This is a genomic window from Flavobacterium rhizosphaerae, assembly GCF_046000445.1.
GTDB classification, from domain to species: domain Bacteria; phylum Bacteroidota; class Bacteroidia; order Flavobacteriales; family Flavobacteriaceae; genus Flavobacterium; species Flavobacterium rhizosphaerae.
This window is the reverse complement of the sequence record NZ_JBELPZ010000013.1, coordinates 1-57223: the sequence shown is the minus strand read 5'-3', so window position 1 is coordinate 57223 and position 57223 is coordinate 1. Positions and strand designations below refer to the sequence as shown.

At 38.2% G+C, this 57223-nt stretch carries 59 protein-coding genes and 1 tRNA gene (1 of these 60 cut by a window edge); 37 read left to right on the top strand and 23 right to left on the bottom strand.

Features of this window, described 5'->3' with window-relative positions; all coding sequences use genetic code 11:
- The 6 genes from atpE to porW form a co-directional block, all read right to left on the bottom strand.
- On the bottom strand, nt 1–149 hold the 5' portion of the coding sequence (gene atpE, locus ABS766_RS12385) for an ATP synthase F0 subunit C (RefSeq protein WP_099085034.1). 49 nt of this gene lie to the left of the window's left edge; only the first 149 of its 198 coding nucleotides appear in the window; it begins with the start codon at nt 147–149; its stop codon lies beyond the left edge, outside the window.
- Nucleotides 150–181: 32 nt separating this feature from the next.
- Nucleotides 182–1366: a F0F1 ATP synthase subunit A gene (gene atpB / locus ABS766_RS12380; RefSeq protein WP_408085492.1), complete on the bottom strand. Its 1185-nt coding sequence runs from the start codon at nt 1364–1366 to the stop codon at nt 182–184.
- 115 nt (nt 1367–1481) lie between these two features.
- Nucleotides 1482–1877 carry a hypothetical protein gene (locus ABS766_RS12375; RefSeq protein ID WP_408085491.1) on the bottom strand — a complete coding sequence of 132 codons (396 nt, stop codon included), beginning with the start codon at nt 1875–1877 and terminating at the stop codon, nt 1482–1484.
- Nucleotides 1877–2101: an AtpZ/AtpI family protein gene (locus tag ABS766_RS12370; protein ID WP_408085490.1), complete on the bottom strand. Its 225-nt coding sequence runs from the start codon at nt 2099–2101 to the stop codon at nt 1877–1879. The genes ABS766_RS12375 and ABS766_RS12370 overlap by 1 nt, the downstream gene beginning before the upstream one ends.
- Entirely contained in the window at nt 2079–2477 is a 399-nt protein-coding gene (locus tag ABS766_RS12365) for a bactofilin family protein (RefSeq protein ID WP_408085489.1), read from the bottom strand. Before ABS766_RS12365 ends, ABS766_RS12370 begins: the two co-directional genes overlap by 23 nt.
- A 12-nt stretch (nt 2478–2489) precedes the next feature.
- Nucleotides 2490–5183 (bottom strand): type IX secretion system periplasmic lipoprotein PorW/SprE, encoded by a 2694-nt coding sequence (porW, locus tag ABS766_RS12360; protein ID WP_408085488.1) that lies wholly within the window; start codon nt 5181–5183, stop codon nt 2490–2492.
- Between the two features lie 184 nt (nt 5184–5367).
- Between porW and ABS766_RS12355 the strand changes: the two genes are divergently transcribed.
- The gene (locus ABS766_RS12355; protein ID WP_408085486.1) at nt 5368–5772 is read left to right on the top strand and encodes a VOC family protein; all 405 of its coding nucleotides are present in this window, start codon (nt 5368–5370) and stop codon (nt 5770–5772) included.
- A 49-nt stretch (nt 5773–5821) separates the two neighbouring features.
- On the opposite strand, the gene ABS766_RS12350 is transcribed toward ABS766_RS12355, so the two are convergent.
- Genes ABS766_RS12350 through ABS766_RS12335 form a run of 4 tightly spaced genes read right to left on the bottom strand, consistent with a single transcriptional unit; the run spans nt 5822 to nt 9119 of the window.
- Nucleotides 5822–6517 (bottom strand): ABC transporter ATP-binding protein, encoded by a 696-nt coding sequence (locus ABS766_RS12350; RefSeq protein WP_408085485.1) that lies wholly within the window; start codon nt 6515–6517, stop codon nt 5822–5824.
- Between the two features lie 15 nt (nt 6518–6532).
- Entirely contained in the window at nt 6533–8005 is a 1473-nt protein-coding gene (locus tag ABS766_RS12345) for a DUF5687 family protein (RefSeq protein ID WP_408085484.1), read from the bottom strand.
- 55 nt (nt 8006–8060) lie between these two features.
- Entirely contained in the window at nt 8061–8759 is a 699-nt protein-coding gene (locus ABS766_RS12340) for a hypothetical protein (protein WP_408085482.1), read from the bottom strand.
- Between the two features lie 12 nt (nt 8760–8771).
- On the bottom strand, nt 8772–9119 hold the full coding sequence (locus ABS766_RS12335; RefSeq protein ID WP_408085481.1) for a PadR family transcriptional regulator: 348 nt from the start codon (nt 9117–9119) through the stop codon (nt 8772–8774).
- A gap of 131 nt (nt 9120–9250) precedes the next feature.
- On the opposite strand from ABS766_RS12335, the gene ABS766_RS12330 reads away from it, so the two are divergent.
- The 17 genes from ABS766_RS12330 (at nt 9251) to purD (ending at nt 30909) form a co-directional block, all read left to right on the top strand.
- Nucleotides 9251–10303 (top strand): 2Fe-2S iron-sulfur cluster-binding protein, encoded by a 1053-nt coding sequence (locus ABS766_RS12330; protein ID WP_408085480.1) that lies wholly within the window; start codon nt 9251–9253, stop codon nt 10301–10303.
- A gap of 54 nt (nt 10304–10357) precedes the next feature.
- Nucleotides 10358–12043: a DUF6909 family protein gene (locus tag ABS766_RS12325; protein ID WP_408085479.1), complete on the top strand. Its 1686-nt coding sequence runs from the start codon at nt 10358–10360 to the stop codon at nt 12041–12043.
- A 6-nt stretch (nt 12044–12049) separates the two neighbouring features.
- Nucleotides 12050–13039 (top strand): hypothetical protein, encoded by a 990-nt coding sequence (locus tag ABS766_RS12320; RefSeq protein ID WP_408085478.1) that lies wholly within the window; start codon nt 12050–12052, stop codon nt 13037–13039.
- A gap of 11 nt (nt 13040–13050) precedes the next feature.
- Nucleotides 13051–13602: a dTDP-4-dehydrorhamnose 3,5-epimerase gene (rfbC, locus tag ABS766_RS12315; protein WP_408085477.1), complete on the top strand. Its 552-nt coding sequence runs from the start codon at nt 13051–13053 to the stop codon at nt 13600–13602.
- Nucleotides 13596–14423, top strand: coding sequence for a dTDP-4-dehydrorhamnose reductase (rfbD, locus tag ABS766_RS12310; protein ID WP_408085476.1), 828 nt, complete (start codon nt 13596–13598; stop codon nt 14421–14423). The genes rfbC and rfbD overlap by 7 nt, the downstream gene beginning before the upstream one ends.
- A 25-nt stretch (nt 14424–14448) precedes the next feature.
- The gene (locus ABS766_RS12305) at nt 14449–15153 is read left to right on the top strand and encodes a glycosyltransferase (protein WP_408085475.1); all 705 of its coding nucleotides are present in this window, start codon (nt 14449–14451) and stop codon (nt 15151–15153) included.
- 12 nt (nt 15154–15165) lie between these two features.
- Nucleotides 15166–17286 carry a DUF6311 domain-containing protein gene (locus ABS766_RS12300; protein WP_408085473.1) on the top strand — a complete coding sequence of 707 codons (2121 nt, stop codon included), beginning with the start codon at nt 15166–15168 and terminating at the stop codon, nt 17284–17286.
- A gap of 224 nt (nt 17287–17510) precedes the next feature.
- Nucleotides 17511–19310, top strand: coding sequence for a glycosyltransferase family 39 protein (locus tag ABS766_RS12295; RefSeq protein WP_408085472.1), 1800 nt, complete (start codon nt 17511–17513; stop codon nt 19308–19310).
- Between the two features lie 67 nt (nt 19311–19377).
- Complete coding sequence (locus ABS766_RS12290; protein ID WP_408085471.1) at nt 19378–21246, top strand: glycosyltransferase family 39 protein; 1869 nt, start codon at nt 19378–19380, stop codon at nt 21244–21246.
- A gap of 14 nt (nt 21247–21260) precedes the next feature.
- On the top strand, nt 21261–22547 hold the full coding sequence (locus ABS766_RS12285) for a flippase (protein WP_408085469.1): 1287 nt from the start codon (nt 21261–21263) through the stop codon (nt 22545–22547).
- Nucleotides 22548–22575: 28 nt separating this feature from the next.
- Entirely contained in the window at nt 22576–23388 is an 813-nt protein-coding gene (locus tag ABS766_RS12280) for a glycosyltransferase family 2 protein (protein ID WP_408085468.1), read from the top strand.
- 4 nt (nt 23389–23392) lie between these two features.
- On the top strand, nt 23393–24652 hold the full coding sequence (locus tag ABS766_RS12275; protein WP_408085467.1) for an O-antigen ligase family protein: 1260 nt from the start codon (nt 23393–23395) through the stop codon (nt 24650–24652).
- Complete coding sequence (locus tag ABS766_RS12270; RefSeq protein WP_408085466.1) at nt 24652–25785, top strand: glycosyltransferase family 4 protein; 1134 nt, start codon at nt 24652–24654, stop codon at nt 25783–25785. Before ABS766_RS12275 ends, ABS766_RS12270 begins: the two co-directional genes overlap by 1 nt.
- Before the next feature lie 35 nt (nt 25786–25820).
- Nucleotides 25821–26933, top strand: a complete 1113-nt coding sequence (locus ABS766_RS12265; protein ID WP_408085465.1) for a DUF1972 domain-containing protein — start codon at nt 25821–25823, stop codon at nt 26931–26933.
- On the top strand, nt 26869–28200 hold the full coding sequence (locus ABS766_RS12260) for an O-antigen ligase family protein (protein WP_408085464.1): 1332 nt from the start codon (nt 26869–26871) through the stop codon (nt 28198–28200). The genes ABS766_RS12265 and ABS766_RS12260 overlap by 65 nt, the downstream gene beginning before the upstream one ends.
- Before the next feature lie 39 nt (nt 28201–28239).
- Nucleotides 28240–29604 carry an exopolysaccharide biosynthesis polyprenyl glycosylphosphotransferase gene (locus tag ABS766_RS12255; protein WP_408085463.1) on the top strand — a complete coding sequence of 455 codons (1365 nt, stop codon included), beginning with the start codon at nt 28240–28242 and terminating at the stop codon, nt 29602–29604.
- A 33-nt stretch (nt 29605–29637) separates the two neighbouring features.
- Complete coding sequence (gene purD, locus ABS766_RS12250; RefSeq protein WP_408085462.1) at nt 29638–30909, top strand: phosphoribosylamine--glycine ligase; 1272 nt, start codon at nt 29638–29640, stop codon at nt 30907–30909.
- Here purD and ABS766_RS12245 read toward each other — a convergent pair.
- Entirely contained in the window at nt 30904–31134 is a 231-nt protein-coding gene (locus ABS766_RS12245; RefSeq protein WP_408085461.1) for a DUF6341 family protein, read from the bottom strand. The genes purD and ABS766_RS12245 overlap by 6 nt on opposite strands.
- A gap of 48 nt (nt 31135–31182) precedes the next feature.
- Here ABS766_RS12245 and ABS766_RS12240 point away from each other — a divergent pair, with 48 nt between their 5' ends.
- Nucleotides 31183–32109 carry a DUF6427 family protein gene (locus tag ABS766_RS12240; protein ID WP_408085460.1) on the top strand — a complete coding sequence of 309 codons (927 nt, stop codon included), beginning with the start codon at nt 31183–31185 and terminating at the stop codon, nt 32107–32109.
- Here the strand turns inward: ABS766_RS12240 and upp are convergent.
- On the bottom strand, nt 32104–32757 hold the full coding sequence (gene upp, locus ABS766_RS12235; RefSeq protein ID WP_408085459.1) for a uracil phosphoribosyltransferase: 654 nt from the start codon (nt 32755–32757) through the stop codon (nt 32104–32106). The genes ABS766_RS12240 and upp overlap by 6 nt on opposite strands.
- Nucleotides 32758–32823: 66 nt before the next feature.
- On the opposite strand from upp, the gene ABS766_RS12230 reads away from it, so the two are divergent.
- Nucleotides 32824–33429 carry a DUF4254 domain-containing protein gene (locus ABS766_RS12230; protein ID WP_408085458.1) on the top strand — a complete coding sequence of 202 codons (606 nt, stop codon included), beginning with the start codon at nt 32824–32826 and terminating at the stop codon, nt 33427–33429.
- 5 nt (nt 33430–33434) lie between these two features.
- A complete protein-coding gene (locus ABS766_RS12225; protein WP_408085457.1) occupies nt 33435–34535 on the top strand; it encodes a glycosyltransferase family 9 protein in 1101 nt (366 codons plus the stop codon).
- Here ABS766_RS12225 and ABS766_RS12220 read toward each other — a convergent pair.
- Together ABS766_RS12220 and ABS766_RS12215 are read right to left on the bottom strand one after the other, a co-directional pair.
- Nucleotides 34525–36015, bottom strand: coding sequence for a GH3 family domain-containing protein (locus tag ABS766_RS12220; RefSeq protein ID WP_408085456.1), 1491 nt, complete (start codon nt 36013–36015; stop codon nt 34525–34527). The two genes, ABS766_RS12225 and ABS766_RS12220, sit on opposite strands and share 11 nt — an antisense overlap.
- Nucleotides 36015–36884: a M23 family metallopeptidase gene (locus ABS766_RS12215; RefSeq protein ID WP_408085455.1), complete on the bottom strand. Its 870-nt coding sequence runs from the start codon at nt 36882–36884 to the stop codon at nt 36015–36017. Before ABS766_RS12215 ends, ABS766_RS12220 begins: the two co-directional genes overlap by 1 nt.
- Before the next feature lie 177 nt (nt 36885–37061).
- Here ABS766_RS12215 and ABS766_RS12210 point away from each other — a divergent pair, with 177 nt between their 5' ends.
- Together ABS766_RS12210 and ABS766_RS12205 are read left to right on the top strand one after the other, a co-directional pair.
- Nucleotides 37062–37268, top strand: a complete 207-nt coding sequence (locus ABS766_RS12210; RefSeq protein WP_408085454.1) for a Sec-independent protein translocase subunit TatA/TatB — start codon at nt 37062–37064, stop codon at nt 37266–37268.
- A gap of 368 nt (nt 37269–37636) precedes the next feature.
- Nucleotides 37637–37849, top strand: a complete 213-nt coding sequence (locus ABS766_RS12205) for a hypothetical protein (RefSeq protein WP_408085453.1) — start codon at nt 37637–37639, stop codon at nt 37847–37849.
- A 551-nt stretch (nt 37850–38400) separates the two neighbouring features.
- Here the strand turns inward: ABS766_RS12205 and ABS766_RS12200 are convergent.
- A complete protein-coding gene (locus ABS766_RS12200) occupies nt 38401–40521 on the bottom strand; it encodes a Tex family protein (RefSeq protein ID WP_408085452.1) in 2121 nt (706 codons plus the stop codon).
- A 98-nt stretch (nt 40522–40619) separates the two neighbouring features.
- On the opposite strand from ABS766_RS12200, the gene ABS766_RS12195 reads away from it, so the two are divergent.
- The 5 genes from ABS766_RS12195 (at nt 40620) to ABS766_RS12175 (ending at nt 43783) form a co-directional block, all read left to right on the top strand.
- On the top strand, nt 40620–41288 hold the full coding sequence (locus tag ABS766_RS12195) for a DUF4145 domain-containing protein (protein ID WP_408085451.1): 669 nt from the start codon (nt 40620–40622) through the stop codon (nt 41286–41288).
- Nucleotides 41281–42288: a CBASS cGAMP-activated phospholipase gene (locus tag ABS766_RS12190; RefSeq protein WP_408085450.1), complete on the top strand. Its 1008-nt coding sequence runs from the start codon at nt 41281–41283 to the stop codon at nt 42286–42288. Before ABS766_RS12195 ends, ABS766_RS12190 begins: the two co-directional genes overlap by 8 nt.
- Nucleotides 42288–42965, top strand: coding sequence for a hypothetical protein (locus ABS766_RS12185; RefSeq protein ID WP_408085449.1), 678 nt, complete (start codon nt 42288–42290; stop codon nt 42963–42965). The genes ABS766_RS12190 and ABS766_RS12185 overlap by 1 nt, the downstream gene beginning before the upstream one ends.
- A gap of 290 nt (nt 42966–43255) precedes the next feature.
- Complete coding sequence (locus tag ABS766_RS12180; RefSeq protein WP_408085448.1) at nt 43256–43486, top strand: hypothetical protein; 231 nt, start codon at nt 43256–43258, stop codon at nt 43484–43486.
- Between the two features lie 27 nt (nt 43487–43513).
- Nucleotides 43514–43783, top strand: coding sequence for a type II toxin-antitoxin system RelE/ParE family toxin (locus ABS766_RS12175; protein ID WP_408085447.1), 270 nt, complete (start codon nt 43514–43516; stop codon nt 43781–43783).
- Between the two features lie 34 nt (nt 43784–43817).
- On the opposite strand, the gene ABS766_RS12170 is transcribed toward ABS766_RS12175, so the two are convergent.
- Nucleotides 43818–44390, bottom strand: a complete 573-nt coding sequence (locus ABS766_RS12170) for a DUF4870 domain-containing protein (RefSeq protein ID WP_408085446.1) — start codon at nt 44388–44390, stop codon at nt 43818–43820.
- Nucleotides 44391–44607: 217 nt separating this feature from the next.
- On the opposite strand from ABS766_RS12170, the gene ABS766_RS12165 reads away from it, so the two are divergent.
- Nucleotides 44608–45183 (top strand): TMEM175 family protein, encoded by a 576-nt coding sequence (locus ABS766_RS12165; RefSeq protein WP_408085445.1) that lies wholly within the window; start codon nt 44608–44610, stop codon nt 45181–45183.
- Nucleotides 45184–45289: 106 nt separating this feature from the next.
- Here the strand turns inward: ABS766_RS12165 and rpiB are convergent, their stop codons facing one another.
- Both rpiB and ABS766_RS12155 read right to left on the bottom strand, forming a co-directional pair.
- Entirely contained in the window at nt 45290–45718 is a 429-nt protein-coding gene (gene rpiB, locus ABS766_RS12160; protein ID WP_408085444.1) for a ribose 5-phosphate isomerase B, read from the bottom strand.
- A 593-nt stretch (nt 45719–46311) separates the two neighbouring features.
- Nucleotides 46312–46539, bottom strand: coding sequence for a FliH/SctL family protein (locus ABS766_RS12155; protein ID WP_408085443.1), 228 nt, complete (start codon nt 46537–46539; stop codon nt 46312–46314).
- Between the two features lie 117 nt (nt 46540–46656).
- Between ABS766_RS12155 and rnr the strand changes: the two genes are divergently transcribed.
- The 4 genes from rnr to ABS766_RS12135 all read left to right on the top strand — a co-directional run bounded on the left by rnr (nt 46657) and on the right by ABS766_RS12135 (nt 51144).
- Entirely contained in the window at nt 46657–48843 is a 2187-nt protein-coding gene (gene rnr / locus ABS766_RS12150; RefSeq protein WP_408085442.1) for a ribonuclease R, read from the top strand.
- A 79-nt stretch (nt 48844–48922) separates the two neighbouring features.
- Complete coding sequence (locus ABS766_RS12145; protein WP_408085441.1) at nt 48923–49594, top strand: head GIN domain-containing protein; 672 nt, start codon at nt 48923–48925, stop codon at nt 49592–49594.
- Nucleotides 49595–49733: 139 nt separating this feature from the next.
- On the top strand, nt 49734–50384 hold the full coding sequence (locus ABS766_RS12140; protein ID WP_408085440.1) for a GIN domain-containing protein: 651 nt from the start codon (nt 49734–49736) through the stop codon (nt 50382–50384).
- Nucleotides 50385–50466: 82 nt separating this feature from the next.
- On the top strand, nt 50467–51144 hold the full coding sequence (locus ABS766_RS12135) for a LysE family translocator (RefSeq protein ID WP_408085439.1): 678 nt from the start codon (nt 50467–50469) through the stop codon (nt 51142–51144).
- 40 nt (nt 51145–51184) lie between these two features.
- Here ABS766_RS12135 and ABS766_RS12130 read toward each other — a convergent pair.
- Both ABS766_RS12130 and folB read right to left on the bottom strand, forming a co-directional pair.
- A tRNA-Cys gene (locus ABS766_RS12130) sits at nt 51185–51255 on the bottom strand.
- Between the two features lie 127 nt (nt 51256–51382).
- The gene (folB, locus tag ABS766_RS12125) at nt 51383–51742 is read right to left on the bottom strand and encodes a dihydroneopterin aldolase (protein ID WP_408085438.1); all 360 of its coding nucleotides are present in this window, start codon (nt 51740–51742) and stop codon (nt 51383–51385) included.
- 153 nt (nt 51743–51895) lie between these two features.
- Here folB and ABS766_RS12120 point away from each other — a divergent pair, with 153 nt between their 5' ends.
- The 4 genes from ABS766_RS12120 to ABS766_RS12105 all read left to right on the top strand — a co-directional run bounded on the left by ABS766_RS12120 (nt 51896) and on the right by ABS766_RS12105 (nt 54902).
- Nucleotides 51896–53581: a glutamine--tRNA ligase/YqeY domain fusion protein gene (locus ABS766_RS12120; protein WP_408085437.1), complete on the top strand. Its 1686-nt coding sequence runs from the start codon at nt 51896–51898 to the stop codon at nt 53579–53581.
- A 361-nt stretch (nt 53582–53942) separates the two neighbouring features.
- A complete protein-coding gene (locus ABS766_RS12115; RefSeq protein ID WP_408085436.1) occupies nt 53943–54275 on the top strand; it encodes a YtxH domain-containing protein in 333 nt (110 codons plus the stop codon).
- A 24-nt stretch (nt 54276–54299) separates the two neighbouring features.
- Nucleotides 54300–54656, top strand: a complete 357-nt coding sequence (locus tag ABS766_RS12110) for a competence protein (protein ID WP_408085435.1) — start codon at nt 54300–54302, stop codon at nt 54654–54656.
- A gap of 9 nt (nt 54657–54665) precedes the next feature.
- Nucleotides 54666–54902 carry a DUF6327 family protein gene (locus ABS766_RS12105; RefSeq protein ID WP_408085434.1) on the top strand — a complete coding sequence of 79 codons (237 nt, stop codon included), beginning with the start codon at nt 54666–54668 and terminating at the stop codon, nt 54900–54902.
- Nucleotides 54903–54959: 57 nt separating this feature from the next.
- Here the strand turns inward: ABS766_RS12105 and ABS766_RS12100 are convergent, their stop codons facing one another.
- From ABS766_RS12100 to ABS766_RS12090, 3 genes are all read right to left on the bottom strand, one after another.
- Nucleotides 54960–55250: an EF-hand domain-containing protein gene (locus ABS766_RS12100; RefSeq protein ID WP_408085433.1), complete on the bottom strand. Its 291-nt coding sequence runs from the start codon at nt 55248–55250 to the stop codon at nt 54960–54962.
- 99 nt (nt 55251–55349) lie between these two features.
- Nucleotides 55350–56342 (bottom strand): SPFH domain-containing protein, encoded by a 993-nt coding sequence (locus ABS766_RS12095; RefSeq protein WP_408085432.1) that lies wholly within the window; start codon nt 56340–56342, stop codon nt 55350–55352.
- A 139-nt stretch (nt 56343–56481) separates the two neighbouring features.
- On the bottom strand, nt 56482–57223 hold a 742-nt coding region (locus tag ABS766_RS12090), incomplete at its 5' end, for a glutamate--tRNA ligase (RefSeq protein WP_408085431.1).

Below are 57223 nucleotides of genomic sequence, written 5' to 3'. Positions count from 1 at the left end.
GCGATGATGATCATCGCAGTCTGGATTTTACCAGCAGCTTCTGGCTGACGGGCAATAGCGTCCATTGCCGAACCGCCAATTTTACCTAAGCCTACACCTGCTCCAATTACTACTAGACCTGCTCCGATTAAGTTAAGAGTACCTTCCATAAAAAAGTATATATAAAAATTAAACTTCTAAATTATATAATAATAGGTTCTTCTTCAGTATGTGCATCATGATCTTCTTCATGGTGATGCTCCTGTACCGCCATGCCAATAAACAAGGCAGACAGCATAGTGAAAATAAACGCCTGAAGAAATGCCACCAATAACTCTATTACTGAAATAAACAATGTAAGACCTAATGATATAGGCATGTCTGCCGCCAGGTTTTTACCTACAAACATCATTGCAATAAGGCTCATAATAACTACGTGGCCTGCTGTAATGTTAGCAAATAAACGTATTAAAAGCGCAAAAGGTTTGGTAAGTGTACCTAACAATTCTATAGGCATTAGTATCAACTTCATCGGCCAAGGAACATCCGGCATCCAGAAAATGTGTTTCCAGTAATCTTTGTTGGCGCTAAATTGTGTAATTATGTAAGTAAACAAAGCAAGACAAACTGTGATTGATATATTACCTGTTACATTTACCCCCAGTGGTGTCATACCCAAAAGGTTTAATATCCATATAAAGAAAAACACCGTAAGGAGGAATCCCATATATTTTCTATACTTGTTCACTCCTATATTTGGCACTGCCACCTCATCCCGTATAAAAATAATAAGCGGTTCTAATACACGGCCAAAACCTGTTGGAAGCGGGCCTTTTTTATATGACTTTGCCAGTCCGGTAAATAATATTAACAACAAAATTGATGTAAACAGCATGGTCACCACATTTTTAGTTATCGAAAAATCAAGTGGTTTCTCTACTGTAGGGTGTCCGTGATGATCTGGTTTTAAATCGCCCGAAGCATCAGTCTTATATATTTTACCATGGTGTAGCGCATAATAATTACCATCTACCTCAGCCAATTTTTCTCCATGATGAAATTCAGATGACGAAAAAACTTTAAGGCCGTTATCTATGAGTATTACAGGAAGTGAAAAGCCATAATGCTCACCTGTTTCTTCATCAGAGAAAAAAGTAAAGCCATAATCATCCTGAAGGTGATGCTCTATATAAGCTTCTACCTTTTCTTTTTTATTCTCAGGCTCTAAAGTTGCAGCCTCTCCCTCTATAGCAGCGTGTACGGCAGACTCGGTAACTGTTTCTGTTGAGTCTGTATAATCCGTATGCTGGTTAGCAAAGAATAAAGAAGGAAACACAGCTAAAAAGGCTGTAAGTGTTTTTTTGATAATTTTTCGCTTTAACACCATCTTGTAACTGTCTTAATTTTACCGTCTTAAAATTTTTTGCAAAGGTACATTTAAAATCCACATTTCAAATGTTGCTAAAAACTTTTTTTAGCGTAAATTCAGGGTCAGCTATTATTTATTGTTTTTTATTTAACAAACGGGCAGTATAATAGGCCTCTATTGCCAAAAAAAGAAGAAAGATAAAGAAGAAATTCAGTTTCTCTGCCTTTACATCAACCGTTTTAGCCAGTATAGGCCTTGCCAGCACATAGCTTGCCGCCATTTTTAAAACAGTTAAAAAAAGAAAAAGGTAGCCGGTTTGCGTTATATTTTTTTGTGATACCACTAAGAGCGTAGCCAATATACCTACCGAAAAGAAAAAGAAAAAAGCATATAACACCCAAAGGCTATAAGTAAAAGCTGTTTCTATGCCCTGTAATGGTGTAAAAATATATAGGGCATAATTTATTGCAAGGGCTATTACTGTAACAATTGCCAGTTTTACTACAATACCTGTAATGCTTTTTACCATTATTTATTAAGTTGGTTTACCTGCCTTATAACATTATATAGTGCTATAAACACCCCCAGCAGGGTAAAGATAATTTGATAGATATTTTTAGGGTTGGGGTACTTATCATCTAACCAGCCACCAAACCAGGAGAATAGAAATATTATTACCCCCATCTGGATAGGGATATTTATAAGCGCAATCCACTTATTGCGGTTATTTTTATCCTGCCTGTTGTCGCTCATTAACTTTTGCTATAGGCTTTACCGCATTTTTCATAGAGCAGGTAGCTGTAAATTCGGCGCCGGGCTCTACAGCCAGTTTGCCAACCATTACCTCGCCGGTTATGTGCGCCTTAGATTTAACCGAAAGCAATTCTTCTACCTCTATCCTGCCATCAAACATGCCTTCTATATCGGCGTTTTTACATTTAATATCACCCGTTACACTGCCACCCGGGCCAATTACAATTTTGCCCGGTGAAGTAAAATTACCTTCCAGCTGCCCATCAAGCCTAAAATCTGCCTTAGATATTATATCTCCTTTTATAATAGTGCCTTCTACTATACGGTTGGTTTTTCCAAGCGCGTCGTTAGATACTTTCTGAGACTTGTCAAACATGGTATGTGTGTTTTATTGTATTGCTAAATATTGTATATAGTTCTTTTTTATCTGTACAACAGAGTAATCTTCTCCCGAAATTATAACCGGGGTTTCAGTTATTTTATACTCCTTGTAATCTTTTAAGATACTAATAGCGTCTTCAGCAGCAAGTTTACTAATAAAACCGTGAATTACCAAAAAGTCTTCCCCCTCGGTATAAACATCCTGTGTAAGAATTATATTATTGTTAAGCCCATCTTTAATATACTGCTTAATTTTTTCTTTTAACGGTTCTATTTTAGGATCGCCTTCGTCAAATTTAAACACCAGTTTCCAGCTTGTGGCATTGCGTCCAAAGGCTAATTTTTCAAGTACCGGTATATCTTTATTCAGTGTTTCCTCGGCTTCTTTACCCTCCTGGCTGGTAGGGTAGTTAAGCGCAACATAGTTTAACTGCTTTTTATATTCTTCTAAACCCCGGAGCCTTGCCGCTATTTTCGCTTTGAGCAATTCATACTTCGAAACTATTTCTTCTCCGGTATAGGTATCAATCAGTTCGTCTACTTTTATAGCGGCCACCCTTGGGTCTTCTTCCTGATATTGTTTATAAAAAGATGCATAAACGGCCTCTGGCGTACCACGTTTTGATTCTTCAGAGCCCGGATTCCTTATTATTTCAGCATATCTGCTGTCCGGGTACTGGGTAAGTATCTGCTGTTTATATTTTTCTGCTTTTGCAGGATCTATAATCTGGTATATTTTATACAGATTATATTGCGAAGGCAATACCAAACGTTCTTCAGGGTTGTTTTTTAATAACCCCTCCAGTTTATCGGCTGCCCTTTGGTATTCTTTAAACTTCTCCTTATAAATTACCCCAAGCTGGTAGTAGGCAAAATTTCTTTCTGTGGCCAGGCTATCTAAAACCTTTTGTTCTGTTGGCAATTGTGCTATATAATATTCCGGTGTATAGCGTGGGTCTACTACATCTTCAGCCGCATCTGTTTTTGTATTGCCGTCGGCATCATCGGTTCCTGCAACGGTGTCATCAGCATTTACAGCATTGCCTTTAGAGGTAAGCTCTGCACTCCAGCGCCAGTTATCAGCCAGTGGCCTGTTGCCCCAGCGTTTTTTAAACTCCAGCTTGCCGTAAGATACCGTAGCGGTATTATAAAAGTAAAATGGCCCGCTATTGGCGCCAATGGCTCCTGTATTACCGGCTGTAGCCGTATTAGCTACTGTGCCAGCAGGTGTTATAGTACCCATAGCATCGCGAGTGCCACCAATTTTAGACATGGTACCGTTTTTTAATGCTGCCATGGAAGGGGCAGCATTATCATCGGCAAACATAGAATTAGAAGCGGCATTTTCCTGTCTGCGTGCTTCCTCTTCCATTTTTTTGCGTAGTTCTTCTTCTTTTTTCTTAAGGTCTTCTATGTAAGCATTATAATACTCTTCCTGGCCTTGTTTAGTTAACGACACTACATGCAATATACTATCATTAACCCGTGCAATACCTTCGTACTTTATAACGTCTTGCAGGTTATCCCTTTTCTTTTTTATGCTACGGTATTCCCTCGTACGGGTATCCATAAATACCATGGTGCTGTCATAATATTTTCCGGCAGTGGCATATTGGGCATCTTCAAAATAAATTTCGGCTATATTCCTGTGGTTGCTTGCTGCCAGGTACCTGTCTTTACCTTTTTTGCGTAACGATTTGTTATAATATTCAATGGCTTTATCATCCATACCCTGTTTATCGTAAAACAGGGCTACCTGATGGTTAATAATATCAAGATACGGGCGGTTTTCGCGGTCTTCGAGCAAATCGCGGTATTTCTCCATAAAAGCGAGTGTATCACCATTTTTAAAATCAAACTGGGCCGCCTGCTGTGCATGTGCCTGGATTACATAAATGCGCGGCGATTTACGTTTCATGTCTATAACCGACTGAAAAGAAGCATAAGCGCTATCCGGCATATTAAGTTTACTGTAGAGCTGGCCTAATATAAAACGGTAGCGTGCTTGCTGCTCATGGTCTTTGGTAAACTTTACGGCCTCGTTAAGCGCATACACTGCACTATCCATTTTTTCTGTAATAACATAGCCCTGTGCCAGCATGGCATTGGCATCGCTATACACCTGCTCATCCATTACATCCTTTTTTTCTTTAAGGAGCTGATTAAGGTTTTTAATGGCTACGGCTTCATTTTCAAGCCTTATATTGGTTTTTGCCCGCCATATCTTGGCCTCGTCTATTTCACTACTACCGGGATATTTGTACAAAATATAGTTAAACGCTTCGAGTGCAGGTATAAAGCGGTTGTCATAATACCGCGCTTTACCCAACAGCATGTGTGCCTCATCAATTTGCGGATTATGCTCTGTGCCGTCTATATACATAGAGTGTTTTTGTATGGCCTTGGTAGCCTTTTGTTCGGCACGCTCAAAGTTGGCGTTTTTTTGGTCTGTAGGCGCCATTTCTTCAGCCGTAAGCTGCATACGCTCTATGGGCAATACATCCCAGTAATTATCGGCATAAGTTGTTTTAAGGTCATTAAGCCCGGCTGCAAGTGCATTTTTACCATTGTAGAGCACATTATCCTTAGTGGTAAGCGCATGGTAATTGCGGTTTATAAACGTATCTTTTTTGGTAGAGCAGGCTATAATAAATCCGCCCAAACCTAAAAGAAAAAAATATTTACAGGTACTGGTTTTCAATGCATTTATCTTTTTATCCTTTAACTTAGAATTAGTTATTTTATTATAAGGAGGGGTAAAAATACGGTTATTTTTTTAATGCTATATATTTTAACACATTTCGCTTATAAATACTATAGTATACTGACATACTGTTGTCATACCCGCCTTTTACCTTTATAGCCTGAATTTTAAAAAACACATTATGAATTTTACATCTTTAAGGATTATTACAGCGGACATACAGCCGCTTATACGGTTTTATGAAAAAGTAACCGGCAGTAAAGCAATACAATATACGGAAGATTTTGCCGAGTTTAAAACAGCACTTGCCACACTTGCTATAGGAAGTACCAAAACGCTGGCGCTATTTGGAGGGGATACTATTGCCCGCCCGGCAAGCAACCAATCGGTTATTTTGGAATTCAGGGTTGATGATGTAGATAAAATCTATGAAGCACAGGCCGAGTTTTTTAATGCCTGTATGGTACAAATGCCAACAACAATGCCTTGGGGAAACCGTTCGCTTTTGGTGCGCGACCCCGATGGCAACCTTGTTAACCTCTTTAACCCCGTTACCGGGGAAGCAAAAACACGGTTAGGGCAGTAAGTAACTTTATAAATTAAAGCAGACCCTTGGAAAAGGCCTGCTTTAATTTTTATACTGCAAAAAATGCTTCCAGTTCCTGTAGTGTTTCGGCAGATGTTTTTATATCTTTTACCAACTGCCCTTTTTGCAATACTACAATGCGGTTGCTTACCTCTATGGTATGGGCCAGGTCATGGCTGGATACTAACAGGGTAACTTCTTTACTTTCTGCCAGTTCTTTAATAATTTTCTTTAACCTGAATTGTGTAGTGGGGTCCAGATTGGCAAAAGGCTCATCTAATATTACTATTTTAGGGTTACCAATAAGCGCACCTATTATGCCCACTTTTTTCTGGTTACCCTTACTCAGGTCGCGCAGGTATTTTTTCTTTCCTAAAATCTCATCATTAAAAAAGTCGGCATGTTTTGCCAGGAAAGCGTCTACTGTTGCTTTGTTCTGCCCGCGAAGATCACCAATAAAATAAAAGTACTCCTCGGCAGTAAGGTAGCCTATTAAAAAAGTATCGTCTATAAAAGCCGAAGTAAACGGTTTCCAGTCTTCGCTTTCGTTTACGCGGATATTGTTAGAGGTTATATAACCTTCAGAAGGTTCTATCAAATCCAGTAACAGGCTGAAAAGTGTGGTTTTGCCCGCACCGTTATTGCCCACCAGGCCAAAACTTTCTCCCTGTGGTATATCTAATCCGTTTATATGTAAAACCGTGGTGCCGTTATATATTTTTTTGAGGTTATGAATTTGTATCATGATGATGGTGTCTTGTTAGTTTATTTGTTTGTAAGCTGCTATGGTACTGTATTTTTCTGATTTATAAATGCGCTCTATAGCCCTGAAAGCCGCCTTGCGGAACACAAGGCCTAAAAAGCCTGCTCCCGCTACAAAGGCAAAACCGGCTATTGGGCTTATAAATGCTGCCCCCGCCCAGTACAGCCCCATGGGCAGTAATAGCTTTGGCAGTCCTATTATGAGGGTTTTAACATTAAAGGCCTGTTTGTTGCCAAAAGCCTGTTTTGCGCTGGCAAGGTCTATCGGGGTTTTTAAATAAGCTCCACCCAGCAGTACTAAAAGTGAATTAACCCCTATATTAAATATAGCGCCGGAAAGTATCATTAAATATATCTCTATACCAAAATAGGCATAAAAAGAACAAAGTAACGTGCTGATAGCCACGGCAATTACCATAAGCCACCATTTGCTGGCAATGTATTGCCGATAAGGTATATTCTGGCTCATCATTAGCGGATAATAAGCACTATCCCAACTGGGTACAAACTGCCCGAAGGTAAACATGAAGCCCCCGGTTACAAATATAGAGGCAAACATTTTCATGGGGGTATTATCATACATTTCTAATGCACCGGTATAAAACGCCAAACCGTAGAAAATAAACAAAACACTCATCATTACCGAGGTTTTGCTGCGCTTATTACGCAATATCAGCTTCAGGTCGTTTTTAAGGAAAGTTGCCATAGTACCAAAACGGTTTAACCATGTAAAATCCTGAGTGCTGGCAACTTCTTCTTTACCCTTCAGGCCGGTATCAAGCCGAAGGTGATTCATATAATATCGGTACGTTATATAATACAGCCCCGCAAATGCCAAAACCGGCAAAACAGCAATAAGGTAATTTTGGTATATGCCATCAAAAAACGGCGCAGTATATAGTGTTACATCAAACAGGCTATAATAAACCGATGCTATAAGGGCAGCCGCAATGGCTAAAAAAAGAACCAGTAAAGCCGTTTTTTTATTCAGCAATATATTAAGCAGGTTATTACAATATACCAGCGCCCACATGGCCAGGAACCATAATATGGTATGGAGCGGGTCTCGCCCGTCAACCAGCATCAGTACAAATATGGGTACAAAGAAAAAGAATGAAAATATATTAAAAACCGAAATAAAGCTTTTGCCCATGGCATAATGCACAATAATGCCCCGCCTTACAGGCAGGGTAAGCAGCGGCCTTATATTCATAACCGGTAATTGCTGCAACAGGAGCCTGATAATTAAATCGAACAGGAAATAATATATAACATAACGGTTTATTATTTCAACAGGGTCTGCATGCATTTCTTCTTTAGGCAACATATAGGCAGCTACCCCGCCTATAAGAAAGGCGGCACAAAAATAAATAGCGCCTAAAATCATAAGTATTTTTATGGCAACGTTAGCACTAAACGATGATGCCCGGGTAAAGGCTTTCCATTCCAGCCAGATAAATTTCTTAAACATTTTAGATGTGGTTTTAATAATAGGTAGCAAAGTACTACGGTATGTTACAGTTTTCTCAGGATTTTTCTATTTCGTATTCAGGATACGTTTCCTTAAGATATTCCTGTGCTTTAGCCGGAATACTGTAAAGCACTACATAGTTATGAAGTATAATAAGCACGGTTATAACCGAGAGGAACCAGTGTAGGTATACATTATGGGCATTATCAATAAACTGTATAAACTGTGTGGCAAAAATTACTACTGTGCTTACCGTAGCCCCTTTATAAATAAGTTCTTCCAGCAACCAGCGTTTACCGGTTTGCTTTACTTTTTTCTCTAAAAAATTGTTACGCTGCTTAAACTTAAACAGGCTGAAACCCTGTATGCTTATAAAAAAGAACATAAAAATATATAGTGTTGGCAATAAAAGCATTAAATGTATGCCAAATACCATAGCCAAGGTAAGCAGTATTTTTGGCAGGGTAAAAAACTCAACAAAGTAACGCCCTAAAAGTTTGGTATACCGCTTGCCCAGCGCTCTTTTTCGCTCTGCCACCACATCGCTAAAGCCATATATGCCAAACTTTTTAAATTCGGCGGCAAGGGCATCTTCAAAATCAGGGTTTTGGTTGTGCTGCCATTGTTCTTCTATACCATTGGCAAGGTGGTCTACCAGTTCGGTTTGCAGGTCGTAATATTCCACAAAATGCTTACGTGTAAAAACATATAACGCGTCAACCTCCCCCGGCGTAAGTTTTTTTGGTGTATTCATTTTAGTAGCTAATTAAAATTGTAAATCGGGATTAGGCTTTTGGTTAACAAGGCTTTGCATATTGCGTATAAATTCTTCCAGTTCTGTAAGGCGGTTCACGGTTTCCTTTTGTCCGCTTTCTGTTAGTTTATAATATTTACGCAGGCGGTTGTCTACCCGCTCCACCTCAACATCCAGCAGGCCTTCGCCCTCCAGCTTGTGCAGTGCAGGGTACAGGGCACCTTCGGTTATATTCAGCTCACCTTTGGTTATCAGCTTTACCTTCTGGGTAATTTCATAGCCATACATGCGGCCATTTTCTTCCAGCAACTTCATAATTATGGTAGTAAGGCTGCCTTTATATAATTGTGAGTTTTTCATTTTTGTTTGATAATTACAGTTACAAAACTATACATAATTTTCTTATGTATAAAATACTTAGGTATAATTTTCACTTTACAATATTTCAGTACCATTACTGGAATATGTATTTTTGCACAAAATTTTATACAATGTCAACATTCAATAAACTCACCATAAAAGATGTGCGCCGCGAAACAGCACAGGCGGTTTCTATTGCTTTTGAAATTCCGGAGCAATTAAAGGATGATTATAATTTTATAGCCGGGCAGTACATTACCATTAAAACCGAATATGAAGGCGAAGAGATACGCAAGGCTTATTCCCTTTGTTCTGCACCGGGCAGCGGGGAACTTCGCGTAGCTATAAAAGCAGTGGCCAAAGGCGGTTTTTCGGTTTTTGCAAATGAGGTACTAAAAGCCGGGGATATTATGGAGGTAAGTACCCCCGAAGGTACTTTTACTTTTGAGCCAAAACAAGAAAGAAGCCGTAATTATGCTGCTTTTGCAGCCGGGAGCGGCATTACCCCTATACTCTCAATAATACAGTCTGCACTACAGGGTGAACCCGAAAGTACTTTTGTACTGGTATATGGTAACAAAACCCCCGAAGACACTATATTTCATGACTTTTTGCACCACCTTCAGGAAAAATACCTGGGGCGTTTTTATGTGCATTTTGTATACAGCCAGTGCCATAAAGAAAACTGCCTGTTTGGTCGCATAGAGCGCTCTGCCGTTAACTTTGTAATTAAAAACAAACATAAGGAAAAAGACTTTGCCAAGTTTTACCTGTGTGGTCCGGAGGAAATGATACATACAGTTAACGATGTGCTTAAAGAGAACAATGTGCCGGAAAAGAAAATAAAATTTGAACTTTTCAGTACCCCGGTTACCGAAAAAACCATAGAGCAGGACCTTAGCGGGCAAACCAAAATTACCGTACTGGTTGATGATGAGGAAACTACCTTTATGATGCCCAAGGAAATAACCATACTTGATGCCGCGCTAAAACAAGGGCTGGATGCCCCCTACTCCTGCCAGGGCGGCATTTGCAGCAGCTGTATGGGCCGTGTTAAATCAGGCACAGCAGAAATGAAGAAAAATGCCATACTTACCGATGGCGAAATTGCACAGGGTTTAATACTTACCTGCCAGGCATTGCCAACATCTGAAGAAATATATATAGACTATGATGATGTATAGGCAACATGCTTATTAGAAAATAAATTTTACATTTGCCCCAAACACTAACCAAATATGCAGGCAGTTAAAAACATAACACGTACCCGTGCACAGGAATCTTCTGCAGCCATAGAGCGGCTGTACATTACCATGAGGCACCTGTTTAACCGGGGGTTTTATAAACCTGTGGGTGTAAGTGGCGAAAGCCTTAGGCATGCATTGCTGTCGCTCCGCCCGGAAATTTACGGCTCTATTGCCGAAGATAAGGCAGAGCTAAACGGGCTGCTGTATGTTATTGAGCGTTTGCCGGTGGGTATAGAGCAATGCCGCTTTATTAACCTTACCTCTAACGAGGGATATTCCAAATCGCATTTTAAAGCTATTGTACCCCCTAAACGAAGGCGTAACTGCTACCGTATAGATGAGGAGCAGATGAATGTGGAAATAACCCGTGGAAGATCTGACATATACGATATTTTAACCCACCTTACTTTTATTTTTATTGAGGCCAGCAAGATAAAGAACCGTGTAATGATTGATGAAAGCGGCGAACTGACCCGCGACTGGATGAAGCTGGAAGAGGTAATTAAACGGGGGGAAATGCTGGAACTGGAAGAGCGCGAAACCACTATAAGCCATCTGAGCAATATACTGGGACGTACGTTTTCTGAAATTATTGATATTTACGGCGCCTTTGCCTCTGCCGATGAGCCCGACCGTTTTTTGCATGTAATATACTGGCTGGGCCGCCTTTCTATAGAAGAGGCACTGGGCCAAGGCAAACGTACCATTACCTTTAGCCCTATATTGCAGGAACGGCTTGGGCACCACATAAATGGTGAAATTTGGGCAAACAGTATAAAGCTGGTATTAAAGCAAAATAACCTGCTGCAGCGCCCCATACACATTATAAGTGCTAACATGCACAGTGTAATGAACTCCATTTTTGCAAAGGCAGCGCTTAAGCCAAAGGCAAAAGCAACAAATGATTTTGCCGTTTTTGAGGAACTGAGCCAGGCAGGCAATAATAACCTGCGCAGCAAAATAGAGCAATATGCCTTGCAAAACGGCATGATAAGCATGCCAGATACCAGCGGTACAAATATAGATGTACAAATATTTGATACAGAAAAAATAGATTTCTCCAAAACAGCTTTTGCAGGCGCAAAATTTACCAGCGATAAGCCCGTTATTATTGTAATGGACTATGCTTTTGGCGAACAGGCTTATGAAACTATTGACGAATTGCTGAAGCCCTATAAAGAAGAAGGGCATAAAACCCTTTTGGACATACAGTCGGTTTCTATAATGGGTAAAGCCGGTATACTTGAGGGCGGCAAAGGCGATATCATGATACCTTCGGCACATATAAATGAAGGTACCGGAGACAATTACCCTTTTGAAAATGAACTCACACCAGAAATGTTTGAGGGTCAGGGCATACCGGTATATAACGGACCTATGGTAACGGTGTTGGGTACCTCTTTACAAAACCGGGACCTGCTACGCTTTTTTAACCAGAGTACCTGGGGCGTTATAGGGTTGGAGATGGAAGGCTCTCATTACCAGAAAGCCATACAGTCGGCATCGAAAATACGTAAAAGCATTACTCCAGATGTTAAAGTACGCTATGCTTACTACGCATCAGATAACCCACTGGAAACAGGCAGCACGCTGGCTTCAGGCGGATTGGGCACAACCGGGGTTAAGCCAACATATCTTATTACTATCAGGATTTTAGAACAAATATTTAATATATAATTTTATATGGCAGCACACCCTAACGGTAGCGGGGAAAAGGAGATCAGCCTTTCGGATATTTCGCTAATGGTAAAAAAGTATCGCGAAAAATTTAATGATACTATTTTTAACGCTATCCTGTTTGTACAACGCTTTATTATTGCTATAGTCATAATACTGGTTGCCGGTATTGCCTATGGTATTTATTTAGACAGCGCCCCAAAGCCATATGACCAGAAAATACTGGTAACACCAAATTTTGAGAGTGTAGATTACCTGTATCAGGAAATTGAAGTAATCAATACAAAATTAAGTGAGCATGACTATGAGTACTTTTCAGGTATTGGTATAAAAAACCCCGGGAGCATTATAAAAATACAAATTGAACCGGTTATTGACATTTATGAATTTATAGATAATGTTGAAGAAAATGAATTGAATGACCGTAAGTTTGAAATTTTCAGGCTTATTGCTGAAAGTGGTGAGATGGATAAGATACTGGAAGATGAAACCACAAGCAAATACTATAAAAACCAAAAGATTGTAATTATAACAGCAGGCAAGGTTTTGGAAGATGAAGTGATAACCCCTTTAATTACGCATTTTAATAATGCCCCTTATTTTCAGGAACTTAAAAAACAGTATAATGAAAACCTGGATAAGCAGATTAAAGAAAATAACCTTACCGTACAGTATATAGATACCTTATTGCGCAATTATTCTGACATGAGGGGTAAAAGCAGTTCTGTATATTTTAGTGATAACAGCGCACTGCACGAAGTTATACGCCAAAAGAGATATACACTGGAGAGCCTGCTTAAAAACCGCATAAATGTTATTAATTATGATAGTGTGGTTAAAGTTGATGCCACTGCTATTAATGTAAAACATAAAGGCCTGCTTATAAACAGGATGAAAATTGTTGTACCCCTGTTCTTCCTTTTTGTTTTTGTATGCTTAATGATGTTTATCAGTTTTTATAAGAGCCAAAAAAAGAGAAGAGAAGCCATTGCCTAAAATAATATACTATGACTTGTACCCCTACTAAACTTGAGGGATGTTTTATAATTGAGCCAAAAGTTATACCCGATGAAAGGGGTTACTTTATGGAAAGTTTTAATGAAAAAGCTTTTGCCGATGCTACGGGGTTGCAGGTACACTTTGTGCAGGATAACCAGTCTTTCAGCTCCAAAGGGGTATTACGCGGTTTGCATTACCAAACAGGAGAATATGCGCAGGCCAAGCTTGTGCGTGTTATTACCGGCAGCGTACTGGATGTAGTGGTAGATATAAGGCCGGAATCTTCAACTTATGGGCAATATATTGCTGTAACGCTTACTGCCGAAAATAAAAAGCAGCTATTTATTCCCCGCGGTTTTGCACACGGCTTTTTGGTTCTGGAAGATGAAACTACCTTTTTTTATAAATGTGATAATTTCTATAATAAGGCATCAGAGGGAGGAATTCATTTTAACGACCCTGAGATAGGTATTGACTGGAATACTGGTGGTATTGACTTAATTATTTCAGAAAAAGACACAGTACTTCCCGGAATAAAAAATGCTAAAAAGGCATGGTAGTACTGGTAACAGGAGCTGCTGGCCAGCTTGGCCAGGCATTACAGGCTATTGCGGCGCAGTATGAAACACTACATTTTTATTTTGCAGGCTCTGCCGAAGCAGATATCACAGATAAAAAAAGCCTTGAAGCTGTTTTTACTGCCGTGAAACCGGATTTTTGCATCAATGCTGCTGCCTATACTGCAGTAGATAAGGCAGAAAATGAAACTGAAAAGGCCTACGCCATAAACGTAACAGGGGCCAAAAATATAGCTGAGGTGTGTAAAAAGCACCATACTACACTGCTACACATTTCTACCGACTTTGTATTTGATGGCACTAAAAACAGGCCGTATACTGAGGAGGACACCACTAACCCCACCAGTGTATATGGAACCACCAAACTGGAAGGCGAAAAAGAAATTCAGCAGTTAACAGATAAGTACTACATCATCCGCACCTCGTGGGTATACTCGCAATTTGGGCATAATTTTATGAAAACCATGCTGCGGCTGGCTGCAGAACGCGATACACTTACCGTAGTGAACGACCAGATTGGCACCCCAACCAATGCGCTAAAACTTGCCGGAGCACTTATAGCTATTATAAACAGCAACAAAAAAGCATACGGAATTTACAACTATAGCGGTGAGGGGCAGTGCTCCTGGTATGATTTTGCCAAAAAAATATTTGAAGTTAACAATGTTATTATAAATTTACAGCCCGTGCCCACCACATCGTTCCCTACGCCTGCAAAACGGCCTGCCTATAGTGTGCTGGATAAAACCAAAATTAAAAATACGTTTGGCATTGCAATAGAGGCATGGGATATTGTTTTGTAAATTTAGGTTTGTTATCCAATATGCTATGCAAAAAACCGCTATAATAATTCCCTGTTACAACGAAGAGAAAAGGCTTGAGAAAGAAAAAGTATTGCTTTTGGCGAATACAGGTGCAGATATATATTTGTGTAATGACGGCAGTACCGATAATACTGCCGGCCTATTACAAACAATAGCGGCAGAATGCAAAAATTGCTTTGTTTTGGATTTTAAAAAAAATACCGGCAAAGGCAATACCGTATACCAAAGCGTACAACATGTTTTAAGCCAAAACCAATATACCCATATTGGTTATTTTGATGCCGACTTTAGTACTCCAGTTTTTGAAATTGAAAGGCTGCTTGCCCTGCAGGAAAGCGAGCCGGAGAAATTTATTATAGGCAGCAGGGTCTTATTGTTAAACCATAACATAAAGCGAAAAAATTTCCGGCATTATATAGGGCGTATCATAATTACGCTTGTTAATTTCAAATTTAAGCTAACCGTTTATGACACCCAGTGCGGGGCCAAGCTTTTTCCTGCAACCATTGCAGCAGTTGCTTTTAATGCGCCTTTTAAAACATCATGGCTTTTTGATGTAGAACTTTTTATACGCCTTAAAAAAAATAACCTGCTGGCATTAGGGAATGAAGTCCCTTTACGGCAATGGACTGATGTTGGAGGGTCTAAACTAGGCATGCAAAGTATTTTTACAGTACTTGCCGAGCTTGTAACTATATACCGCCTATAAATAATAATCTGCATGAAATCAATATCTCAAAAAACGTTTCTGTATGTTTTAACTTTTATAGTTGTTACGGTATTATTTCATTTATGTTACGGGCTGGACGTTTTGGTTCCTACAAACATAAACTGGCTTATGAGTGCCCGCCATGACTGGGGGCAGCATTACCTTGGCTGGGCCTTTTATAAAAATGAACCATGGCATTTTCCGTTAGGTACTATTTCTAATTTTATATATCCGGCGGGCTGTAATGTAGGATTTACTGATTCCATCCCCCTAATTGCTATCCCCTTAAAAATAGTAGCTCCCCTGCTATCAGATGATTTTCAGTACTTAGGTTTATGGATGTATGCCTGCTACTTGCTTACGGCATACTACTGCCTTAAAATTTTTGAACTTTACAATATAAAATTTATTTACCAGCTAATAGGTTTAATTTTAATTGTGGGTAATCCCATGCTTGTGTTCAGGGGCCTTCACCCGTCACTTTGTGCCCATTGGTTACTACTGGCTCCCATATATCTTTATCTTACACCCGCAAACAAAGACAATGTAAAAAGCCTTAATAAAAAACAAATAATACTCTTAGCACTTTCTGCTTTAATACACCCTTACCTTGCGGTTATTGTTTTTTGTTTTAATATCATACTGCCTTTTAAACATTACTTTTATTATAAACTGCTTACCTTAAAGCAAATGCTGCTTTACCCTTTTATTGCGTTACTTAGCACTGGGGCGCTATGGTTTATTGTTGGCGTACTCACTTTTAAAGGCGACACACGGCTGGAAGTGAGCGGCGGTTATGGCTTATATAGTTTTAACCTCAACTCCTTTTATAATCCGTCCGGGTTTTCTTTTTTATTACCGGCCCGACCTTTAATTAATGATTTTCAATATGAGAGTTATATGTATCTGGGGGTAGGCCTCATGGCCATTATAGTTTTAGGGTTCATCTGGCTTATTGTTTCCAGAAAGATGAGCGGCATTATAAAAAACAAAACCTTAATACCATTGTATATAGTAACTTTTTTGTTAACCCTTTTTGCCATTTCGCAAAACGTAACTTATGATGATATTTTATTGTTTGAAGTGCCGGTTCCAAAATTTATAATTAAAATTGGCAATATATTCCGGGCAAGTGCCCGTTTTGCCTGGGTGCTATATTACCTGCTTTGTTTGTTTTTTGTAATAGTAATTGTTAAAGTTAATTTTAATAAATGGGTAAAATTGCCGGTTTTATTAGTATTGTTAGCTGTGCAATTGTATGATATATGGCCTATTTATACGTTTAGGAATTTACCTTATGGTGCCTATCACCCTCCTTTAAATGAAGAAAAATGGAATGAAATATTACCTCATTTTGACAGGATAATTACTTATCCTCCGTTTGAAAATAATCTGCTTACAAGTATGGACTATCAGGACTTATGTTTTCTTGCAGTGAAACATGATATGGCCATAAGCACAGGTTACAGCGCGCGTGTAAACAGGGTTGCAGAACGGGTGTATGATGATTATATTACTACAGCCCTACAAAATAATGTGACAAAAAGTAATGAACTTTATATTACCACACCTGAATATATTGAGGCATTTAATGTACCCATTAGTAACAAAACACTCCAATTAATTGAGTTGGATAATTACTACCTATTATATAACAGCAATAAAAAAATTGGCGATTTTAATAAAAGTACTGCCGCTACTATTGCTATTAAAGAAAAACTTGACCAACCGTTAAAAAAGGTTACCAGTGAGATTAAACCTGTTGTCAAAATTACACTGCCCAAAACCAACCCTTTACAAAAAGGTTATATTGATGATAATATAGATGCCGTAGATTATATACTTATAAGCGGATGGACAATTTTAAGAAAAGAAAATTCTGACGGGCAAAAAATCAAAGTGTTTTTCTATAATGATAAAGATTGCTATGCAATTGAAACCGATCCTGTGGTAAGGGAAGATGTAACAGCGGCTTATAAAGATGACAGGGTTAATTATAACAACAGTGGCTTTAATACAAAAATAAATAAATCGTTATTGCCAAGTGGTGAGTATACTATTGGGATAATAGTAACAACTAAAAATAATAAAACCTATGGACTAATTACAAAAAACACTGTTACCATACAGTAGCTATATTATATCCTTAAATACCAACTTTAAAAGTATAATTACTACTTCTGTTTTTAATTTATAATATTCTATAAAATAAAAACTAGTGTCTTTAAAAAAGATCTGCGTATAATTATGAAGAATAAACGATTAATATAAAAAATTAATTTTCTGAAGTTTTATATGTTAAAATTGATATTAAGATGATTTTACTAATTAAACAAAACAAATGGCTCTTTCTGATAATGTCTTTAGCAATATTTTTAAGACTTTATAAAATTGATTTTCAGAGCCTTTGGATGGATGAAATTTACACTTTAAATGTAACAAATCCTAAATTTAGCCTAACAGAGCTTAATCAAAATATATATATTTCAGAAGCATTTCCTTATCTTTATTATTATCTCCTACGTTTAGTATATTTTTTCTTTGGCTATAGTGCTTTAATTGTGCGACTGGTTTCGGCAATCTCAGGTATTTGTACGGTTTATTATATTTACTCTTTTGGAAAACATCTCTTTATAAAAAGTTTTGGGTTAATAGCTTCGTTTTTGTTAGCTATAAATGAAGTTCATATACAATATTCACAAGAAGCGAGACCCTATGCGTTGTATATTTTGTTTACTGTACTTGCTTTTTACAGACTTTCTATTTTTATAAAAAATACAAATTTAAAAAATGCACTATGGTATGCATTTTTTGCGGCTTTAATGCTAAATTTTAATTTTTTTGCACTACTTAATCTGTTTTCTCAAGGTCTAATTTTATTAGCCTTTATAATCATTAAGCCCAAGAGCAAAAAAATAAATTTATTCAAATTAAGTGCGCTTTCACTAATAATTGCTCTTTTGCTATTTGTACATAATATCCCGATTATAAAAGTTGTCTTGAATTATACATCTTTTTGGGTACCTGCCCCTACCTCAAATTCTTTTTTATTATTATTTAGTGAATTTTTAGGTAGTTCTGAAACAACCGTATTTATATTTGGGACATTAATATTATATTTTTTTGTTGTCCTTTTTAACTCTGATTTTCAGTTTGATAAAATTAAAAATTTATATGATAACGCTTTAATTTATACTTCATTTATTTGTTTTTTTTGGTTTATTGGTTTCTTTTCAATTGTAATGGTCAAATCCTACATTGGCACATCTGTAATTCTATTGCGCTATTTTCTTAGCCTGCTTCCTGTATTAATATTAATAATTTCTATGGGGCTACATTCTATAAAAAATTCAATAACTAAAATTGGAATACTTCTGATAATATCAATATTTACAATTATAAACCTTACGGTTATAAAAAAATATTACTCCCTGCCCCATAAATCACAATACCGTGAAGTTTCTCAATTTATTATAAAAAACAACACTAATAATGTACCCGTATATACAAGCCTGAAGAATATGTATGGCTATTATTTAAATGATGAAACTAACATACTCATTAAAAATACTTTAGAAGGGCACATTAGAGAAATGATGGCCGATAGTACAAAAATTGCACCTTTTTGGTATGCCGATGCCCATGTAAGACCTTATGCTTTATCTAATGATTATGAAGCTTTTCTCAATAAGTATTTTACCATGGATACGAACTTTAATGGATTTGATGCCTGGACACGTTATTATTCTTTAAAAAATGAGAAAAGCCAATTGGATATTAAAAAGTTTTATCCCTTAAAAAATACTAATGGTAATGATGCTTTATACAATTTTGATTCATTTACTTTTGATGGCTCTGTACTCACTACGTGGGGATGGGCATTTACAGTCAATCAGGATGCTACTGAATCCCGTATAAGCGTGGTACTTATAAAAGATGATGTTGCACATCAAGTTGAGACACAAAGCACAAAAAGACCTGATGTGACTGCCTCCCGCAATAATGAATTTGATCTTGACAATTCTGGATTTGAAGTGAAACAAAAATTAACTAACATTATTAAGCCAGGAGTGTATACACTAGGTATTTATATAAAAAATAGCGCTCAACAAACAGAATCATTAATTGTAACCGATAAAATCATTACTTTACCTTAATTAACAAAGCCATTGAAGTATTATCAAATGAAAGATAATGTTGTTATATTAAATTAAACTTTTTGAAATGCCTTTTATTTTAAATAGAAATACGGTTATATGGAGTAAGGAAAAAAACTGGCTCTACCTTATAATAATTCTAGGAACCTTTTTAAGATTATACCATTTAGATTTTCAGAGCCTGTGGATGGATGAAATATATACGATGAATATTTCAAGTCCTCAATATTCTTTGAAGGAACTATACTATAAACTAAAGGTTGAAGAAGGTTTTCCTTTTCTGTATTTTTATCTTTTACGAATTTTTTATTTTTTATTTGGCTATTCTGCAATTGTTGCCCGCGCGCTCTCGGCTATGGGTGGTATTGCCAGCATATGGGTTTTGTATTTTTTAGTCAAAGAACTTTATAATAAAAACGTGGGGCTTATAGCAGCAGCATTATTAGCTTTCAACGGTTTTGAAATTTATTATTCCCAAGAAGCAAGACCTTATTCTTTACAAATGTTTACTGCAATCCTGGGCTTTTATTGTTTAGTTAAATATATAAAACGGTCTTCTTTAAAAAATGCTATATTATTTGGTATAGCAGCTGGTTTTATGTTAAACTTAAACTTTTTCAGCCTTTTATTATTTTTATCGCAATGTATGCTGCTGTTAATTGTTTTAGCAGGATTAGAAAGAGAAAAAAAAGGGGTATTCTTTAAAAATTCGTTTATTGGCTGTAGCATTGCCTGTTTAATGTTCTTACCAAACCTTAAAAAATTATTCACCCTATCAAAAATTGCTTCTTTTTGGATTCCAACTCCTGAAAATGACAATTTTTCTTTTATATTCAAGGAATTACTTGGAAATTCAGACATCGTTTTCTTTATTTTTATAGGCATATTAATATATTGCCTAACAAAAATTTTTAATACAAGTTCAGACCTTTCTTCATTTAAAATTGCTGTTAACACACCAGCTTCTCTTAGTCTTATTATACTAACTTTTTGGTTTGCATGTTACTTTATTGCATTTTACATAAAAACATTTATTAGCACGCCCTTAACTCTTTCGCGTTATTATATAAGTATACTTCCTGTTATACTTATTTTTTTTGCTCTTGGCATACAATTCATAAAAAATTATGTTGCTAAAGTTATTCTATTATTTTTTGTTATGGGCTTTTCACTCCTGCACATCTTTATTAAAAACAAATACTACTCCCTGCCCCATAAATCACAATACCGTGAAGTTTCTCAATTTATAGAAAAAAACAATATTACTAATGTAACCGTATATACAAGCCTGAAGAATATGTATAGCTATTATCTAAAAGATAAAATGGCTAATACTCTTATTGAAAATACTTTAGAGGGCCACATTAAGGAAATGATGAGCGACTCTACAAAAATTACTCCCTTTTGGTATGCTGATGCCCATGTGCGGCCTTATACCCTATCACCCGATTATGAAGCCTTCCTTAGTAAGCATTTTACCTTGGATAGGAACTTTAATGGATTTGATGCCTGGACACGTTATTATTCTTTAAAAAATGGAAAAAGCCAATTAGATATCAAAAAGTTTTTACCCTTAAAGAACACTAATGGTAACGATGCTATATACAACTTTGATTCATTCAATTTTGATGGTTCGGTACTTATTACATGGGGATGGGCTTTTATAGCCAGTCAGGATGCCGTTGACTCCCGTATAAGTTTAGTGCTTATAAAAGATAATATTGGGTATTATATTGATACACAAAGTATAAACAGGTCAGATGTGACTGCGTCCCGTCAAAATAAATTTGATCTTGACAACTCTGGGTTTGAAGCAAAACAAAAATTAACTAACATTCTTAATCCTGGGGTGTATACATTAGGTATTTACATAAAAAACAGTACGCACCAAACAGAATCATTAATTGTAACCGATAAAACCGTTACTTTGCCTTAAAGTTAAAAAGCGGTTTGAAGCACTTAAATAGCCTGAAAAATAAATTTAAAAATACCGAAAGTTTATTTGCTTCCGGCGGGCTCACTTTTTTATTCCGTATTGCAGGTTTAGGCCTTAACTTTTTAGTTACGCTGGTTATAACCCGCATATATGGCGATGCGGTTTACGGTAGTTACTCACTTGCTTTTACATTATCACAGGCTATAGGGCTGGTATTTGCTTTAGGCTTTCCAAATGCCCTTGTCAGCTATCTGGGCATGAAGCCTGCCCATCACCCCGATTCCCAGTATTTTTTAAAACGTTCGTTTACTATACTCGCCTGCCTGTCATTACTGCCTATGACCGCGCTATATTTTGGAGCGGATTATATTGCTGCTACGCTGTTTAATAATCCCGGGTTAGCCGTATATATATCTGTAGCGGCATTTACTGTGCCTGCTATGGTACTGCATGAGTTATTGCTTTATTTTTTTATTGCCACCGGCAACTTTAAACGGTTTAATATTTTTATGTTTATTGTGCCAAATATCCTGCTGCTGGCATTACTGCTTATAGTAACCCATGTGCCCGCACATTATACATTTCTGTTTTATTTTTTATCTGTCTTTTTAACTTTTTTTACCGAGGCCTTTTTTGCTTTTAACTTAAAAGTTGCCCGGCCGGAAACAAGCATATCACCAAGACAAATGTTTAGCGTTACCCTGCCCATGATGTTTAGCGGACTGATGCTGTACCTGCTTAACTGGACCGATGTTTTTATGCTTGGCGCCAATGTAGGTGAAGAGGAGCTTGGGCATTATAACCTGGCTTACAAAATAGCCTCTTTGGCTACGCTGGTTATTATATCTATGAATGTGGTAATAGCACCCCGTATTTCTGCACTGCATAAAGAGGGAAATATAGCTGCTATGCACAAAACGGTGCGCAAAACAACTTATCTTATTATTGCCCTTACCGCTACCATTGTAGTGGTGCTTATACTACTTTCGGGTTATATATTAAATTTTTTCGGTCCCGGTTTTATTGCAGGACAACAGGCCCTTATAATAATTTCTGTTGGCTTGTTATTAAATTCGGCTACCGGCAATGTAGACCAGATACTTAATATGACAGGGAACCAGCGGGCGCTTTTTTATACCACCCTTTCGGGCTTTATATGCAATGTTATATTAAATACCCTCCTCATACCAAGATACGGCATTAACGGCGCGGCCATAGCCAGCCTGGTAACTAACGTGTTTTTTAATTTTACCTGCGTTATAATTATTAAAAAAAGGCTTGGTTTTTATACTTTTGCCTAAGCCTGACGCGGGACACTAACATTAAACAATGCAGCAGACAGAACTTTCGGTAATAATAGTTAACTATAACGGGTTAAAATACCTGAAAGATTGTTTTGAGTCCCTTAAAGAAAAACTACAGGGAATTGATTTTGAAATTGTAGTAGCTGACAATAATTCAACCGATGAAAGTTGCAATTTTATTAAACAGCATTATCCGGAAGTTGTACTTATAGAAAGTCCGGAAAACCTGGGCTTTGGCCGCGGCAATAACCTTGCAGTAGCCTATAGCAATGGCAAGTACCTACTACTGCTGAATAATGATACTATTATACTGGACAACCTGCTGCCTGTGCTGCAAAAACTTAAAAGCGATAAAACTATAGGAGCTATAGGCATTAAAATGCTTGATAAAAACAGGATGTACCTGAATAGCGTAGGCAAATTTCCCTCTCCGGCAAACCTGTTCCGCATTAAGAGCATATCAAGGACTGACGGGGTATTTTCATCCGGTAATTTCTCTGAAGATGTATATGAGGCAGACTGGGTTGGGGGTTCTTTTATTATGATGCCCAAAAAAGTGTATGAAGAAATTAACGGCTTTGACCCGGATTATTTTATGTATGTGGAAGATGTTGATTTATGTAAAAAAATAGCTGATAAAGGCTATAAACGCCTGTTTATGCCCAACTATAGCTATATTCACTTTGTTGGGTATAACAAATCTAAAGATCATCTTATCCTGAATGGATATGACCTGTATATTGAAAAACACTTTTCAGGACCGGCTAAAAAATTATCCCAACTTTCATTGGGGGTTAATAAACTTGTGAAAAAGACAAAAAAAATGTTCGGCATATAAATTCATGAAAATAAGCCCCATAAAAATATATGCCCCCCTATTTATAATTGTAGTATTATTACAGTTGTACCTGCCCTCGTTTAAGATTAATTTTTTTATACAGTTAGCCACGCTGGCATTTTGCATTTTTATAGATTACCGTAACATAGCGTTTACCTTTGGGTTCCTTAAATATTTAATACCCCTGTTACTGCTGCTTTTTATCGGTTTTATAGGCATGGTACTGCATAGGTATTATACCTACAATATTATTAAAGATATTGTTCATTTTATAAAGCCGATTACCGGTATTGCATTGGGCTATATTTTTTTTAAACGGGTTAATAATTTCAGGCATTTTTTATATATAATAGTTATCGCCGGTATTATATCATCAGTCATCCATTTTTATATTATTGCCTTTTTACTTAGGGATATCAGCTCTGTAGATGGCCTGCGCGACCTTACCCGTGACAACTTTTTAGATCTTTTTGCCCTTTTCTTTCTGATTTTTACAAAAAAATTCCAAGGCCAGCGGCTATTTTCAAATCCTCTTATTACTTATATTGCCATGTTTGTGCTTGTTATTTCAAACGTGCTGTATTTTTCTCGCACTATGATTATAGAGGCTATTATACTTCTGTTTTCTATATATGGCTTTACAAAAATCACTTCCCGTAATTTAAAATTTGCAGGGCTGTTTATGATATCTGTTTTTGCGCTTTATGCTTTTTTATACAGCATAAACATAAATCGTGGTCAAAGGGGCCTTGAAGGGTTTTTATATAAGATTAAAAATGCCCCGGAAGAAATTTTTCAAACTAAAATAGACAGGGACAACCACCAGGAGTTATGGGATCATTGGCGGGGCTATGAAATGAAGAGGGGGCTTTCCCTTATGAATGATGAACCTCAATCTTATATATATGGCACAGGTTTTGGGTCTTTAGTAAATTTAAAATTCTATGCCCCACTGACCGGCGAACCCAAAGGCATACGTTATATATCTGAACTTCATAACGGATATATATATATTTTATATAAAACAGGAATAATTGGCATACTCATTTATATATTTATGTTGGGAAGATGGTATCTGTACATTCACAAAGAAAACACCTTGCCAAACCTGCTTGTTTCGGCAATAGGGATAATATATTTAATATCCACGGTTACTATTACAGGGATTTATAACACACGTGATATCATAATTTTTATACTCGGTGGAGCACTTTATTACGCTGAAAAAATAAATAAAAATACCCTGATTAAACATCCGAAGTAATGAAAAATCTCCTTGTAATACACCAGTCTGCAGAACTGTATGGATCTGATAAAACATTACTTCTTTTTTTAGAGGGGCTGGATAAATCGATTTTTTTTCCGGTAGTTATACTCCCTTCAGATGGTCCGCTTAAAATAGCACTTGAAAACAGCAACATTACTGTATATATAGCGCCTGTACTAAAACTGTACCGTAAAATATTTACACCGGGTAACTTACTAAGTTTTATAAGAGATATTAAAACCACGCAGAGGTTTTTGGCAAAACTGCACCAACAATACTGTTTTACTATAGTGTATAGTAACACACTGGCGGTGCTTGCCGGTTTGTTTTTTTCCAAACGCCATCATTTAAAGCATGTTTGGCATGTTCATGAAATTATTGTACACCCTAAACTTATAGCAGCACTTTACCCAAAAATTTTAAACCGGTTTGCCCAGGTTATTATATGCAATTCCGCAGCCACAAGAGAAAATCTTACAGAAAGGTTACCTGCGCTTAAAAATAAGTGTGTGATAGTTTATAACGGTCTTAATGCATCAACCCCCGATGGATTTAATGCTGCAAACAAAAACTCAGAGCATAAAGATACAATAACGGTAACCCTTATAGGCCGCATAAGCAGGCTTAAGGGGCATAAGTGGCTTTTGAGCACGTATATAAATTTTTTAAAATCAAAAAATATAAAATTGCTGTTTGTTGGTTCGCCTGTGGAAGGGCAGGAATATTATCTAGATGAAGTTAATAAAATTATTACTGAAAACGGGTTAGAAACTGAAATTACAGTAATGGACTTTACACAAAACCTTGAGACGGTATGGCAAGCCACTGATATTGCTGTAATGCCTTCTACAGAAGCTGAATCTTTTGGTTTAGTAGCCCTTGAGGCCATGCTACGTAAAAAACCGGTAATAGCTTCAAATCACGGGGGAGTAACAGAAATAGTGGTTGATAAACAAACAGGGCTATTAGTTTCTCCCGGCAACGAAGAAGCCTTGGCAAAAGCCATACTCACACTGGCTTTTGATGAGAAAAAAAGAGAAAGTTTTGGATTAGCAGGTTATGAAAGAGCTGCTGCTAAATTTTCACTTCAAAACTATATAGATGGTATTACACATGTATTAAATATTTAAAATACCTATTTTTGCCCTAATCCAATAAAATGCCAATGAAAATAGCTATAGTAGGCACACGGGGCATACCCAACCATTACAGTGGCTTTGAACAATTTGCCGAATATTTTTCGGTATACCTTGCCCAAAAGGGGCATGATGTATATGTCTATAACTCTCATAACCACCTGTATCAGGAAAAAACTTTTAAAGGTGTAAACCTTATCCATAAATATGACCCCGAGTATAAAGTGGGTACCTTTGGGCAGTTTATTTATGATTATAACTGCATTAAAGATTCGCGCAAACATAATTTTGATGTAATACTGCAACTGGGGTACACCAGCAGCTCAGTATGGTATTTTATGCTGCCAAAAAAACCGGTTGTTATTACTAATATGGATGGGCTGGAGTGGAAACGCTCTAAGTACTCTAAACCGGTACAGCAGTTTTTAAAATTTGCCGAAAAACTTGCCGCCAAAACAAGCGATTACCTGGTGGCCGACTCATTGGGCATACAATCATTCCTAAAAAAGAAATATAATAAAGATTCACGCTATATACCCTATGGCGCATACCCTTTTAACAGCCCTGATGACAGTATTTTAAAAGGATATAACGTACAAAAGGGCAACTACCACATGATTATTGCCCGATTTGAGCCCGAAAATAATATAGATATGGTGCTTGAGGGCGTAGTAAAATCGGCCATTAGCACCACCATACTGGTAGTGGGCAACCATACAACAAAATATGGCGAATACCTTAAAAGCAAGTATGCCCCAAATAAAAACATTATTTTTACCGGGGGCATATTTAATATACAATACCTTAATAACCTGCGTTATTATTCAGACCTTTATTTTCACGGGCATTCGGTAGGGGGAACAAACCCTTCGCTTTTAGAAGCAATGGCCTCTAAAGCCTTTATACTGGCACATAATAACGATTTTAACCGCGCTATATTAAAAGATAACGCCTATTATTTTGCCAATGCAGAAGAAGTGGCAAAACTGCTAACCTCCACAAAAAAAGAAGACAACCTTTTAAAAGTGGAAAACAACTATAATGCAATAATAAAAGAATTTAACTGGGATAAAGTTAATGGCGAATATTTACAGTTTTTCGAGGAATGCCTTGCTAAGGAGAATAGGGCTGGTACCCGGTAAAAAACAACAGGTCTTTTTTATATCGTTAGTTGCCCTTACCATACCCATGGGCTATGGCTACAACAGCATTGCCCTGATACTTTTTGTGCTGTTTAGTATATTGGCGGCACAACGGCATACCACCTGGATACGGTTTACCACCTCTTTGCCGGCTTTTCTGTTTATACTTATGGCTTTTTCGCTATTATGGTCTATAGATTTTAAAATTTCATTAAAGGCATTAGGCCGGGAGGCTGCACTGCTTTTTATACCGCTGGCATTTTGCTTAAACCGGCCCCTAAAATTCAGGCATGTAAACCAGGTACTAAATAATTATGGCCTGGGTATGTGTGTATTTGCGCTCTATTTTTTTATACGTGCCGTAGTGCGCTATTTTAATACCGGCGATACAAATGTTTTCTTTTACCATGAATTTTCTACATTTAAAATAAATGCCATTTACCTTTCGGCACTATTTTCTTTAGCCCTTTTTATTTTTCTCGCCAAAAAAAACAAAACCTTTTGGGGATATACCGCAATAGTTTTTTTATTGTTTGTTATTTTTTTACTCTCATCTAAAAATGTGATACTTATAGATGTTTTTCTGGTAATAGTATATTACCTGTTTTTTTCGCCGCTGCCCAAAAAAGCAAAACTAAGTGGCCTGGCAGCATTTCTTATCCTTTTTGCGGGTTTAGCCTATTTTGGGAATATCGGCAGGCGTTTCAGTCAGGAACTTGATCCTGTAACGGAGGAAAAAACAGGCAATGGCGTTCATAATGTAACAATAAACGAGGCCTGGAACCAAGATACTTTTAATGAGAACGACTATTTTAACGGTACAGCCTTCCGCACCTATCAAATACGTATTTTTAAGGAAATGCTGCAGGAAGATGGTGTTTTTTTTACCGGGTACGGCCTTAGTGCCTCACAAATAAAGATTGAAGAAAAAGGGGTTGAGCATGATGTTGACCATAGTAGTGAAGGTGCTGTAAGCTATAACAAAATGAATTTTCATAACCAGTATGTTGAGGTATTTGCTGACCTGGGCTTTTTTGGTTTTTTTATTGTAGTGATACTCCTGCTTATAAGCCTGTATAAAGGGCTTAAAAGCAAATATTTTGTACATATTGCTTTTGCAGTGTTAATGATAAGTTTATTTTTGACCGAATCATTTTTATGGCGCCAGCGGGGCGTAGTGTTTTTTACACTCTTTTATTGCCTGTTTAACGAGCTTGTGGGTTTATGGAAAAGAAAGATGCCTGAACCTACCCCAAAAACAACATAAACAGCTGGCCTGCTTAATGATTTTATCCTGTTATTACTAATGATTTTGCCGCATACTAACGCATACACAAAATATATAAGGCTTGCCAGCATTTTATCAGATGTACTGGCTATAACGTTGCTGTTCCCCTTGTTTTTGCTACAACAGGGGCTTAACTGCCTTCATTTTACAGGCTACCTTGTTTTTACCTGGAGTATACTTTCTTACTTTTCGGGATTTTATGAGATATACCCCTATACCCCGTTTGCAAAGGTGTTTTTTAAGGTTTTGCGGCAGGGCGTTATTTTTTTGGTAGCTGTATTAGCCTTTTTCCTGTTTAATAAATATACAAATGTTAATGCTGTTGCCTTGCTGTTATATTTTTGTACGGCGTTTGGCCTGGTGGCTGCCAGCAAATTTTTATATTATTCTTATATCAAAAAAACAGTAAACAGTGCCGGCCAGCTAAAAAATGCCATAATAATTGGCTTTACCCCCGAAGCCCGTTATATAAAAGAGTTGCTGCATTTAAATAAGCAAAATGGTTACCATTTTATGGGATTTTTTTCTGATACCCACACCGGGGCCGAAATAAAAGGGACTATAAACAGCGTAAAAAGCTTTGTAAGCCATAATATGGTACAGGAGTTATACTGCTCGCTTAACGAGCTTTCTATACCCCGCATGAAAGACTTTATAGCCTTTGCATCACAAAACAGCTTAACTATAAAATTTATCCCTGATACAAAAGATATTTTTCATAAAAACCTGCGGATTGACGATTATGAACTTTTCCCGGTACTATCTGTGCGCAAAACCATATTGCATGAGCCGGCAGCACAGCTTGTAAAGCGTATTTTTGATGTTTGCTTTTCGCTGTTTGTAATTATAACCGTGCTTTCCTGGTTAACCCCCCTGCTTGCTTTTTTAATAAAACTGGAGTCTAAAGGCCCCATATTTTTTAAACAGAGCCGCCCGGGTGTAGATGAAAAAGAATTTTTTTGCTTTAAATTCAGGTCAATGCAAATTAATGATACCTCAGAGCAATCGGTTATAAAAAACGACCCCAGGGTAACACGTATAGGCAAATTCATCAGGAAAACCAGTATTGACGAAATGCCCCAGTTTATAAATGTACTGCGCGGAGAAATGAGTATAGTGGGCCCAAGGCCCCATTTATGGTCTCAAAACAACCTGTATAGCAAGACAATAGAAAAGTATATGGTGCGCCTATATGTGCGCCCTGGCATTACCGGCCTGGCACAGGTAAGGGGCTTTAGGGGAGAGATTAGTACCGACATTGATATGATTAACCGCATTAAGTATGATGTGTTTTATATAGAGAACTGGTCGCTTTTATTAGATATAAAGATCATTGTGCAAACAGTGGTAAACATATTTCTGGGCGATGAAAAAGCGTATTAATTATTACCTTTGCACCCACTAAACACAAACAACATGAATATTTTGCTTTTAGGTTCCGGAGGAAGGGAACATGCACTTGCCTGGAAAATGACCCAAAGTCCGCTTTGCGAAACCCTTTTTGTTGCCCCGGGTAATGCCGGTACGGCAACCCTTGCAACCAATATAAATATAAACCCTACTGATTTTGAAACCGTAAAGGAAACCGTACTGGCCAATAATATTGCCATGGTAGTGGTTGGCCCGGAAGACCCTTTGGTTAAAGGGGTATATGATTTTTTTAAAAATGACAGCCAGCTAAGCAGTATACCTGTTATAGGGCCTTCTCAACACGGGGCACAGCTGGAAGGCAGTAAAGAGTTTGCCAAAAAATTTCTTATAAAAAACAATATCCCTACAGCAGCCTATGAAAGCTTTACTAAACATACGGTTGAGGAAGGGTGTGCATTTCTTGAAACCCTGAAAGCGCCTTATGTACTTAAGGCAGATGGCCTTGCCGCGGGTAAAGGAGTGCTTATATTAAATGACCTGGAAGAAGCTAAAGCAGAGTTACGCAACATGCTGGTAGATGCCAAGTTTGGCGATGCAAGTGCAAAGGTGGTTATAGAAGAGTTTCTGGATGGTATAGAGCTGAGCTGTTTTGTACTTACTGACGGCAAAAGTTACAAGATACTACCAACTGCAAAAGACTATAAACGTATTGGCGAGGGCGACACAGGCCTGAATACCGGTGGCATGGGGGCAGTTTCGCCCGTACCTTTTGCTGATGCGGAATTTATGCAAAAGATAGAAACACGCATTGTACAGCCTACCATACAAGGGCTTAAAAACGATGCTATTGAATATAAAGGCTTTATATTTATAGGACTTATAAAAGTAGGTAACGACCCGTATGTTATTGAATATAACGTACGTATGGGCGACCCTGAAACCGAAGTGGTAATACCAAGGCTTAAAAGCGACCTTGTTGAAATATTTTCGGCAATGGCAGAAGAACGGCTTGAAGGTGTTGCTTTTGAAATAGACAGCCGTAGCGCAGCAACGGTTATGGTAGTATCTGGCGGATATCCGGAAAGTTATGAAAAAGGCAAAGTAATCTCAGGGCTTGAAAACATTGAGGGTAGCATTGCCTTTCATGCTGGTACCACCCTTAAAGATGGCGAAGTTGTAACCTCCGGGGGGCGTGTAATTGCGGTGACCTCTTATGGCGACGGGTTTGGCGAAGCCATAAAAAAATCTTATCAAAACATAGAAAAACTAAGCTTTGATAAGATGTATTATAGAAAGGATATCGGCTTTGACTTATGATAAGAAAGAGTGAGCCGTAGTATCCTGATCGTCTTCGTGGGTATCTTTAAATATTTTAAGCTGCTTCATCCAGTAAGCAAAGGCTGCAATACAAATTACGATAAAGATCCAGTTTACAATATTTGCGGCCCACCAGCTTTTAAGCTCTAAAGAACGGAAAAAGTCTAGCGGTAAAAAAAGGAAATCTGTAAACAGGGCTCCTAAGGCTTCAAAAAATGCTTTCATTTTTAGACAAGTGTTATATTTACAATCACAAAAATATAAAATAATAACATGCTGGCAAGTATTTTTGGCAAATCAAGGCCAATAAATTATGTAATAATAGGTGGCTTGCTGTTGCTGTGTTATGTATTATATATAATAAGCGGGCAGCCAACCGGTGGCCTGTTGCAAATAAGCCTTTTTACGGGGTTATTTTTACTGCTGGCAGCTTCGCTGTTTTTAACGGGGTTTATAACCCGTAAAAACAACCTGAGCAGGCAAAACACGTATGCCCTGTTCTTTTTGCTGTTGTTTTTTATTCAATTCCCTACCACGTTTGTAAATAACAATGTTATAATAGCAAATTTTTTAATCCTGCTATCGCTGCGCAGGCTGGTTTCTTTACAATCGCTCATTACACCTAAAGAAAAAATTTTTGATGCTTCTTTCTGGATATTTATTGCAACACTGTTCCACTTTTGGTGCATCCTGTTTATAGTGCTTGTATACATATCCATTATATTTCATGCCGCCGGCGATTACCGCAACTGGATAATACCGCTTATTGCCCTTTTTGCGGCTACTATGCTTTATGCAATGGTGGGCCTTATGATTGGCCATGATTTTTTAGAACACCTTCGGCAAGGTGCCACTGTTAGCTTTGATTTTACCTATTTTGAAAGCATTTATCAAAATATTGCCCTGGCGCTTTTTGTGCCCCTTGCCCTGCTTTTTTTAGTTACATACAGTATTTCTATAGCAGGCAAATCATTAAACCTGCAGCCCAGCCATAAAAAAATAATGTTTGCGTTTATAACCGGCGTGTGCATCTATGTGCTTTCTTCTGGCAAAAACAATAGTTTTTTGGCTTTTACCTTTGCCCCCATGGCAATTATGGGCGCCAATTTTATTGAAAACCAAAAAATACCCTGGATACGCGAAACCTCTTTACTGCTGATAACCGCTATTGCTTTTTTTATCTTTATAATGCAACTATAACTTAGTGCCGTAAGCAAGGTCTCCGGCATCGCCAAGGCCCGGTACTATATATTTTTTGTCATTAAGGTGGCTGTCTATATCACCTATCCATACCTGGTGGCTGTCTGGCAGGTGCTCCTGCAGGTATGCCACACCTTCCGGGGCAGCTATGGCTACCGCAACATGTACCTGGGCTGGCTGCGCATCCTTGAAAAGTTTTTCGTATACAGCTATTAACGATTGCCCTGTGGCCAGCATCGGGTCGGCCAGTAATACAATTTTCCCGTTTAAATCAGGTACCGCCTTATAATCGGCAACAATCTCAAAATACTCATCATTATTCGGGTGGTGCCGGTAAGCTGATATAAACCCATTTTCGGCATCATCAAAAAAATCCAGCAGGCCGTCATGCAGTGCCAGTCCTGCCCGTAAAACAGAGCATACCACAATCTTGCCGCTAAGTGTATGAGATTGTTTTTTACCCAGTGGGGTGGTTACCTCAACAGCGGTATAAGAAAGCTCTTTACTTATTTCATAAGCCATTACCTGCCCTAGCCTTTTCATGTTTGCCCTAAACCGCATAGCATCGCCTTGCACATTTACATCGCGAAGCTGTAAAAGGAAATGGTTTAGCAAACTGTTTTTTTGGGAGAGTTGGTGCAGCTTCATTTGAAGAATATTTTAAAATTACCACTATAAAAATATTAAAACTATATTTGTAAAAAAATTTTTAATATGTTTTCAGGCATTTCATTTCCGGTATTTGAGCAAAGCATACATGATTATCACCAGTTTGATAATGTAGACCAACCGATAAATAACCCGTTTAGAAAAGATAAAATTGAACATTTGCTGTATGCCAAAAACTGGATTGATACCGTGCAATGGCACCTTGAAGATATTATACGCAATCCGGAAATTGATCCGGTAGAAGCGCTTGCCCTGAAACGCCGTATTGATGCCTCTAACCAGGAGCGTACTGATATGGTGGAATATATTGACAGTTATTTTCTGGATAAATATAAAGATGTACAGCCCAAAGCTGAGGCAAAAATAAACTCCGAAAGCCCCGCCTGGGCTTTGGACAGGCTTTCTATACTTGCCCTTAAAATTTTTCACATGGCAGAAGAAGCCAGCCGCACCGATGCCTCGCCGGAGCATAAGGCAAAATGCCAGCAAAAACTTGATATTTTGCTGGAACAGAAAAAAGACCTGAGTACTGCCATAGACGATCTGCTAACCGATATTGAAAACGGTAACAAATACATGAAGGTATACAAACAGATGAAGATGTATAATGACGAGGAGCTAAATCCTGTTTTATACCAGAATAAAAAATAGCACCAATGCCTAAGAAAGTAAGGGCAAACAAACATATAATACTACTACGTTTTTCTGCCATGGGCGATGTAGCCATGACGGTACCGGTTATACGTGCCCTTGCACAACAATATCCTGAGCTTAAAATTACGGTGGTATCTCGTGGTATTTTCAGGCCTTTTTTTGATACTATTTCACCTAGAGTACATTTTTACGATGCCGATTTTACAAAAGCTCACAAAGGTATTTTAGGGATATGGCGGTTGTATACCGAATTGCGTAAACTGCATGTAACAGCAGTGGCAGACCTGCATAATGTGCTGCGCTCTAAACTACTCACCTTTTTTTTTAGTAGCAGGGGAAAAAATACTGCTACTGTTGATAAAAACCGTGCCGGAAGAAAACAGCTTACTGCAAAAAAAAATAAGGTTTTTAAACCTCTAAAGCCTGTTATTGAAAACTATGCCGACGTGTTAGCAAAACTTGGTTATCCTGTAGATGTATATAGTGTACCAATACCCGATAAAAAGCGCCTTACCAAAGATATTACCAGCACTACCGGCAAAAAAGAAGGCAACTGGATAGGTATTGCGCCATTTGCTAAGCACAAAGGCAAAGTGTACCCAAAAAGTTATATTACCCAGGTAATTGACAGCCTGTCTGCCAACACAAAAAACAAAGTGTTTTTATTTGGTGGCGGTAAAGAGGAAGAGGAAAAGCTGCTTGGCATGGCCGGAGATAAAAACAATATAGTAGTAATTGCAGGTAAAACCATGAACCTGTGGCAGGAACTAAAACTTATAAGCCACCTGGATGTAATGCTGAGTATGGACAGCGCCAACGGACAAATGGCAGCCATAATGGGCAGTAAGGTAGTTACTTTATGGGGCGCTACGCACCCATATGCCGGTTTTGTGCCCTATAAGCAGCCTTTAGAAAACTCCCTTACTGCCGACAGGGAAAAATATCCTTTACTGCCCACTTCTATATACGGCAACAAGCGCGTGGAAGGGTATGAAGATGCCATGAAAACCATAACCCCGCAAAGTGTGGTTGCAAAAATAGAAGCCGTACTGGACGCTGCAAAAAAGGAAAACACCTCTAAAAAACAAGATATTATTTTATAACCGTAAGCGCATCGGCTATTTTACGGTCATTACTTAGCCGTGGTAATTTATTTTGCCCCCCCAACCTACCTATTGACTTCATATATTCCTGAAAGCCCCCTTTGGCAACTTTGGTAATTACTACGGTATGCAATATGTTGCCCGTTATCAGGTCGTTATAATACGTGTTCTGGCTTCGCATGGCTGCATCAATTGTTAAGGCAAAAGCATTTAAATCTTCGGGTTCATTTTCAAATTCAATAAGCCATTCGTGATACGGCAGGCCGCTTTGCGGCGTGATTTGCGGTGCTACGGTAAACTCGTTTATACTCACGCCGGTACCCTGCATAGCCTGGTTTAAGGCACTTTCTACCTCCTTGCCTATTACGTGTTCGCCAAAGGCAGAAATGTAGTGTTTTATCCGGCCGGTAACTATAATTCTGTATGGCTTAAGTGATGTAAACGCTATCGTATCGCCTACGTTGTAGCCCCATAGCCCTGCATTGGTAGAAATAATGAGCACATAGTTTACCCCCAGTTCTATCTCGCCTATGGTATAACGAAGCGGTTTCTCTGTAAAAAACTCATCCGCTTTTATAAACTCGTAGAAAATTCCTGAGTTAAGTAACAACAGCATACCTTTTTCAGCCTGGCTATCCTGGTAGGCAAAAAACCCTTCGGAAGCCGGAAATAGTTCAATACTGTCTACCTTACGTCCTATAAGTTTTTCGAATTTAGCACGGTACGGCTCATAGTTTACGCCGCCATATATAAACAAATTAAAGTTTTTAAAGATTTTTCCCACGGGTTTGCCTGCCCTCTGTTGTAGCTTTTCAAAATACATCTGTACCCAGCTGGGTATACCAGAGATGACCGACATGTCTTCGTTTATGGTTTCCTGCACTATGGTATCAACCTTGGTTTCCCAGTCCTCAATAATATTGGTTTCCCAGCTTGGCATGCGGTTTTTTTGCAGGTAGGCGGGTACAAAGTGGGCTACAATGCCGCTAAGGCGGCCAAATTTTATACCATTTTTTTCATCAAGCTCCGGGCTGCCTTGTAAAAAAATCATTTTGCCATCTACAAAACCGGTATTTCCGGTTTCGTGTATATAACCCAGTATGGCATTGCGTGCTGCCGAAATATGGTAGGGCATACTTTCTTTAGTAAGCGGTATATATTTTGCCCCGCTGGTTGTACCCGATGTTTTGGCGAAATACAGCGGCTTGCCCGGCCATAAGATATCCGGCTCGCCGAGTACTACACGCTCTACATAAGGTTTCAGTTGCTCATAATCGCGTACCGGTACATTATCAGTAAAGTCTTTATACAATTTTATAGCGCTGAAATTATGGTCTTTGCCGAATTGGGTGTGCTGAGCTTTTTTAATTAGTTCTGCAAACACCTTTTGCTGTGTTTCAACAGGGTTATCTGCCCATTTTTTAGTTTGGGCATGGACAATACGGGCGAATATTTTGGCGGCGAATGATTTAACTGACATTATTCAAAATCAATAAATTGGGTTGGGTTAATAGGGTAACCGTCTTTCCATAATTCAAAATGCAGATGCACCCCTGTAGACTGTGAGCCTGTAGTGCCGGCAAGGCCTATCACCTCGCCGCTCTTTACAATATCGCCCTGGCTTTTTGTAAGTGATGCGGCATGTTTGTATACCGAAATAATTCCGTCTTTATGGCGCAGCATAACTACATTGCCGTTTGTGGGTGTCCAGTCGGCAAGTAGTACAGTACCGGCTGCCACGGCTTTTATGGGGGTATCTTTCGCTACGGCAATATCTACTGCCAGGTGCTTGTCTTTAGCATCAAAACCTTCGGTAATATGGCCTTTTACGGGGGCAAACAACACCAGGTTTACGCGCGGCTTAGCTTCTTCAAACAAATTGTACTTATCTTCCATGGCTACCTCTTCGCGCAGTTTTAAATCGGCCTCAGAGGGTTTCATGCTTTCTTCGGGCAATTCTTTCTGCCCAGCGGGCACAATAGAATCCCTACTGAGCTGTGTGTGCTCTAAATCGCCGGTAAGCACTTTTTTAATAGAAGCAAGGTAAGCCGAATTTGCCGCTATTTCCTGTTGTATAGAGTCTGTTTTTATGGCATTGTCTGTAGCCTCTTTTTTAAGCCTGGTGCTGGCATAGCCGGGAATGTATTCCCTTAACGGGGTAAAGGCTATAATATAAGTAGTTAGGGCAATCATCACAATACTGATAATGGTGAGCCATACGAAAACATTCATAAGGTTAAGCCGCAAAGAAAAAGTTTCTTCAAACGTATCCTCATTTAAAATTACCAGACGGCTTTTATTAAAGAGCCGTTTTTTAATAACCTGTCGTTTTAACTTCTTTTTAGCCATTATAACAAAAATTACCGCAACAAATATACTAATACCGTGCCGTTAATGCGGCAGTTACAGACTCAAATACGTTAATAGTTAATTAACGAAAACCAAAAATAAATAATTAGCGTATATATTTGCAGAAACTTTTTTATCGTTACCTTTGTTGAATAATAAATTTTTATTTATATAATTATGAATGCATTAGCAATATTTTTAGGCCAGGTAGGAGTATGGCAGATAGCCGTAGTTGTTGTTTTGATTGTTTTGCTGTTTGGGGGTAAGAAAATTCCTGAACTGATGAGGGGCCTTGGATCTGGTATTAAGGAGTTTAAGGATGCTGCTAAAGAAGACCAGCCTGCCAACTCTAAAAAACCAAGCCAGGAAGAAAATAAACTGTAAATCCGGTTTTTACTTAAGATAACATACACCCTTTCAGGATTTCCTGCAGGGGTTTTTTGTTTTATTATTGTAGTTATTATCTCACAAAAAATACAAAATCGTTCACAATTTGTACCTTTTTTAAACATCAGGTGTGAAAAGTGTGAACGATTTTTTATTTAGTAAAAACAATACTTTAAAATCTTCGTTGTCTCGCGATGACAGCAGGCATTTTTGTTACTTTTTGTGCCTGCAAAAAGTAAAGTAGATTTCTCCACTCCGGTGGAAATAGAACTTCCCAAAACTAACAACCCACACTAACAGATCGCTTCGTACCTCACGATGACAGTCTGATTTTTTTGTAAAGCAGCTATTGCCTTAACGGTTTAATGCCAAAAATCAAGGTGGGATTTAGCAACCGGGTGCCGGAAAGCGATCCACGAGCGCAGCGGCTTGGGTCGCGCGGAAAAAATACCGCCGTAGATTTTCAGTTAACCCGTTACATCAGGCATTTTTGTTACTTTTTGTGCCTGCAAAAAGTAAAGGTAGATTTCTCCTCTCCGGTGGAAATAGAACTACCCAAAACTAACAACCCACAATAACAGATCGCTTCGTGCCTCGCGATGACAATCCGATTTTTTTTGTAAAGCAGCAATTGCCTTAACGGTTAACGCCAAAAATCAAGGTGGGATTTAGCAACCGGGAGCAGGAAAGCGATCCACGAGCACAGCGGCTTGGGTCGCGCGGAGAAAATAACGCCGTAGATTTTTAGTTAAAACCGTTACAGCAGGCATTTTTGTTACTTTTTGTGCCTGCAAAAAGTAAAGCATAGATTTCAAAATACATCGGAAAAGCAACCAATAACCCGTAACTTTTTAAGATCGCTTCGTACCCCGCGATGACAGTACCCTCTTTTTGTAAAGCAGCTATTGCCTTAACGGTTTAACGACAAAAATCAAGGTGGCATTTAGCAACCGGGTGCCGGAAAGCGATCCACGAGCGCAGCGGCTTGGGTCGCGCGGAAAAAATACCTCCGTAGATTTTCAGTTAACCCGTTACAGCAGGCATTTTGTTACTTTTTGTGCCTGCAAAAAGTAAGGTAGATTTCTCCGCCCCGGTGGAAATAGAACTACCCAAAACTAATAACCGACAACTAAAGTATCATCGTCAGCGCTACACGCTTCCTTGCTTCATCCACCTCAACCACTTTAACGGTAACATGCTGGTGCAGCCTCACTACCTCGTTTACATCGCTTACAAAACCCTCTTTAAGTTGCGAAATATGCACCAGGCCACTCTCCTTAATGCCCACATCAACAAAGCAGCCAAAGTTGGTAATGTTGTTTACAATGCCCGGCAGCACCATGCCGGTGCGCAAATCGGTTATTGACTTTACATTGGGGTCGAACTCAAACATTTTGGCCGACTTCCGGGGGTCCAGACCCGGTTTTTCAAGCTCTTTTAAAATATCCTGTAACGTAAGTTTCCCTATTTCAGGGGTTATATAAGTTTCTGTATTAATCTTCTTTATGGCTTCTTTGTTGCTGACTAAATCACTGGTTTTCAGCTTCAGGTCTTTAGCCATTTTTTCGACAAGGGCATAGGCTTCGGGGTGCACCGCGCTGTTATCCAGCGGATTTTTAGCATTGGGTATGCGCACAAACGCTGCGGCCTGCTGGTACGCCTTCTCCCCCAGCCTCGGCACTTTTTTAAGCTGCTTTCGGTCTTCAAACGGGCCGTTCTCGCTGCGGTAGGCCACAATATTCTCTGCCAGCTTCTCGCCAATGCCCGAAACATAGCCCAGGAGCGACTTACTCGCGGTATTGAGGTTTACCCCTACCGCATTCACGCAACGCATTACTACGGTGTCTAATTCGCCTTTTAAAAGGCTTTGGTCAACATCGTGCTGGTACTGCCCCACCCCTATGGCTTTGGGTTCTATTTTAACCATCTCGGCAAGCGGGTCGCTCAGGCGGCGGCCAATAGATACCGCACCACGCACCGTAACATCATAGCCCGGAAATTCATCCCGCGCTATTTTTGACGCCGAATATACCGATGCCCCGGCCTCGCTTACTATATATACCTCAACGGGCTTGTCCCACGCAATTTTTTTAATGAAATGCTCCGTTTCGCGGCTGGCAGTACCGTTGCCTATAGAAATAGCATCTATTTTGTAGGCGTTTACCATAGAGCGTATTTTCTTCATGGCAATGGCGCTCTCTTTTTGCGGCGGGTGCGGATAAATGGTTTCGTTATACAACAAATCGCCCTGCTCATCAAGGCACACCACTTTACAACCGCTGCGGTAACCCGGGTCTATAGCCAGTATGCGCTTTTGCCCCAGGGGCGGCGCCAGCAGCAATTGCTGCAGGTTGGCGGCAAACACCTGTATGGCTACGGTATCGGCCTTGGCTTTGGCCTCGCTTAGTACCTCGTTGCCAATAGCGGGCGCCAAAAGGCGTTTGTAACTGTCGGCAATGGCAAGCTGAAGCTGCCCCGCTGTGCTGCGGTTATTTTTAATAATGTTCTGTTCTATAAAATCAAGCGCCTCATCGTCATCGGCTTCTATCTTAAATTTGATAATGCCCTCATTTTCGGCGCGCAGCATCGCCAGCAGGCGGTGCGAAGGCGCTTTGGCAAGGTTCTCGCTCCAGTCCAGGTACTGCTCAAACTTGGCGGCCTTTTCCGGGTCGGCACCCTTAACGGCCTTGGTAGTAATGGCGGCCTTGCGGTTGTATAGGCGGCGCAGGTTTTTGCGGACGTACACATTCTCGTTTATCCACTCTGCAATAATATCGCGCGCGCCCTGCAACGCCTCGTCTTCATTGGCAACATCGTTGTTCAGGTATTTGGAAGCTATGTACTCCACATCATCGGCATTTTGCGCCATGATTATTTTAGCCAATGGCTCCAGCCCCTTTTCGCGGGCGGCGTCGGCGCGGGTTTTGCGTTTCTTCTTATAGGGCAGGTACAGGTCTTCCAGCTCGGTAAGGTCAAAACTGGCGTTTATTTTTGCCGAAAGCTCCGGGCTGAGGGCGTTCTGCTCATCAATGCTTTTTATAATGGCTTCCTTGCGCTTTATAATGGCCTCATACGCCTGGCTGAGTTTAGCTATTTGCTCTACAACCACCTCATCAAGGTTGCCGGTTTTGTCTTTACGGTAACGGGCAATAAAAGGTATAGTACAGTCTTCGGCAAGCAGTTGTAGCGTGGCGGTAATGCCCTGAACCGGTGCGCTTATCAGCCTGGCGATATATTGAATGTTTGTCATTTTAGTAGTAATTGGGGTGCAAAGATAGGGGGATATTTTAAAAGTAATTTTAAGATAATTTTTGTAAGTTTGGAAGAACCAAACAATTAATATCAAAAATGAAATATATACAACCTGAATTAAATAAGCCTTCCTTTCATTGTTCTCATTGTGGCGTATTATCATTGCAGACTTGGTCCAATGATATTCGATGTCAATATAAACAATTTCTTCCAAATGGTCAGCTAACACCAGCATCATTTAAGTTAAACAAAAGCTATATTGCCAAATGTGCACATTGCAATAATATCTCTATGTGGATAGTTGATAAAATGGTATATCCATTAACAGGAAACGTTGAAATGCCTAATCCTGATTTACCAGAAGACATCAAAAATGATTATAGTGAAGCCATGAATATTGTGAACATATCTCCTCGCGGTGCTGCTGCACTTTTAAGGCTGGCAATACAAAAACTTTGTGTTCATTTAGGGGAAAAAGGGAAGAATATTAATGAAGATATTGAAAATCTAGTTAAGAAAGGACTACCTCCAACTATGCAACAAGCGTTAGATAGTGTTAGAGTAATTGGAAATAATGCTGTCCATCCGGGGAGTATAAATTTTAATGATAAAACTGAAATTGCTTATGCTTTATTTGGATTTATAAACATAATCTCAGATGTATTGATAACTCAGCCTAAAAGAGTACAAGAGTTTTATGTGGATTATATCCCTGAAAGTGCGAGAAAAGCAATAGAAAGCCGAGATAAAAAGTCAGATGAATAAGTCCTTTAAAATTTTATCTATAGACGGGGGTGGAATTAAGGGCCTTTATTCTGCCACTATATTAAAAAAAATTGAAGAACAATTAATTAAGGATACCAATGACGATAAAGTAAGAATAGTCGATTACTTTGATTTAATTTGCGGTACTTCAACTGGAGGTCTAATTGCTTTAGCCCTTTCCGCAGGTATACCTACTAGTGAAATTTGTGATTTTTATAATAATCATGGTCCTAAAATATTTTGGTGGTCCAGGTTTTTACCGGTGCTTAAACAAACTCTTTTTTGGGGAAAATATTCTGATAGAAAATTAAGAAAAGCTTTAGAAGCGATTTTAAAGACCAATAAAATTGGTGATAGTAAATGTTTACTATGTATACCTACATTTGATTTAACGCATGGTACGTATGAAATATTTAAATATGACCACCGTGAAGGTAATTTAAGTAGAGATAATGATTTATTAATGGTAGATGTCGCATTAGCAACCTCAGCCGCACCAACTTATTTCCCGATAGCCGAAATTAAACTCCATGAAAGTAGACAATATATTGACGGTGGTGTTTGGGCTAATAATCCTTCATTAGTTGGATATACAGAAGCTACATGGCATTTTGTTGGAAAAGACAAACTCTATTCTGATATTCAGCTTCTGTCAATCTCTAGTATGAATGTGAGTGAAAAAAGGGAACCTCTATCACGACGAAGACGTTCATTTATTGGATGGAAATCACGTCTTTTCAGTACATCATTAACAGGTCAGAGCGAATTTGCACATATTTTTTTAACTTCATTGTCAAAATCAACGTCTAACTTAAAATACCTTAGAATTGATGGTGAGATAAAAGATGCTACCCATTCTAAATTGATACAGCTGGATAAAGCTAATAAAAAATCTTTGCTGCTACTAAGACAATATGGTAATGATAAGTACCATGCTCTTAAAGCAGATCTTAAACCATTTTTCGAAAATAAAAAAACTTATAAAACCAAAAATTCATAATGAATGTTGATAAGCAAATCCTTGATAGGGTTAATTATTTAATTGATTTATCAAATAAAGCATTAGCCACTGAATATTATGTAGAGGATCTAACTATAACTAGTTGGGTTGATTCTGAAACTTATAACAATTTTGAAAGTGCTTCATTATCTTTTATAATAAATATATATGGGGATAATCATCCATATTATACAATATTCCTTTCAAAAGTTAAGGGTCCGAGGCCTTCATATGTCGAAGCTGGGAGGGGAATATTAAGTTCTATAAAAACAGAAATTGAAAAAGGTTGGCTAATAACGATTAAAAGCTTAATTACTGCTGAAATATTTACGGATTTTATAGAAACCGCTGAATATTTATTAAAACAAAATTACAAAGACCCTGCAGCTGTAATAATTGGAAGTGTTTTAGAAGAACATCTGAGACAATTATGCAGAAAAAATGGAATCACTGTAGACAATGATAAAACGGGAAAATTACTTCAAAAAACGGCCGATACAATAAATTCCGAATTGTCAAATGCTGGTGTCTACAATAGACTTGACCAAAAAAGTGTTACTGCTTGGTTAGATTTAAGAAATAAAGCAGCCCATGGTTTGTATACAGAATACACAAAAGATCAAGTTGAAACTATGTTAGATGGTATATTAAATTTTATAAATCGAAATTCTTTATAAAACTATATTGCTTACATATTTTATACTCTTAAAACACGGCACGAGTGTGACACTCGCCAGCAGAAAAAGCAACAGTATTTCCATTCCGACTGTAGCGCAGCGAAACGTAGGAATCTATATTTCAGTGATTTAACATCGTTCAACCTTCGGTGTCTCGACTACACTACGTTTCCTCCGCTGGCGCGAGCATCCTTGCTTGTGCCCAAAATAATACAACAAAACCACGCGTGCCGCGTGGTTTGTAATTTGCAATAAATTATTTGTATCTTTGATATAATAATAATTACCCTATGGATTTGCAGGCCAGAAAATTAGAATTTATACAGGAGTTTGTTAAGCTACAAAGCGAGGAAGTTATTACCCTTCTTGAAAACCTGCTTAAACAAAAGAAATCTGAAAACAATGATTCTCCTGAGCCTATGACGGTTACTGAACTCAACACCCGTATTAGCAAATCTGAAGATGATTTTAAAAGTGGAAGGTATAAAACCAGTGCCCAACTTTTAGAAAAATACAGGTAATGGTTTATACCATAATCTGGTCAGATTTTGCCGAAAGCGAACTGGACAGTATATTTAACTATTACACTGAAAAACGCTGGCACTAATATTGCTGTAAAAATAATTGGGCAAATAATTTCTGAAACAAATAAACTCCTGATAGATCCGCTTACCTACCCTTTAGAAAAACTATTATTAGACCGCGAAATTGAATATAGATATTTTATCTGCTACAATTATAAAATAATTTATGCTGTAGATTCAGTCAATAGACTTATCAAAATTGCAGATATTTTTGATACCCGCCAAAATCCTTAAAAAATTAAGCGTACTCTATAACTCCTGCTAAACCCTACCGCACAATACGGATAAGATCCGGGTATAAGCGTGTGGCTTTGCCTTTATTAATGCGTATGGCGGCAATAACAGGGTACAGAAAATTTAAAATGCCCAGTACCAGCAGGCTTAGCAACACACCTTCAAACGGTACAGGGAATTCAAAATGCATAATCATGCTAAAAACCGTTACCATTAACAGCGTGGTGGTAATTATGGTGTACCATATCTGGAAGTTAATAATGTTGGCGCCCTGTTTTTGTACCTGAAGTATTTTGTCGCGCTTGTTGAGCCATAATATCAGTGGGAGTATAATATTGCCCAGGGGTATCACGCAAAAGCTCATTACCGATAGGTGCAGGAACATCAGGTAACTTTTGTCCTCAACCTTACCATAATCTACCAGGTCTTCTATATTAACGCCCAGTGCGGCGCAAATGCCCTGTAAGGAGTTGCCTCGGGGTTCGGTTTCGCCCTTTTCTATACGTTGCAGGGTACGCAGGTTAATGTTTGCCGTTTCGGAAACTTCTTCTTGGGTTAACCCTTTTTGTTTCCTGATTTCTGAAATTTTTTTACCAATTGCTTTCATAATGATTTGATTTAAAGTTCAGGGACAAAATTACCCCGGCACCCCTGCCGGTTATAACGGTTTTAGGGCGGCATTTTTACGGCATTTGTGTCAAAGCACTGTAAATTAAGGCATTTTTATCCGGAATTTAAAATCAGTCACCAAATTTAAGGAGGAAATCCACCATGTTAAATCAAACCGATTTTTTGCTATTTTTAGCTTTTTAAACCAAAAAATAATGCAAAGAGGCAGGACAGAAGCATTCAGCGATGGGGTGCTGGCTATCATCATCACCATTATGGTACTGGAACTTAAAGTGCCGCACGGTAGCACGTTTAAAGATTTGCTGCCCACCCTCCCGGCTTTTTTAAGCTATGTGCTTAGTTTTATTTACCTGGGCATTTACTGGAACAACCACCACCACATGATGCATACCGTAAAATACGTACGGGGCGCCATATTGTGGGCCAACCTGCACTTGCTGTTCTGGCTGTCGCTTGTGCCGTTTGTAACCGCCTGGATGGGCGAAAACCATTTTGAAACACAGCCTATGGCAATATATGGGTTTATACTGCTTATGTCGGGCGTGGCCTACAACATGTTGCAGCGTACCATTATTAAAAGCCAGGGCGAAGATTCTTTACTTGCCAAGGCCGTGGGTAAAGATATAAAAGGCAAATTATCCCCCTTATTATATGCTATAGGTATTGCCTCCTGCTGGATAAGCACCTACATTGCAGGCGCGCTGTATATTGCAGTAGCACTGATGTGGCTTATACCGGATAAACGCATTGAACACGAAGTAAAAGAATAACAATTACCAAACAGGGCAGGGGGCAGGGTTTACATTAACTACAAATGCTCTAAAATAAAAACACCGGGCATAAACCCGGTGCTCATTTATTATATTTTATCCTGAATTAACACGGAATTTTATCAATACGGTTTTGGTGCCTTCCGCCTTCAAAATCAGTATTTAAAAATGCGTCTACCATTTCAACAGCTTGTGGTATGGCAGTATACCGGGCCGGAATGCATAAAATATTAGCATTGTTATGCCGGCGCGTTAGCGCCGAAATTTCTACCGTCCAGGCCAATGCTGCCCGTATGCCTTTGTGTTTATTGGCCGCCATGGCTACACCATTACCGCTACCGCAAATCAGTATACCAAAATCGGCCTTGCCCTGTTCTACATCAGTGGCTACAGGGTGCCCAAAGTCCGGATAATCTACACTGTCAAAAGTATCGGTACCATGGTTAATAACTGTAAAGCCTTTTTCTTCCAGATGCTTTACAATAGCTTTTTTATAATCGGGGCCTGCATGGTCATTCCCTATAGATATAGTCATATATAATGTTTTGTTATGTTGCTGGTACAAATTTACCAAAAAGTATTAGTAAACACTTATAAAAGTGCAAAAGGGCTGCATATAATATACTGATATTTTTTAGAGTGTGGGTTGTTGTTGATAAATTTCAAAACATACTGAAAACGAGGGGGGTTGTTATACACAGTTTGTGTTAATAATTTACCCACTAAAAAAGTAAAAAAATTTACGTTTACTTAACATATTTTTATAGTAGTAACTTTTTCCTAACATTGCTGTGAAAACTAACTTTATTTATGGGGAATTTATCAGCACTTTTAACAGGGATATTAACACTAATTTATAAAGGTATTTATTAAGGTTTTCACCATAAAAACTGATATTAACAATGGTTGATAAGTTAGTTAATCATTATTATAAAACATTCATTTTTATTAATTTACATTAAGTTAACATTGTTTAAAACAATGTATAATTTTATATAACTTATAAAAACAATATTCTGTCTAAAAGTTATCCCTGCAATTAACAAACCATAATAACCATCAAAAAAAATTATTTTAAAAATCTTCTTTTTTTGTTTTTATAATAGTTGTTGAAAACCTTTTCGTTTGTTAAACAATTTTCAGGTGGCTGCCTTCATTAAAACTGTTCAGTATCGCTGTTACGGTATCTAGGTCGTTTGGGTGAACTTTGAGGCGGATAGATTGAGGGCCGGGGTAGAGGGAAGCCATAATTTCGTTTTCAAAATAAAAGTTCAATCCGGCATCGGTTAATAAGTGGCGTATTATAATAGTTTCATGATGGTGGTTATAGCTTGCAGCGGTAACAAAATGTTTCATAACCCTTTGTTTGAGTATTATCTGTATAAAAATACTGATTAAAACGTTATTATTTCATTAAACAGGGTTACATTTCTCTTAGTTATTTGTAATTTTCAGGCATATTTAAATAATTGTATGAATAAAAAGAACGGAAAACCGTCAGCTAAAAAAGAAAAAGATTTTTCAGGTAAAATTTACAAGATACTCGCTAAAGACCCAAATAAAGCATTTAATTACAAGCAGATAGCTGCTGCATTACAGCTTAACGATACAAAAAGCCGTAACGAAATAATTAAAGAACTGAAAATTCTAGCCTCCCAGGAACGTGTAGAAGAAACCGAAAGGGGAAAATACCGTGTGATAAGTAAAGCCGATTATATAGAAGGTACTATTGATATGACCAGCCGTAAAACGGCTTATTTTGTTTCTCCCGACCTTGAAGATGATGTTTTTATACCTACCAATAACCTTAACAAAGCACTTGATAATGATAAGGTTAAGGTATATATTTATAACCGAAGGAAAGGGCGCAGGCCCGAAGGTGAAGTGGTTGAAATACTGGAACGCTCTAAAACTGAATTTGTAGGTGTTATAGACGTGCAAAAGAATTTTGCATTTGTAAGCACCGCCAATGCCAAAATGTATACCGATATTTTTATACCAAAAAATAAATTAGGTGAGGCAGAGCATGGCGATGTGGTACTGGTTAAAATGGTAGACTGGCCCGAAAAGGCTGACAGCCCTTTTGGTGAGGTAATAAAAGTACTGGGTAAACCGGGCGAACATAATACCGAAATGCATGCCATACTTGCAGAGTATGGATTACCCTCTGATTTTCCTGCTGATGTAGAGATATTTGCACAAAATATTGATACTGAAATACACCCCGAAGAAATTGCCCGCAGGAGGGATATGCGTAATGTGTTGACATTTACCATAGACCCTAAGGATGCAAAAGATTTTGATGATGCCCTTTCTTTCCAGCAACTTGAAAATGGCAATTATGAAGTAGGCGTACACATAGCCGATGTATCGCATTACCTACAGGAAGGTACCCCGCTTGATGCCGAAGCCTACAACAGGGCCACATCAGTATACCTCGTAGACAGGGTAGTGCCCATGCTGCCGGAAGTACTGAGTAATTTTGCGTGTTCTTTAAGGCCTCATGAAGAAAAATATACTTTTTCTGCCGTATTTGAACTTAATAATAAGGCAGAAGTGGTAAACCAATGGTTTGGGCGTACCGTTATTTATAGCGACCAGCGTTTTGCTTATGAAGAAGCACAGCATATTATAGAAACCAAAGGCAATACTATACCTGCTGAAACTTCTTTAACCGATGAAGCATACACTGTTAGTGAACCTGTAAAAGAAGCTACTTTAAAACTTAATGAGCTGGCTAAAATTTTACGCCGCAAGCGTATGGCTAAGGGTGCCATATCGTTTGATAAGGTAGAAGTAAAATTTCATCTTAATGAAAATGATGAACCTACCGGGGTATATTTTAAAATAGCTAAAGATGCCAACCATCTTATAGAAGAATTTATGCTTTTGGCCAACCGTAAGGTGGCAGAATTTATAGGAAAACAAAAGCCTGAAAAAACATTTGTATACCGTATACATGACGAGCCGGATGAAGATAAGCTGATTAACCTGCAAACTGTAATTTCAAAATTTGGGTACAGCATTAATTTTAAGTCAAAAGATACTATTTCAAAATCTTTAAACAACCTGCTTGGAGAGGTACAGGGCAAAAAAGAGCAAAACCTTGTAGATACACTGGCAATACGTACTATGAGCAAAGCCAAGTACAGCACCCAGAATATAGGGCATTATGGCCTGGCATTTGATTATTATTCTCATTTTACATCGCCCATACGCCGTTACCCGGATGTTATGGCGCACAGGCTGTTACAGCATTACCTTGATGGTGGAAAATCGGCCGATGAAGAGAAATATGAAGAAATGTGCCAGCACTCCAGCAGTATGGAGAGCCTGGCTGCCAATGCAGAACGGGACAGTATTAAATACATGCAGGTTAAGTACATGTTAGATCACAAAGACCAGGAGTTTTTGGGCGTGGTATCTGGCGTAACCGAATGGGGTATTTATGTGGAAATTGTAGAGAATAAATGCGAAGGAATGTGCCGCATAAGGGAAATTAAAGAAGATTATTACATTTTTGACGAAAAACAATATGCACTGGTAGGGGAGGTAACCCATAACATCATACAGCTGGGTGATGAAGTGTATGTAAAAGTTAAAAATGCCGACCTGGTTAAAAAGCAGCTGGACTTTACTTATCTGAGAAAAAATGAATAATATTTATACTGTAACAAATAGCTAGTGGTGCCGTCTTTAAGTAGAGCAACCTGATTGTATTAAGTTAAAAATTTATAACATGAAAAAATTAGTTTTTACAGCATTTTTATGCTTTTTCAGCCTGTTATCTTTTTCACAGGTAACACAAAACCTGGGCGATTTTACAGCCGTAAGGGCTTTTGATATGATACATGTTACCCTTGTAAAATCTACCGAAAACAAAGTGGTTATTAAGGGCGACAGGGCCGGCGAGGTAGAGGTTGTAATAAAAAACAGCGACCTTAAAATACGCATGAAATTTTCTAAACTCCTTCAGGGAGAAGATATTGAGGCTACTATATATTATACCGGGCGTATAGACAACGTAGAAGCCAGTGAAGGTGCTTATGTAGGTTCTGCAGATACTTTTACTGCTACTGCTTTTGAGCTTAACGCAAAAGAAGGCGCCCAGATAAAATTAAAACTGGATGTTGATAAGCTTAAAACAAAGGCAAATTCCGGTGGTATTTTAGAAATAAGTGGTACGGCTGATTATCATGACCTTAAAATGACATCCGGTGCTATTTTTAAAGGTAAAAACCTCATAACTAAACAAACAGAAGTTACCCTGAGCGCTGGTGGCGAAGCCGATGTATATGCTACAGATTTTGCAGATGCTAAAACCCGTGCAGGAGGTGATATTGATATTTATGGCAACCCAAAACAGGTTAATAAAAACAGTTTTGCCGGTGGCAGTATAGATGTTATGTAACAGAATAGAGATTTATCTATTATAACGTAACCCCATAAGTTTTTACTTGTGGGGTTATTTTTTTAAAAAGTGTAACATTATAATAATCAAGCATGTCTTTAGTATAAATATTCACTATAATAACTTAAATTAAAATTTTATGAAAACACTTTTTACAGCAGCAGCATTGGCAGCATTTTGTTTAATAAATGCCCAGCAAACTATTGGTATAAAACCATTTAAAAGTATTTCGGTAGGTCCGGATATGAATATTACAATGATAAAATCTAACCAAAATAAAGTAGTAATTAATGATGCCGATGATGATAATGATGAACTGCAGGTAGTTGATAACGGAGAGTCACTTACCCTTAACGGTGATGGTACTGCTACAGTTTATTATACCGAAGACCTGGAAAACATAACCGTTGCACCCGATAGTAATTTTAGCTGTAATGACGAGATAAAAAGCAATAGCCTGAACCTTACTGCCGCCTCTGATGCCATTGTAACACTTGCTGTTAATGTAAAAACCCTGAATACTACTGCAAATTCTGATGCTGTTGTAACCCTTATCGGTAAAGCAAAAAGACACGTAGCGAACTACTCTTCGGATGCTGTGCTTAACGCAAAAGAACTTGAAACCCAGGATACCATTATTACTCTATCATCTGATGCTGGGGCAGCTATTACAGTAAAAAATACAGTAGATGCCACAGTAAATTCTGATGCTGCACTAACCATTTATGGTAACCCAGGCAAAGTAAAACAGTCAAAAGGGGAGGATGCCGAGATAACTATTGTTAAATAAATAATAATTAAAAGCACAGTTTAAGTATGCTTTTTTTATAAATACAATAATTAATGGTAACTTGCATCATTAAAAAGGTTTAATGTTTCAGGATATTTTAAGCGCTATACCCTTAGGTTTCTTTCTTAGTATTATGCCCGGAGCGGTTTTCTTTGTATTATTAGAAACCAGTGTAGTAAAGGGCATAAAAGCTGCCATAGCTTTTGATCTTGGCGCTATATCATCTGATATTATTTTTATACTAATAGCCTATTTTAGCAGTTATCGCCTTTTAAGCACTATAAAAGATGACCCCGCGCTATTTATATTTGGCGGGCTTATTATGCTAACCTATGGCATCATTTCTTTTTTCAAGATAAACCGTTCTTCTAAAAACCAGATTATAGACCAAAGCAGTAAAGACATTTTAAGAAAAGATATTGTAAGTCTTTTTGTTAAAGGCTTTCTTTTAAATTTTATTAATGTTGGAGTATTAGGTTTTTGGCTTGCTATTATAATAACTTGGGGTCCGCAACTTAATATGCAGCCAGACCGTATACTGGTTTTTTTCAGTTCGCTTATAGTAAGCTATTTTATAATTGATATTGGTAAAATATTACTTGCCAAACAATTACGCAGCAAACTTACCATGACTAATATTGTAAAAATAAAACAGGGAATAAGCATTATACTCATGGTATTTGGCATTGCCCTTTTAATACAGGGCTGGTTCCCAAAAAGGATGGAAGAAACCCTTCACCAGATAGAAACTACCCATTAAAAATAAAAAAACTCCTTTGTAATAAAGGAGTTTTTTGTTGAGGCATCTAGCGGATTCGAACCGCTGTAGCAGGTTTTGCAGACCTGTGCCTAGCCGCTCGGCCAAGATGCCAGTGTTTATTTGGATGGCAAATGTACACATTTTTTCAAATGTATGCATAATTAAATAATCCTATCTGTATATTTTCTTGCAAAAGTTTTTAGTTAAAAATCCATAATTAAGAATTTCAGACAGAAATTTATGCCCTGTATTCTTCAATTTCAATGGTAACTGCCTCAACATCGCCACCAATAGGGGGATTTATTTTAGACACTGCTACTTTTATTCTGGAAACAGCTGGCAGCTCGCCAAAAATACGCTTTACAATGCGTTGCCCTACATGCTCCAGTAATTTAGAGCGTATAGCCATTTCTTCTGTTACAATCCTGTTCAGGTGAACATAATCAACAGTATCGGCCAGTTCATCTGTTTCTTTAGCCTTACGCAAATCGGTTTTCACCTCAAGGTTTATAACATAATCACTACCAATTTTACTTTCTTCAACCAGGCAGCCGTGGTAAGAAAAAGTGCGTATATTTTTAAGTTTTATTACTCCCATGTATTAAGTTTGTGAGTAACAAATATACAAAGAGGCGCACTTTTTAAGTTCTAAACGTTAATAATTATTATCAGTCCCACTTAAACTTTGCCCTATTGTAGCCCTGTAACTTTGCCACTAATTATTACCTTTGCAATCTTACAATTATAAGCTATGTTAACTGAAGAGCGCTCATTAAATTTTATAGAACAGATAATAGAAGAAGACCTTTCAAAAGGTTTCCCGAAAGAAGGACTCCGTTTTCGTTTCCCTCCGGAGCCCAATGGCTACCTGCATGTGGGCCATGCCAGTTCCATCTGCCTCAATTTTGGGCTTGGCCTGCGCTATAACGCACCCGTAAACCTTCGTTTTGATGATACGAACCCTGCCAAAGAAGAGCAGGAGTATGTAGATGCCATTAAACGCGATATAGAGTGGCTGGGATATACCTGGGATAAGGAATTATATGCATCTGATTATTTTCAGGAGTTGTATGACTGGGCTGTAGCATTTATAAAAAGGGGCATAGCTTATATAGACAGCCAGAGCTCTGAAGACATGGCAAAGCAAAAAGGCACGCCTTCTACACCGGGTACTGATAGCCCTTATAGAAACCGCTCTGTAGAAGAAAACCTTGCGTTGTTTGAAGGAATGAAAAATGGCAAATTTGCCGAAGGTACACACGTTTTGCGTGCCAAAATAGATATGTCCAGCAGCAATATGCTGATGCGCGATCCTATTATGTACCGTATAATAAACAAACCCCACCACCGCACTGGTAATAAGTGGCACATATATCCAATGTATGACTGGGCGCATGGTGAGAGCGATTACCTTGAAGGAGTTTCGCATTCGCTTTGTACGCTTGAATTTATGATGCACAGGGAACTTTATGACTGGTTTTTAGACCAGGTATATACTGAAGGCAAAACACGCCCTAAACAGCGCGAATTTGCCCGCCGTAACCTTAGCCATACTGTGGTAAGTAAACGTAAATTATTACAGTTGGTGCAGGAAAAATATGTTACCGGGTGGGATGACCCACGCATGAGTACTATTAGTGGTATGCGTCGCAGGGGATACCCGCCTATGGCTATCCGCAGTTTTGCCGATACTATTGGTATTGCCAAACGTACCAACCTGGTAGATGTTAGCGTGCTGGAGTTTTGCGTGCGCGAAGAACTTAACAAAACCGCACCGCGCGTTATGGCAGTTTTAGATCCTGTAAAGCTGATAATTACCAATTACCCCGAAGGGCAGGAGGAATGGCTGGAAGCAGAAAATAACCCCGAAGATGAATCAGCTGGTTTTCGTGAAGTGCCTTTTAGCCGCGAATTGTATATAGAGCAGGAAGATTTTAAAGAAAGCGCCAACAGCAAATTTTTCAGGCTTTCTATAGGTAAAGAAGTGCGCCTTAAAAATGCTTATATTATAAAAGGGGAGGGTGTTGTAAAAGATGAAGCCGGTAATATACTTGAAATACATGCTACATATGACCCTGATAGTAAAAGCGGCAGCGGTACCGAAGCCAGTATGCGTAAAGTAAAAGGTACTTTGCACTGGGTATCGGTTCCACACGCGGTTAAGGCAGAAGTAAGGATATACGACAGGCTATTTTCTCATGAAAACCCTGATGGCGATAAAGAGGTAGATTTTAAAGAGTATATTAACCCTGATTCGCTTCACATAATAAACGGCTATTTAGAGCCGTCGCTTAAAAGTGCCGAAGCAGGGGAGCGGTTCCAGTTCCAGAGGCTGGGCTATTTTTGTGTAGATAAAGATACCAATGCAGAGCAACTGGTATTTAATAAAACAGTAGGCCTGCGCGACACCTGGGCAAAAATTGAACATAAAGAATAATTCTAATAAAATATATTGTAAAGGCTCCTAAATAAAAAGGAGCCTTTTTTATAGGTATTTTTTATTACTTTTATTTTTTTGATATAGTACTTCTATCATATATGATTTTTATTAAAATTTAAGTATCTATAATTTTTATTTATTAAAAACAGGGTATTTTAAAGCCACTGAGTAGCAGTTTATAAAAAATAGGTATAATTAGCCGGCTTATCATTTAAAAATCCCGCATAAGCTGTTATTTTTAATTTTTTATAATTTTTAGGTTTCAATTAACTACACCTTAACACGGTTACATTTAAATGTGCGTACCTTTATAGTAACTAGTAAATAAATGTACTTAACTAATAAAAATTTATAAATTATGGCTGGTAAAACAGGAACAATAGCAGCAATTATTACAGGCGCTGCCGTAGGTGCTGCAATAGGGATATTATTTGCACCCGAAGAAGGAACCAAAACAAGAAAAAAAATTAAAGAAGGTGTAGGCTCAAAAGCTGACGAGATAAAAGATAAAATCAGTGAGCTTACAGAAACTGTAAAAAGCAAATTTGGCCATACCAAACAGGACATTGAAAGCGGCCTGAATTCTTTAGTGGCAAATGTTGACAGTAAAGCGGATGAAATTATTGAAACGCTTGAAAGGAAACTTCAGGATTTAAAAGCTGCAAAAGATAAGGCTACAGAAAAAGCCTAATATATACATACCACAACTTACTATATGGCATTTGAAAACATAAAAGATAGCGCTGAAGATTTAAAAAACGAAACCAAAAACCTTATTGATGCCTCTGTGCGTTATTATAAGCTTTTGGGTTTTAAAATTGCAGTGCGTGCTGTAAGCAGCATATTCCGGGTTTTTATTCTTGCCATATTACTGTGTTTTTTGGTACTGTTCTTTTCCCTGGCAGTGTCTATGGGGTTAGGATATTGGCTTAATAACTTTGCATATGGCTTTGCTATTGTGGGCTTTATTTATGTAATAGCATTTGTTATTGCATTTAAAAGGGCGCGCAAAATATTAGAAAGGCCAATGATAATGAGGTTTTCAAAGAAATTTTTTAACGAATATAAGTAATACTTAGCAATGTCAGATATTGTATATAAATCGTATAACGAAATTGAAAGGGAAATTGAAATTGCCAGGGTAGAGCGAGACCTTGCTTTTGCTAAGTTTCAAAAAAGTTTTGATGACACCAAAGAAAGCCTGCAGCCTGAAAATATAATTGGAGATACACCCAAAAAAATATTTAAAATATTAGGTGCCTTTTCCGGCCCTATAAAAAGCGCAGCATTAACGTTTTTGTTTAAAAAGATATTTTAATTATTTATTAGAATTAGAATTAGAAAAGGCTACCAAATTTGGCAGCCTTTTGTTTTTTTACTTATTGCTTTTTCGCTTGGCCATACGCTCTTTGCGGTATGTTTTAAGTTCTTCCTTATCCAGGTACGTGTCTTTGTTGGTATCAATAGTTGCAAAGTTTTCTTTAAGCCTGCCTTTGGGCGCCTTTTCAGCTTCTGCCATGCTTATTTTACCATCACCGTCTGCATCCAGCTTTTCAAACATCTTTTCTGGGGTTCTTTTTTGCACTGGCATATCCTCCTGTGCAAAAGCCGGACTAGCAGCAAGTATACATCCTGCTGCCATAATTTTAAAAAACGTTGTTGTCATAATTCAAATAATTATATTATTTGTTAGACACAGTTTTTATAGTTTAGTTTAACCGGATTGCTTAAAAAAGAAAAGCTGCCATTTGGCAGCTTTTTCTAGTTATTCTTCTTTGTCATCGTTAGTAGTATCTTCTATCTGATTCAGGTAATCAGGGCGTTTGTAATCGTCATTGTCTTTCTTTTTCCTTTGTGCCTTTTTCATAGCTTCACCCACTTGGTTAGAGGCTGTGAACGAGGCTACCATGTTGTTTAGCATATCGCTGCCTGCCTGTGGTGAGTTTGGCAGTAATATAAGGTTAGAATTAGTGTCGGCTCCTATAGCCTGTAAGGTATCATAATGTTGTGTTACTACAATAAGGGCAGAGGCTTCCTGGCTGTTAATGCCTACACGGTTAAGCACATCTACACTTTCTACAAGGCCACGTGCAATTTCACGGCGCTGGTCGGCAATACCCTGTCCCTGTAACCTTTTACTTTCGGCTTCGGCTTTGGCTTTAGCTACAATCCGTATACGTTGTGCTTCTGCTTCATATTCGGCAGCGCTTTTTTCCCTGTCGGCAGCATTAATACGGTTCATGGCATTTTTAACCTGCGGGTCAGGGTCTATATCGGTTATTAGGGTGTTAATAATATCATACCCATATGTAGTCATGGCTTCATTCAGTTCGCGTTTTACAGCAATAGCAATGTCATCTTTACGCTCAAAAACGTCATCCAGCCTTAATTTAGGTACTTCGGCACGTACTACGTCAAATACGTATGAGGTAATCTGATCGTGCGGATATTCCAGCTTATAAAAAGCATCATATACATTTTCCTGTATTACTTTAAACTGCACCGAAACCTTCATTTTTACAAATACGTTTTCTTTGGTTTTGGTTTCTATAATTACATCCAGCTGGGTAATTTTAAGGTTTACACGTCCGGCTACTTTATCAATAAGCGGAATTTTAAGGTGCAAACCGGCCTGGCGCATACTATGAAATTTACCAAAACGCTCTATAATTACGGCTGTTTGCTGTTTCACCGTAAAAAACGACGAAAGAAAAATAAACAGCACAAATACTAAAAAAATAATTACTCCTATATTCATGATTTTGTAAGATTGATTTTATATTCTGGTGAATATACATTAATTGCAATTAATAAACAGGCTAATCCTGCTTTCATCTTATTAGTAGCTAAATGAGCAAAAATGTTACAAAAAAGCCTCCCGATGGGGGAGGCTCATATTATCCTAAAATGTCAACTGCTTTATTAATTCGGTCAATAGTTTCCTGCTTACCTATCAGTTCTATAATATCAAATAGATGTGGGCCGCTTAATTCGCCTACAAGGCTCAAACGCAGCGGAGCCATAACTTTACCCATGCCAATACCTTTTTCGGCAATCCAGGCCTTTAAAACACTTTCTGTATTAGCAGATGTAAAATCGAGCGTATTTTCAAGTACTGTAGCAGCTTCTTTTAAAATAGCTCCCGTATCTTCTTTCCACTGTTTACCGGTAGCTTTTTCATCATAAGCTGTTGGCGCTTCAAAAAAGAAATGACTTTGCGCCCATAATTCATTTGCAAAACTGGCACGCTCTTTTACCAGTGTTACTATTTTTATAACATCTTCTTCAGGCCTGTTAATGCCTTTTTCTAATAGCGTGTATGAAAATGCTTTAGCAATTTCTGCATTATCCTGTAACTGGAAATAATGGTGGTTAAACGATTTTATCTTGGCAGGGTCAAACTTTGCACCGGCTTTGTGTACCCTTTCTATATCAAATAGCTGCACCAGTTCATCCAGGCTAAAAAACTCCTGATCAGTACCCGGGTTCCAACCCAGTAGTGCAAGGTAGTTTACTACTGCCTCGGGCAGGTAACCTTCTTCACGGTAACCCATAGAACTTGTGCCGTCTTCATTCCACTGCAGCGGGAATACCGGGAACCCGAATTTATCGCCATCACGTTTGCTTAGCTTACCGTTA

What these genes read in the sequence shown, in the direction of transcription:
- atpB (WP_408085492.1), bottom strand. Translation starts at nt 1,366, where the DNA reads ATGGTGTTAAAGCGAAAAATTATCAAAAAAACACTTACAGCCTTTTTA.
- ABS766_RS12375 (WP_408085491.1), bottom strand. Translation starts at nt 1,877, where the DNA reads ATGGTAAAAAGCATTACAGGTATTGTAGTAAAACTGGCAATTGTTACA.
- ABS766_RS12370 (WP_408085490.1), bottom strand. Translation starts at nt 2,101, where the DNA reads ATGAGCGACAACAGGCAGGATAAAAATAACCGCAATAAGTGGATTGCG.
- ABS766_RS12365 (WP_408085489.1), bottom strand. Translation starts at nt 2,477, where the DNA reads ATGTTTGACAAGTCTCAGAAAGTATCTAACGACGCGCTTGGAAAAACC.
- ABS766_RS12355 (WP_408085486.1), top strand. Translation starts at nt 5,368, where the DNA reads ATGAATTTTACATCTTTAAGGATTATTACAGCGGACATACAGCCGCTT.
- ABS766_RS12350 (WP_408085485.1), bottom strand. Translation starts at nt 6,517, where the DNA reads ATGATACAAATTCATAACCTCAAAAAAATATATAACGGCACCACGGTT.
- ABS766_RS12345 (WP_408085484.1), bottom strand. Translation starts at nt 8,005, where the DNA reads ATGTTTAAGAAATTTATCTGGCTGGAATGGAAAGCCTTTACCCGGGCA.
- ABS766_RS12340 (WP_408085482.1), bottom strand. Translation starts at nt 8,759, where the DNA reads ATGAATACACCAAAAAAACTTACGCCGGGGGAGGTTGACGCGTTATAT.
- ABS766_RS12335 (WP_408085481.1), bottom strand. Translation starts at nt 9,119, where the DNA reads ATGAAAAACTCACAATTATATAAAGGCAGCCTTACTACCATAATTATG.
- ABS766_RS12330 (WP_408085480.1), top strand. Translation starts at nt 9,251, where the DNA reads ATGTCAACATTCAATAAACTCACCATAAAAGATGTGCGCCGCGAAACA.
- ABS766_RS12325 (WP_408085479.1), top strand. Translation starts at nt 10,358, where the DNA reads ATGCAGGCAGTTAAAAACATAACACGTACCCGTGCACAGGAATCTTCT.
- ABS766_RS12320 (WP_408085478.1), top strand. Translation starts at nt 12,050, where the DNA reads ATGGCAGCACACCCTAACGGTAGCGGGGAAAAGGAGATCAGCCTTTCG.
- rfbC (WP_408085477.1), top strand. Translation starts at nt 13,051, where the DNA reads ATGACTTGTACCCCTACTAAACTTGAGGGATGTTTTATAATTGAGCCA.
- rfbD (WP_408085476.1), top strand. Translation starts at nt 13,596, where the DNA reads ATGGTAGTACTGGTAACAGGAGCTGCTGGCCAGCTTGGCCAGGCATTA.
- ABS766_RS12305 (WP_408085475.1), top strand. Translation starts at nt 14,449, where the DNA reads ATGCAAAAAACCGCTATAATAATTCCCTGTTACAACGAAGAGAAAAGG.
- ABS766_RS12300 (WP_408085473.1), top strand. Translation starts at nt 15,166, where the DNA reads ATGAAATCAATATCTCAAAAAACGTTTCTGTATGTTTTAACTTTTATA.
- ABS766_RS12295 (WP_408085472.1), top strand. Translation starts at nt 17,511, where the DNA reads ATGTCTTTAGCAATATTTTTAAGACTTTATAAAATTGATTTTCAGAGC.
- ABS766_RS12290 (WP_408085471.1), top strand. Translation starts at nt 19,378, where the DNA reads ATGCCTTTTATTTTAAATAGAAATACGGTTATATGGAGTAAGGAAAAA.
- ABS766_RS12280 (WP_408085468.1), top strand. Translation starts at nt 22,576, where the DNA reads ATGCAGCAGACAGAACTTTCGGTAATAATAGTTAACTATAACGGGTTA.
- ABS766_RS12275 (WP_408085467.1), top strand. Translation starts at nt 23,393, where the DNA reads ATGAAAATAAGCCCCATAAAAATATATGCCCCCCTATTTATAATTGTA.
- ABS766_RS12270 (WP_408085466.1), top strand. Translation starts at nt 24,652, where the DNA reads ATGAAAAATCTCCTTGTAATACACCAGTCTGCAGAACTGTATGGATCT.
- ABS766_RS12265 (WP_408085465.1), top strand. Translation starts at nt 25,821, where the DNA reads ATGAAAATAGCTATAGTAGGCACACGGGGCATACCCAACCATTACAGT.
- ABS766_RS12260 (WP_408085464.1), top strand. Translation starts at nt 26,869, where the DNA reads ATGGCGAATATTTACAGTTTTTCGAGGAATGCCTTGCTAAGGAGAATA.
- ABS766_RS12255 (WP_408085463.1), top strand. Translation starts at nt 28,240, where the DNA reads ATGATTTTGCCGCATACTAACGCATACACAAAATATATAAGGCTTGCC.
- purD (WP_408085462.1), top strand. Translation starts at nt 29,638, where the DNA reads ATGAATATTTTGCTTTTAGGTTCCGGAGGAAGGGAACATGCACTTGCC.
- ABS766_RS12245 (WP_408085461.1), bottom strand. Translation starts at nt 31,134, where the DNA reads ATGAAAGCATTTTTTGAAGCCTTAGGAGCCCTGTTTACAGATTTCCTT.
- ABS766_RS12240 (WP_408085460.1), top strand. Translation starts at nt 31,183, where the DNA reads ATGCTGGCAAGTATTTTTGGCAAATCAAGGCCAATAAATTATGTAATA.
- upp (WP_408085459.1), bottom strand. Translation starts at nt 32,757, where the DNA reads ATGAAGCTGCACCAACTCTCCCAAAAAAACAGTTTGCTAAACCATTTC.
- ABS766_RS12230 (WP_408085458.1), top strand. Translation starts at nt 32,824, where the DNA reads ATGTTTTCAGGCATTTCATTTCCGGTATTTGAGCAAAGCATACATGAT.
- ABS766_RS12225 (WP_408085457.1), top strand. Translation starts at nt 33,435, where the DNA reads ATGCCTAAGAAAGTAAGGGCAAACAAACATATAATACTACTACGTTTT.
- ABS766_RS12220 (WP_408085456.1), bottom strand. Translation starts at nt 36,015, where the DNA reads ATGTCAGTTAAATCATTCGCCGCCAAAATATTCGCCCGTATTGTCCAT.
- ABS766_RS12215 (WP_408085455.1), bottom strand. Translation starts at nt 36,884, where the DNA reads ATGGCTAAAAAGAAGTTAAAACGACAGGTTATTAAAAAACGGCTCTTT.
- ABS766_RS12210 (WP_408085454.1), top strand. Translation starts at nt 37,062, where the DNA reads ATGAATGCATTAGCAATATTTTTAGGCCAGGTAGGAGTATGGCAGATA.
- ABS766_RS12205 (WP_408085453.1), top strand. Translation starts at nt 37,637, where the DNA reads ATGCCAAAAATCAAGGTGGGATTTAGCAACCGGGTGCCGGAAAGCGAT.
- ABS766_RS12200 (WP_408085452.1), bottom strand. Translation starts at nt 40,521, where the DNA reads ATGACAAACATTCAATATATCGCCAGGCTGATAAGCGCACCGGTTCAG.
- ABS766_RS12195 (WP_408085451.1), top strand. Translation starts at nt 40,620, where the DNA reads ATGAAATATATACAACCTGAATTAAATAAGCCTTCCTTTCATTGTTCT.
- ABS766_RS12190 (WP_408085450.1), top strand. Translation starts at nt 41,281, where the DNA reads ATGAATAAGTCCTTTAAAATTTTATCTATAGACGGGGGTGGAATTAAG.
- ABS766_RS12185 (WP_408085449.1), top strand. Translation starts at nt 42,288, where the DNA reads ATGAATGTTGATAAGCAAATCCTTGATAGGGTTAATTATTTAATTGAT.
- ABS766_RS12180 (WP_408085448.1), top strand. Translation starts at nt 43,256, where the DNA reads ATGGATTTGCAGGCCAGAAAATTAGAATTTATACAGGAGTTTGTTAAG.
- ABS766_RS12170 (WP_408085446.1), bottom strand. Translation starts at nt 44,390, where the DNA reads ATGAAAGCAATTGGTAAAAAAATTTCAGAAATCAGGAAACAAAAAGGG.
- ABS766_RS12165 (WP_408085445.1), top strand. Translation starts at nt 44,608, where the DNA reads ATGCAAAGAGGCAGGACAGAAGCATTCAGCGATGGGGTGCTGGCTATC.
- rpiB (WP_408085444.1), bottom strand. Translation starts at nt 45,718, where the DNA reads ATGACTATATCTATAGGGAATGACCATGCAGGCCCCGATTATAAAAAA.
- ABS766_RS12155 (WP_408085443.1), bottom strand. Translation starts at nt 46,539, where the DNA reads ATGAAACATTTTGTTACCGCTGCAAGCTATAACCACCATCATGAAACT.
- rnr (WP_408085442.1), top strand. Translation starts at nt 46,657, where the DNA reads ATGAATAAAAAGAACGGAAAACCGTCAGCTAAAAAAGAAAAAGATTTT.
- ABS766_RS12145 (WP_408085441.1), top strand. Translation starts at nt 48,923, where the DNA reads ATGAAAAAATTAGTTTTTACAGCATTTTTATGCTTTTTCAGCCTGTTA.
- ABS766_RS12140 (WP_408085440.1), top strand. Translation starts at nt 49,734, where the DNA reads ATGAAAACACTTTTTACAGCAGCAGCATTGGCAGCATTTTGTTTAATA.
- ABS766_RS12135 (WP_408085439.1), top strand. Translation starts at nt 50,467, where the DNA reads ATGTTTCAGGATATTTTAAGCGCTATACCCTTAGGTTTCTTTCTTAGT.
- folB (WP_408085438.1), bottom strand. Translation starts at nt 51,742, where the DNA reads ATGGGAGTAATAAAACTTAAAAATATACGCACTTTTTCTTACCACGGC.
- ABS766_RS12120 (WP_408085437.1), top strand. Translation starts at nt 51,896, where the DNA reads ATGTTAACTGAAGAGCGCTCATTAAATTTTATAGAACAGATAATAGAA.
- ABS766_RS12115 (WP_408085436.1), top strand. Translation starts at nt 53,943, where the DNA reads ATGGCTGGTAAAACAGGAACAATAGCAGCAATTATTACAGGCGCTGCC.
- ABS766_RS12110 (WP_408085435.1), top strand. Translation starts at nt 54,300, where the DNA reads ATGGCATTTGAAAACATAAAAGATAGCGCTGAAGATTTAAAAAACGAA.
- ABS766_RS12105 (WP_408085434.1), top strand. Translation starts at nt 54,666, where the DNA reads ATGTCAGATATTGTATATAAATCGTATAACGAAATTGAAAGGGAAATT.
- ABS766_RS12100 (WP_408085433.1), bottom strand. Translation starts at nt 55,250, where the DNA reads ATGACAACAACGTTTTTTAAAATTATGGCAGCAGGATGTATACTTGCT.
- ABS766_RS12095 (WP_408085432.1), bottom strand. Translation starts at nt 56,342, where the DNA reads ATGAATATAGGAGTAATTATTTTTTTAGTATTTGTGCTGTTTATTTTT.